The sequence below is a fragment of the Nocardia sp. NPDC052001 genome (assembly GCF_040680615.1).
Classification (GTDB): Bacteria; Actinomycetota; Actinomycetes; order Mycobacteriales; family Mycobacteriaceae; genus Nocardia.
Map to the genome: position 1 here is coordinate 115,344 of NZ_JBFAXC010000004.1, position 57,671 is coordinate 173,014.

At 66.6% G+C, this 57,671-nt stretch carries 50 protein-coding genes and 1 tRNA gene (2 of these 51 cut by a window edge); 24 read left to right on the plus strand and 27 right to left on the minus strand.

The genetic code is table 11. The features are described 5' to 3' along the window. From AB0L82_RS20650 to AB0L82_RS20685, 8 genes are all read left to right on the plus strand, one after another. On the plus strand, positions 1-762 hold the end of the coding sequence (locus tag AB0L82_RS20650) for an ATP-binding protein (protein WP_364638376.1). 1,473 nt of this gene lie to the left of the window's left edge; the window shows 762 of its 2,235 coding nt (coding positions 1,474-2,235); its start codon lies off the left edge, out of view; it ends in the stop codon at positions 760-762. Continuing rightward, a complete protein-coding gene (locus AB0L82_RS20655) occupies positions 759-1,181 on the plus strand; it encodes a roadblock/LC7 domain-containing protein (RefSeq protein WP_364638379.1) in 423 nt (140 codons plus the stop codon). The genes AB0L82_RS20650 and AB0L82_RS20655 overlap by 4 nt, the downstream gene beginning before the upstream one ends. Then, complete coding sequence (locus tag AB0L82_RS20660) at positions 1,178-1,534, plus strand: DUF742 domain-containing protein (protein WP_364638381.1); 357 nt, start codon at positions 1,178-1,180, stop codon at positions 1,532-1,534. The genes AB0L82_RS20655 and AB0L82_RS20660 overlap by 4 nt, the downstream gene beginning before the upstream one ends. Before the next feature lie 28 nt (positions 1,535-1,562). Next, positions 1,563-2,117, plus strand: coding sequence for an ATP/GTP-binding protein (locus tag AB0L82_RS20665; RefSeq protein WP_364640367.1), 555 nt, complete (start codon positions 1,563-1,565; stop codon positions 2,115-2,117). Next, positions 2,114-3,367: a cytochrome P450 gene (locus AB0L82_RS20670; RefSeq protein ID WP_364638384.1), complete on the plus strand. Its 1,254-nt coding sequence runs from the start codon at positions 2,114-2,116 to the stop codon at positions 3,365-3,367. Before AB0L82_RS20665 ends, AB0L82_RS20670 begins: the two co-directional genes overlap by 4 nt. Then, positions 3,364-4,587, plus strand: coding sequence for a cytochrome P450 (locus tag AB0L82_RS20675; protein WP_364638387.1), 1,224 nt, complete (start codon positions 3,364-3,366; stop codon positions 4,585-4,587). Before AB0L82_RS20670 ends, AB0L82_RS20675 begins: the two co-directional genes overlap by 4 nt. 91 nt (positions 4,588-4,678) lie before the next feature. Next, positions 4,679-5,380 (plus strand): hypothetical protein, encoded by a 702-nt coding sequence (locus AB0L82_RS20680; protein ID WP_364638390.1) that lies wholly within the window; start codon positions 4,679-4,681, stop codon positions 5,378-5,380. 140 nt (positions 5,381-5,520) lie between these two features. After that, on the plus strand, positions 5,521-5,790 hold the full coding sequence (locus tag AB0L82_RS20685; RefSeq protein ID WP_364640370.1) for a GlsB/YeaQ/YmgE family stress response membrane protein: 270 nt from the start codon (positions 5,521-5,523) through the stop codon (positions 5,788-5,790). Here AB0L82_RS20685 and AB0L82_RS20690 read toward each other — a convergent pair. The 9 genes from AB0L82_RS20690 to AB0L82_RS20730 all read right to left on the minus strand — a co-directional run bounded on the left by AB0L82_RS20690 (position 5,763) and on the right by AB0L82_RS20730 (position 20,652). Further along, entirely contained in the window at positions 5,763-6,647 is an 885-nt protein-coding gene (locus tag AB0L82_RS20690) for an SAM-dependent methyltransferase (protein ID WP_364638393.1), read from the minus strand. The two genes, AB0L82_RS20685 and AB0L82_RS20690, sit on opposite strands and share 28 nt — an antisense overlap. 17 nt (positions 6,648-6,664) lie before the next feature. Further along, positions 6,665-10,171 carry a carboxylic acid reductase gene (gene car / locus AB0L82_RS20695; RefSeq protein WP_364638396.1) on the minus strand — a complete coding sequence of 1,169 codons (3,507 nt, stop codon included), beginning with the start codon at positions 10,169-10,171 and terminating at the stop codon, positions 6,665-6,667. Between the two features lie 343 nt (positions 10,172-10,514). Continuing rightward, positions 10,515-11,309, minus strand: coding sequence for an IclR family transcriptional regulator (locus AB0L82_RS20700; protein ID WP_364638399.1), 795 nt, complete (start codon positions 11,307-11,309; stop codon positions 10,515-10,517). Positions 11,310-11,334: 25 nt separating this feature from the next. Continuing rightward, a complete protein-coding gene (locus tag AB0L82_RS20705) occupies positions 11,335-12,894 on the minus strand; it encodes a GMC oxidoreductase (protein ID WP_364638402.1) in 1,560 nt (519 codons plus the stop codon). Continuing rightward, complete coding sequence (locus AB0L82_RS20710) at positions 12,891-14,435, minus strand: amino acid permease (RefSeq protein WP_364638405.1); 1,545 nt, start codon at positions 14,433-14,435, stop codon at positions 12,891-12,893. Before AB0L82_RS20710 ends, AB0L82_RS20705 begins: the two co-directional genes overlap by 4 nt. Before the next feature lie 36 nt (positions 14,436-14,471). After that, complete coding sequence (locus tag AB0L82_RS20715) at positions 14,472-15,971, minus strand: aldehyde dehydrogenase family protein (protein ID WP_364638408.1); 1,500 nt, start codon at positions 15,969-15,971, stop codon at positions 14,472-14,474. Then, the gene (locus AB0L82_RS20720; protein WP_364638411.1) at positions 15,965-17,092 is read right to left on the minus strand and encodes an aromatic ring-hydroxylating dioxygenase subunit alpha; all 1,128 of its coding nucleotides are present in this window, start codon (positions 17,090-17,092) and stop codon (positions 15,965-15,967) included. The genes AB0L82_RS20715 and AB0L82_RS20720 overlap by 7 nt, the downstream gene beginning before the upstream one ends. Next, entirely contained in the window at positions 17,089-18,228 is a 1,140-nt protein-coding gene (gene solA, locus AB0L82_RS20725) for an N-methyl-L-tryptophan oxidase (RefSeq protein WP_364638414.1), read from the minus strand. Before solA ends, AB0L82_RS20720 begins: the two co-directional genes overlap by 4 nt. 3 nt (positions 18,229-18,231) lie before the next feature. Further along, entirely contained in the window at positions 18,232-20,652 is a 2,421-nt protein-coding gene (locus AB0L82_RS20730) for an FAD-dependent oxidoreductase (RefSeq protein WP_364640373.1), read from the minus strand. A 222-nt stretch (positions 20,653-20,874) separates the two neighbouring features. Between AB0L82_RS20730 and AB0L82_RS20735 the strand changes: the two genes are divergently transcribed. Both AB0L82_RS20735 and AB0L82_RS20740 read left to right on the plus strand, forming a co-directional pair. Continuing rightward, positions 20,875-21,213 carry a bifunctional 3-phenylpropionate/cinnamic acid dioxygenase ferredoxin subunit gene (locus tag AB0L82_RS20735; protein WP_364638417.1) on the plus strand — a complete coding sequence of 113 codons (339 nt, stop codon included), beginning with the start codon at positions 20,875-20,877 and terminating at the stop codon, positions 21,211-21,213. Then, positions 21,210-22,541 (plus strand): FAD-dependent oxidoreductase, encoded by a 1,332-nt coding sequence (locus AB0L82_RS20740; protein ID WP_364638419.1) that lies wholly within the window; start codon positions 21,210-21,212, stop codon positions 22,539-22,541. The genes AB0L82_RS20735 and AB0L82_RS20740 overlap by 4 nt, the downstream gene beginning before the upstream one ends. A 19-nt stretch (positions 22,542-22,560) precedes the next feature. On the opposite strand, the gene AB0L82_RS20745 is transcribed toward AB0L82_RS20740, so the two are convergent. The 5 genes from AB0L82_RS20745 to AB0L82_RS20765 all read right to left on the minus strand — a co-directional run bounded on the left by AB0L82_RS20745 (position 22,561) and on the right by AB0L82_RS20765 (position 25,387). Continuing rightward, positions 22,561-22,929: a hypothetical protein gene (locus tag AB0L82_RS20745; protein ID WP_364638422.1), complete on the minus strand. Its 369-nt coding sequence runs from the start codon at positions 22,927-22,929 to the stop codon at positions 22,561-22,563. 77 nt (positions 22,930-23,006) lie between these two features. After that, entirely contained in the window at positions 23,007-23,363 is a 357-nt protein-coding gene (locus AB0L82_RS20750) for a cupredoxin domain-containing protein (RefSeq protein WP_364638425.1), read from the minus strand. A 67-nt stretch (positions 23,364-23,430) separates the two neighbouring features. Beyond that, positions 23,431-23,847, minus strand: coding sequence for a hypothetical protein (locus AB0L82_RS20755; RefSeq protein ID WP_364638428.1), 417 nt, complete (start codon positions 23,845-23,847; stop codon positions 23,431-23,433). A gap of 76 nt (positions 23,848-23,923) precedes the next feature. Beyond that, positions 23,924-24,775: a hypothetical protein gene (locus AB0L82_RS20760; protein ID WP_364638431.1), complete on the minus strand. Its 852-nt coding sequence runs from the start codon at positions 24,773-24,775 to the stop codon at positions 23,924-23,926. Positions 24,776-24,931: 156 nt separating this feature from the next. After that, entirely contained in the window at positions 24,932-25,387 is a 456-nt protein-coding gene (locus AB0L82_RS20765; protein WP_364638433.1) for an SRPBCC family protein, read from the minus strand. Positions 25,388-25,479: 92 nt separating this feature from the next. Here AB0L82_RS20765 and AB0L82_RS20770 point away from each other — a divergent pair, with 92 nt between their 5' ends. Continuing rightward, entirely contained in the window at positions 25,480-25,923 is a 444-nt protein-coding gene (locus AB0L82_RS20770) for a DoxX family protein (protein WP_364638435.1), read from the plus strand. Positions 25,924-25,988: 65 nt separating this feature from the next. On the opposite strand, the gene AB0L82_RS20775 is transcribed toward AB0L82_RS20770, so the two are convergent. From AB0L82_RS20775 to AB0L82_RS20785, 3 genes are read right to left on the minus strand one after another with little or no spacing between them, the layout of a single operon-like run. Further along, positions 25,989-26,849, minus strand: coding sequence for a patatin-like phospholipase family protein (locus AB0L82_RS20775; RefSeq protein ID WP_364638438.1), 861 nt, complete (start codon positions 26,847-26,849; stop codon positions 25,989-25,991). A 38-nt stretch (positions 26,850-26,887) separates the two neighbouring features. Beyond that, entirely contained in the window at positions 26,888-27,133 is a 246-nt protein-coding gene (locus tag AB0L82_RS20780; RefSeq protein WP_364638441.1) for a hypothetical protein, read from the minus strand. A 30-nt stretch (positions 27,134-27,163) separates the two neighbouring features. Beyond that, positions 27,164-27,376 carry a hypothetical protein gene (locus tag AB0L82_RS20785; RefSeq protein ID WP_364638444.1) on the minus strand — a complete coding sequence of 71 codons (213 nt, stop codon included), beginning with the start codon at positions 27,374-27,376 and terminating at the stop codon, positions 27,164-27,166. Positions 27,377-27,564: 188 nt separating this feature from the next. Here AB0L82_RS20785 and AB0L82_RS20790 point away from each other — a divergent pair, with 188 nt between their 5' ends. The 8 genes from AB0L82_RS20790 to AB0L82_RS20825 all read left to right on the plus strand — a co-directional run bounded on the left by AB0L82_RS20790 (position 27,565) and on the right by AB0L82_RS20825 (position 33,151). Further along, positions 27,565-28,467, plus strand: a complete 903-nt coding sequence (locus AB0L82_RS20790; protein ID WP_364638447.1) for a helix-turn-helix transcriptional regulator — start codon at positions 27,565-27,567, stop codon at positions 28,465-28,467. Continuing rightward, the gene (locus AB0L82_RS20795; RefSeq protein ID WP_364638450.1) at positions 28,464-28,655 is read left to right on the plus strand and encodes a DUF397 domain-containing protein; all 192 of its coding nucleotides are present in this window, start codon (positions 28,464-28,466) and stop codon (positions 28,653-28,655) included. Before AB0L82_RS20790 ends, AB0L82_RS20795 begins: the two co-directional genes overlap by 4 nt. Before the next feature lie 123 nt (positions 28,656-28,778). Then, positions 28,779-29,102 (plus strand): hypothetical protein, encoded by a 324-nt coding sequence (locus tag AB0L82_RS20800; RefSeq protein ID WP_364638453.1) that lies wholly within the window; start codon positions 28,779-28,781, stop codon positions 29,100-29,102. After that, complete coding sequence (locus AB0L82_RS20805) at positions 29,102-30,460, plus strand: hypothetical protein (protein WP_364638455.1); 1,359 nt, start codon at positions 29,102-29,104, stop codon at positions 30,458-30,460. The genes AB0L82_RS20800 and AB0L82_RS20805 overlap by 1 nt, the downstream gene beginning before the upstream one ends. Positions 30,461-30,588: 128 nt before the next feature. Continuing rightward, positions 30,589-30,966 carry a hypothetical protein gene (locus tag AB0L82_RS20810; protein WP_364638458.1) on the plus strand — a complete coding sequence of 126 codons (378 nt, stop codon included), beginning with the start codon at positions 30,589-30,591 and terminating at the stop codon, positions 30,964-30,966. Between the two features lies 1 nt (position 30,967). Beyond that, positions 30,968-31,312 (plus strand): YbaB/EbfC family nucleoid-associated protein, encoded by a 345-nt coding sequence (locus AB0L82_RS20815; protein ID WP_364638461.1) that lies wholly within the window; start codon positions 30,968-30,970, stop codon positions 31,310-31,312. Positions 31,313-31,376: 64 nt separating this feature from the next. Then, a complete protein-coding gene (locus AB0L82_RS20820) occupies positions 31,377-31,925 on the plus strand; it encodes a hypothetical protein (protein WP_364638464.1) in 549 nt (182 codons plus the stop codon). A 134-nt stretch (positions 31,926-32,059) separates the two neighbouring features. After that, positions 32,060-33,151, plus strand: a complete 1,092-nt coding sequence (locus AB0L82_RS20825; protein WP_364638466.1) for an RNA ligase (ATP) — start codon at positions 32,060-32,062, stop codon at positions 33,149-33,151. A gap of 145 nt (positions 33,152-33,296) precedes the next feature. Here the strand turns inward: AB0L82_RS20825 and AB0L82_RS20830 are convergent. Beyond that, a tRNA-Asn gene (locus AB0L82_RS20830) sits at positions 33,297-33,369 on the minus strand. A 174-nt stretch (positions 33,370-33,543) separates the two neighbouring features. Between AB0L82_RS20830 and AB0L82_RS20835 the strand changes: the two genes are divergently transcribed. After that, positions 33,544-33,789 (plus strand): hypothetical protein, encoded by a 246-nt coding sequence (locus tag AB0L82_RS20835; RefSeq protein WP_364638469.1) that lies wholly within the window; start codon positions 33,544-33,546, stop codon positions 33,787-33,789. Positions 33,790-33,867: 78 nt separating this feature from the next. Here the strand turns inward: AB0L82_RS20835 and dnaG are convergent, their stop codons facing one another. Next, positions 33,868-35,796: a DNA primase gene (gene dnaG / locus AB0L82_RS20840; RefSeq protein WP_364638471.1), complete on the minus strand. Its 1,929-nt coding sequence runs from the start codon at positions 35,794-35,796 to the stop codon at positions 33,868-33,870. Between the two features lie 168 nt (positions 35,797-35,964). Between dnaG and AB0L82_RS20845 the strand changes: the two genes are divergently transcribed. From AB0L82_RS20845 to AB0L82_RS20855, 3 genes are all read left to right on the plus strand, one after another. Further along, positions 35,965-36,555, plus strand: coding sequence for an energy-coupling factor transporter transmembrane protein EcfT (locus AB0L82_RS20845; RefSeq protein WP_364638474.1), 591 nt, complete (start codon positions 35,965-35,967; stop codon positions 36,553-36,555). A gap of 70 nt (positions 36,556-36,625) precedes the next feature. Further along, on the plus strand, positions 36,626-37,195 hold the full coding sequence (locus AB0L82_RS20850) for a biotin transporter BioY (RefSeq protein WP_364638477.1): 570 nt from the start codon (positions 36,626-36,628) through the stop codon (positions 37,193-37,195). Further along, positions 37,192-37,866 (plus strand): ABC transporter ATP-binding protein, encoded by a 675-nt coding sequence (locus AB0L82_RS20855; protein ID WP_364638480.1) that lies wholly within the window; start codon positions 37,192-37,194, stop codon positions 37,864-37,866. Before AB0L82_RS20850 ends, AB0L82_RS20855 begins: the two co-directional genes overlap by 4 nt. A 1-nt stretch (position 37,867) precedes the next feature. Here AB0L82_RS20855 and AB0L82_RS20860 read toward each other — a convergent pair whose 3' ends face one another. From AB0L82_RS20860 to AB0L82_RS20875, 4 genes are all read right to left on the minus strand, one after another. Beyond that, a complete protein-coding gene (locus tag AB0L82_RS20860) occupies positions 37,868-38,956 on the minus strand; it encodes a DUF4190 domain-containing protein (RefSeq protein ID WP_364638483.1) in 1,089 nt (362 codons plus the stop codon). Positions 38,957-39,047: 91 nt separating this feature from the next. Further along, positions 39,048-40,310 (minus strand): deoxyguanosinetriphosphate triphosphohydrolase, encoded by a 1,263-nt coding sequence (locus AB0L82_RS20865; protein ID WP_364638486.1) that lies wholly within the window; start codon positions 40,308-40,310, stop codon positions 39,048-39,050. Positions 40,311-40,312: 2 nt separating this feature from the next. Next, positions 40,313-40,891, minus strand: coding sequence for a YdcF family protein (locus tag AB0L82_RS20870; protein ID WP_364640376.1), 579 nt, complete (start codon positions 40,889-40,891; stop codon positions 40,313-40,315). A gap of 119 nt (positions 40,892-41,010) precedes the next feature. Beyond that, positions 41,011-41,706: an MBL fold metallo-hydrolase gene (locus tag AB0L82_RS20875; RefSeq protein ID WP_364638490.1), complete on the minus strand. Its 696-nt coding sequence runs from the start codon at positions 41,704-41,706 to the stop codon at positions 41,011-41,013. Positions 41,707-41,769: 63 nt separating this feature from the next. Between AB0L82_RS20875 and AB0L82_RS20880 the strand changes: the two genes are divergently transcribed. Beyond that, positions 41,770-43,752, plus strand: coding sequence for a TPM domain-containing protein (locus tag AB0L82_RS20880; protein ID WP_364638493.1), 1,983 nt, complete (start codon positions 41,770-41,772; stop codon positions 43,750-43,752). Positions 43,753-43,909: 157 nt separating this feature from the next. On the opposite strand, the gene AB0L82_RS20885 is transcribed toward AB0L82_RS20880, so the two are convergent. The 4 genes from AB0L82_RS20885 to AB0L82_RS20900 form a co-directional block, all read right to left on the minus strand. Continuing rightward, positions 43,910-44,515 (minus strand): response regulator transcription factor, encoded by a 606-nt coding sequence (locus AB0L82_RS20885; RefSeq protein WP_364638496.1) that lies wholly within the window; start codon positions 44,513-44,515, stop codon positions 43,910-43,912. Next, positions 44,512-45,738, minus strand: coding sequence for a histidine kinase (locus AB0L82_RS20890; protein WP_364638499.1), 1,227 nt, complete (start codon positions 45,736-45,738; stop codon positions 44,512-44,514). Before AB0L82_RS20890 ends, AB0L82_RS20885 begins: the two co-directional genes overlap by 4 nt. Positions 45,739-45,956: 218 nt before the next feature. Then, positions 45,957-47,390: a molybdopterin-dependent oxidoreductase gene (locus AB0L82_RS20895; RefSeq protein ID WP_364638502.1), complete on the minus strand. Its 1,434-nt coding sequence runs from the start codon at positions 47,388-47,390 to the stop codon at positions 45,957-45,959. 93 nt (positions 47,391-47,483) lie between these two features. After that, positions 47,484-57,671, minus strand: the 3' portion of a protein-coding gene (locus AB0L82_RS20900) for an amino acid adenylation domain-containing protein (protein WP_364638505.1). The gene runs 3,873 nt beyond the window's last position; only the last 10,188 of its 14,061 coding nucleotides appear in the window; its start codon lies off the right edge, out of view — the gene reads right to left on this strand; its stop codon occupies positions 47,484-47,486.

A 57,671-nucleotide genomic window follows, 5' to 3' on the forward strand; every position in this document is an offset into this window, starting at 1 on the left:
CGCGGCGGACAACCTGCGGGCAGGCCGGGAGCACCGACTCCGGGCGCGGTGCCCAATCCCTCCCGCGCACCCGAGCCCATCGCCAACGCCAACGCAGCCAACCGGGCCCCGGGGCAGCGCACCACAGTGTCCAACCCGGGTGCTCCGTTGCCAATCCCCTCCGGCGCAGCCGAATCCGCACCTGTCGTGCGATCCGGCCAGCACACCGGCGGGCCGCCGGTCGGTTCCGTAGCCGGACAGGACAGGGCGGCGACACCGTGGTTCCGAGAGACCGCGCCGGGCCCCGACGCGGAGCGCAATAAATCCAATGCCGCTTCGCCACATACTGATTCGGTTCCCGCGCCTGCCGGTAGCGGAGTACAACCGGCAGGGTCCGGCGGCCAGCACCCCGGTCCCGTCGGTTCCGGTGGCTATCACCCCGGTGCGGCACCCGGATTCTCCGGTAGCACTTCGGTTTTGCCGGATCGCATGTTCGATTCCGGTGACAAGAGCACTGCTGTAAAGCCTTCCGCGCCTGGCGGATCAGCTCCTGCAGCCCCCGGCTCGGCAGCCCCACGCCCCTCCGGTTTGCCGCGCCGGGTGCGGGGGCAGACACTCGCGCAGGTGCATCCCGAGGGGCTGGCGGCGCCCGAAGCGCCTCCGCGCGGGGTGGCGCGGCCGGTGTCGCCGGGCGCGCTGGGGGCTTTTCAGCGAGCGGTCAACGGGCGCGAGAATGCCGGTACCGCAATACCTTTCCCGTCGGCCTTGGAGAGCGATAAATGATCCCGTCCGCCACGCAGCTGGGCTGGCTGCTGGAGCAGCTACTCACCCGTACCCCGCGCGCCAGGCATGCCCTGCTGCTGTCCGGGGACGGGTTGAAGATCTGCCACACCCCGGAGCTGGCCAATGACAGCGCCGATCAGCTGGCGGCCATCGCCGCCGGTATTCAAAGCCTTTCGCACGGTGCGTCGGTGGAGTTCGGGGATGGGCGCGGCGGTGTGCGCCAGTCCATGACCGAGTTCTACGGCGGCATCCTGTTCATCGTGGAGGCGGGGGTGGGCGCGCATATCGCGGTGGTCGCCGCCGAGGACGCCGACGCCGGACTGGTCGGCCACAATATGCGCGAACTGGTGGAACAACTGGGCGAGCACCTTGCCGCGCAGCCGCGGGTGCGCGATCCCCGGGGAGCTGGCGTGTCGTGACCAGGCCAGACGAGGATCCGGATCGGCTCTACACGCTGACCGGCGGCCGCAGCCGACCGGATTCGGATGCCTTCGATCTGGTCACCCTCGTGGTGAGCGAATGCGCTCCGGCGCCGGGCATGCAATCCGAGCATGCCGCGATTCTGGAGATCTGCCGCTCCCCCACCGCCGTGGTGGAGATCGCGGCGGAATTGCGACTACCGGTCGGCATCGCCACCATTCTGCTGTCGGATCTGCTGCACGCGGGCAAGATCACCGTGAGGCATCCGCGGTATGACCCTGCCTCGCAATGGCATTCGCTGCCCGACACCACCACCCTGGAGAAGGTGCTCGTTGGACTCCGCAATCTTTGACCCCCGGCCGTCCCGCGCCGCCGCACCCCTGCACGCCTCCGCCAGCAATGGCCTCAAGATCGTGATCGTCGGCGGTTTCGGCGTCGGCAAGACCACCATGGTGCGCGCGGTCAGCGAGATCCGGCCGCTCGATACCGAGGCCACCATGACCCAGGTGGGCGTCGGCGTCGACGATCCGGCGGGTTCGCCCGGAAAGTCCACCACCACGGTGGCTTTCGACTTCGGCCGCATCACCATCGACGCCGAACACGTGCTGTATCTGTTCGGCGCGCCCGGGCAGGAGCGGTTCTGGTTCCTGTGGGACCGGCTGTTCACCGGCGCGCTGGGCGCGATCGTGCTCGTCGATCAGCGCCGAATCTCCGACTCCTGGTACGCGATCGACCGGCTCGAACATCAGCGCACGCCGTTCATCGTGGCGTGCAACAACTTCGGCGCGGACTTCGATCCGCGCGAGGTACGCGAGGCGCTGGATCTGGATCCGCACGTCCCGCTCATCGAGTGTGATGCGCGGCAGCGTGATTCCTGTAAGCAGGTGCTGATCACCCTGGTCGAATACCTCTACACCCCGGAGACCCTGTCATGACCTCGCCCGAGCCCGCCGCCTGCCCGGTGCGGCCGGGCGTCGTACCGCTGAGCGGCCCGCGCTTCCACACCGACCCGCACCACCTCTACAACGATATGCGCCGCGAACACGGTGCGGTGGTGGCGGTGGAACTGCCCGGCGGCGTGCCCGCGTGGCTGGTCATCGGCTATCGCGAAATGCATCAGGTCACCAATAGTCCGGAGTTGTTCCCGCGCGATGTGAGCCTGTGGAATCAGTGGGGCACTATCCCCGAGGACTGGCCGCTGCTGCCGATGGTCGGGCAGCCCATGCCGTCCATCTATTTCACCGCGGGCGCGGAACATCGCCGCCATCTCGCCATGGTGGAGCCCGCGCTGGAATCGGTGGATCCGTTCGAATTGCGCAGGGTCTGTGAGAGTTTGGCCGATCGGCTGATCGACGCCTTCTGCGGGCGCGGCTCCGCCGATCTGATGGCCGAGTTCGCCGAACCGCTGCCGGTGCTGACCTTGGCCGCGCTGCTGGGTTTCCCGGATTCGGACGGCCCGCATCTGGCCTGGTCCATGAAGGTGATGGCCAATGGCGGCGCGGACGCCCAGGCCGCGCATCTGCAATTCATGGGTCATATGCAGCGCCTGGTGGCGATGAAGAAGGCCATGCCCGGTGATGATCTGACCTCGCGCATGCTGGCGTATCCGACGCCGTTCACCGATGAGGAATACATCAACGACCTGATGGCGATCACCGCCGCCGGGCATCTGACCACCTGTGACTGGCTCGGAAACTCGGTGCGGCTCATGCTCACCGACGATCGGTTCGCGGCCGCGCTGGGCGGTGGCCGCCGCAGTATCAGTCAGGCCATGAACGAGGTGCTGTGGGAGGAGTCCCCGACCTCGATTCTGGCCGGGCGCTGGGCGGCGCGCGATACCCGATTGGGCGACAAGACGATTCGCGCCGGGGATCTGCTGCTGCTGGGTCTGGCCGCGGCCAATACCGATCCGCATGTGCGCCAGCATGTTTCGGAGGGTATGCAGACCGGCAACAGCGCGCACTTCGCGTTCAGTCACGGTGAGTATCGCTGCCCGTTCCCGGCGCAGCATATCGCCGAGATCATCGCCCGGACCGGTATCGAGGTGCTGCTGGATCGGCTGCCCGATATCGATCTGAGTGTGCCCGCGCGGAACCTGATGCGCCGACCGTCTCCATTCATGCAGGGAATGTCTTCTCTCCCTGTTGTTTTCAGCCCAGTTCGTGCCGTCGGAGGTTTCCAGTGAGTTCCGCATGCCCACACGCCATCGCCATCGATCCCATGGTCGCCGATCTGACCGGTGAGACCGCGCGCCTGCGCGCGGCCGGTGCGGTGACCCGTATCGAACTGCTCGGGGTGCCCGTCTGGACCATTACCGAGCACGCCCTGGCCCGCCAGCTGCTGACCGATACCCGCCTGGTGAAGGACATCAATTCCTGGGGGCTGTGGACCTCGGGCGTGGTGACCCGGCAGTGGCCGCTGATCGGCATGATCGATGCCGGGCGTTCGATGTTCACCGTGGATGGGGCCGAGCATCGCCGGTTGCGCATCAAGACCACGCAGGCGCTGACCCCGCGCCGCCTGGAGGCGCTGCGGCCGTCGATCGAGGCGCTGGTCGCGGAATTGCTCGACAATCTCGAGGCCGCCGCGCGCGAGGGCGAGGTGGTGGATCTCAAGCAGGTCTTCGCCTATCCGCTGCCGATGCGGGTGATCAGCGAGCTCATGGGCGTGGAGCCGGGCGATCAGGCCATGCTGCTGGACTGGTACAAGAAGTTCTTCTCGATGATGACCCCGCAGGATGAGCGGTTGCGCGTCATAGATGCCATGGACGTGTACTTCACCGAGATGGTGCGCCGCAAAACCGCTTCTCCCGGTGACGATCTCACCAGCGCGCTGATCCTGGCCGATGAGGGCGGCGATCCGCTCACCGAGGAGGAGGTGGTCGGCAATCTCAAGGCGCTGGTGGCCGCCGGGCATGAGACCACGGTCAGCCTCATCGTGAATACGGTGCGCGCCTTGCTGACTCGTCCCGAACAGCTGGAGGCGCTGCGCAGCGGTGATGTGGACTGGAAGCAGGCCATCGAGGAGACGCTGCGCTACGACGGTCCCGTCACGCATCTGCTGATGCGCTTCGCCACCGAGGATATTACGGTGGGCGACACCGTGATCGAGAAGGGCGAGGGTGTGGTGATCTCCTACCGCGCCGTCGGCCGCGATACCGCCGTGCACGGCGCGGACGCCGACGAGTACGACATCACCCGCACGACCGCGAACCGCAATATCTCCTTCGGCTACGGTCCGCACATCTGCCCCGGCGCGGCCCTGGCTCGCTTGGAAGCGGCCATCGGCTTGCCCGCCCTCTTCGAGCGCTTCCCGGGCCTCAAGCTCGCGATCCCGGACGAGGAGATCACTCACCTGCCGGTCCTCACCCAGAACGACGTGGCCGCTCTCCCGATCAGCATCTGAGCTCCGGCGGCCGATGCTCGAGGCATCGGCCGCCGTACTCGCCCACCGCACCTCCCGGAATTCGCGGCAACCGCCTGGCATGCTGTGGCGCGTGATGACCAAGGGAGCGATTTCGGCGATCCTGTGCGCGGTGCTGCTCACCACGGGTTGCGGTGGCACCAAGAGCGATTCCGGCGCGGGTTCCGGTACCCCGCAACCGAGTACGCCCCGCGATCAGCTGCTATTGAGCGCTTCGGAGTTCCCGCCCGGCACCAAGCCCCTGGACATCCCCGCCGACAAACTGCGCTCCAGCGTCACCGACCTCGGCGACATCATGGCCAACTCCACCGTCACCCCGCCGGATTGCCGTGGCCCGCAGGTGGATCTGGCCGCCCTCAGCAACGATCTGCTGAGCAATTCCGCCATGTCCGCCGCCGCCACCGAGAACATGGACATCTACCTGGAATTCGTCTCCCCCAAAACCGCCGACCTGAACCTCATGATGGACACCAACACCAAGTGCGCCCACCTGAGTTCGATCAGCACGGTCGACGGCCAACAGGTCGAAACCAAGGTGGACATGGAAAAACTCCCCGCCACCCTGGACGGAGTCGATTCGGTCGCCTACAAAGCCACCAGCACCTCCACCCTCCCCGGCTCCCCCGCCACCACCCGCACCGCCTACCAAGGCTGGGCCACCCTCCGCGGCCTCACCATCGCCGCCCGCTCCGCCGCCCTCTCCGGCACCCCCGACCAAGCCGCCTTCCAAAAATTCTTCGCCGCCGCCGTGGAGAAGGTCCGCAACTCGAAATAGGGCTGCCGCGCACGGACGCAACGGGATTCGACGGTGGTGGCAGATGTTCACGAACCGGACGCGCTGATGTCGGGCGACACGCTCTTCCGGGCGGTTTGTTTTGCTACCGTCGAGTTCGCGACATCCGCACGGCTAGGAGCATTGCCATGGGCATTATCGCCATGATCATCATCGGCCTGATCGCCGGCGCCATCGCCCGGCTCCTTGTTCCAGGTAAGGAAGATTTCGGGTGGATCGCCACGATCGTGCTGGGGATCGTCGGCGGGTATGTCGGCGGTACGCTCGGCAGTCTGGTGTTCGCGCCGCATAAGTTCAGCGTGCATCCGCCGGTATCGCATACCTTCCTCGGGGCGATCGTGGGCGCGGTGATCGTGCTGGTCATCTACAAGTTCGTGAAGGCTCGGGTCTGATCCGCACCGTGCGTGGCGCGCAGTACGTGAGGCATGTTGCCGGACTGCGGGTTTCGCGGTTTGCCGAACAGGTCGGCGATGATGTCGGGGGCCGTGTGGTCCTCGATATCGGTGTAGCCGAGGCCGTGCAGTAGCTCGGCCATTTCGGCGGGTGTGAAGTAGCTCAGGAATGGTTCGCCGACCGCGCCCACGCGGGCGGCGCGGGCCTGTAGCGCCGCGCGTTCCTCGGCGGTCTCGCCCGGGCAGAGGTAGTCGAAGATCACCTGTGCGGTATCCGCTTGTCCGGCAATGTAATCCAGCGTGCCGAGGATGGCTTCGCGGGTGAGGTACATGATGACGCCCAGCCAGACGAATACCGCTGGCCGGGTGCGATCGAAGCCCGCCGCGGCCAAACCCGCTGCCAGCGTGCTGGTTTCGAAGTCCACGGGGACGTAGGTCACCGAATCCGGTACCGGAATATCGGAGTGCGCCAGTTGGCGGCGCTTCCACGACTGGGTGTCGGGATGGTCGACTTCGAAGACCCGCAGTTCGGGGTAGGGGTTGCGGTAGGCGAACGTGTCCAGGCCCGCACCGACGATGACGACCTGCCGGGTGCCGGTGGCGACGGCCGCCGCGACGGTGTCCTCGGCGAAGCGCGCGCGGGCCGCAAGAAAGAGGCGGCGACGCCGATTCAGCTCCGGATCCTCACCCGGCCGGGTGCTCGGTGTGGCGTGCCGCTGTGCGACGACCGTCGCGTCCACGCCCAGAATCCGCACCGCCAGTGGATCGGTGAAGATGCGCGGTTCATCGGCGAACTGGTGGTAGGCGCGGGCGTACGCGGTGGCGAGGGCGGTCCGGCTGGGTTGACCGTTCTCCATGGATCGAGCCTTTCGGGCTAGAGCAGTCCGCGCAATCGCAGATCGGTCACGTATTTGCGGATCAGTTCCGGTGTCAGATGTGGGATATCGCGGTCCGGGCCGATCTCGGCGTCCTGTACGGCCGCGTGGAATCGCTTGGCGGGCAGGGCGGAACCGGGAATCGGCAGGCCGGGGTACCGGTAGGCGTGCAGTAGCGGCAGCACCGATGCCTGGCGTTGCGGTTCTGGCAGTGCGCGCAGCGCGGTGTCGAAACGGGTGAACCAGTTGTCGTAGTCGTCGAGGCGGTCGATGGCGTTTCCGTCAGCGATCAGCCAGTCGACGAAGGTGTCCAGGGAGATGCTGTCATCGTGCGGGTTGAAGACGTCGAAAGTCTGGAATCCGGTGCTGTCCGCACCGAGTACGGTGATGGCCGCCGCCGTGAAATCGACGGGCAGCCCGTCGTAGTGCGCGCGCTGCCGGTTGCCCTGGGAATCGGTGCGGTAGAAGGACTTCGGCGCGATGCCGGTGGCCAGCAGGCTGAGCAGCAAGCGGCTGAACATATCGGTGAGGTTGAACTGACCCGCGTAATCGCTGTGAGCCAGGATCATGTCGGAGCGGAAGACCGCGACCGGCAGGCCGAAATGCTCGTGCGCCTCGCGCAGCAGCACCTCACCGGCCCATTTGCTATTGCCGTAGCCATTCGCATATCCGTCGCCGACCCGGCGTTCCGCGCTGATCTGACGAATATCGGCGTCCTCGTCGAAGAGTTCCGGATCGACCTGATCGGCGACCGCGACGGTCGACAGATAGGTGACCGGCTTCATGCGCGAAGTCAGCGCCAGCCGGATGATCTCGGCCGTGCCCGCCACATTGGGCTCGAACAGCTGGTTGTACGGCAGCACGTGATTCACCAGCGCGGCGGGATGCACGATCGCATCGACCTGTTCGGCCAATCGCTCCCATTCCGGCTGTGAGAGACCGAAATTCGCATCGCCGATATCGCCGGCCAGCACGATCAGATGACGGTCGGCCAGTTCGCGGTATTCGCGCAGCAGCCCGGCATCTCCCGAATCGAATGCGGCATCGAGCCGCGCCCGAGCCGCCGCCGGGGTGCTGCCGCGCACCAGGCAGATGACCGTGCCGTCCGAATCAGCTACGCGCCGTAGCCATTCCAGGCATAGGAAGCGGCCCAGGTAGCCGTTCGCGCCGGTCAGGAATACGGTGCGCGGCGACTCGGCCCTGTCCGCCAGTTCGGTGGCGGCCGCCAGTGTCGCGGCATCGATGAATTTGTCCAGGGTCAGATCGGCGGCACGAATGCTGTCGCCAGCACCGTGCACGGTCGCGGCGGTAGGACGTTGCGATCCCGAAGCACGCTGCTGCTCTACGTACTCCGCGAGCGCGGCCAGATCATTGGCCGGGCTGACGATCACACTCACCGGCACATCGACCTCGAGGATATCGGTGAGCAGCGTGGCGAAGGACAGCGCCGAGAGCGAATCACCGCCGAGATCCGCGAAATGCGCGTCGGGCCGCAAATCACCTGCCGCACATCCCAAGAGCGCACCGGCGGCGCGGCTGACAGTCTCGAGCACAGGCCGGTGTGCCGCATCCTGGCGCAACACCGCGAGCTCATTCGCCTGCGCGGCCGCGAGCTCGGCGTACAGCTCTTCGAGCCGCTCCCCGTACCGCTCTTTCAGCTTGGGCCGCAATAGCTTTCCGAGCCCGGCGAGCAGCCCGTTATCCGTGGTGAACGGCTCGGTCTCGATGAGGAACGCCCGCGGAATCTCATACGATTCCAGTTCCGCCTCACGCGCCAGCCGTTGCAGCGATTCGTTCAACGCTTCGCGCAGCGCCGCACTGGTGGCCGCGTCCGGCCCCGCGGCCAGGGCTTCCTCTGTCGGCACGATCACGGCGAGCAGATACGCCCGCTCACTATTGCCGTACACGTAGATCTGCCGAATCAGCGGACTGGTGGCGTACACCGCCTCCAGCTTCGCGACGGTGACGAACTCACCCTGCGACAGCTTGAGCACATTATTGCGGCGATCGACGTAAACCAGTTCGTCCGTGCCGATTTCGGCCACGATATCACCGGTGCGATAGAACCCGTCGGCGTCGAAGATCTCGGCCGTGATATCCGGGCGCTTGAAGTACCCGGGAATCATGACCGTGGTCTTGAGCAGCAATTCCCCACGCGGATACGGCTTATCGGTGCCGTAGTACCCCAGTTCCGGCACATCGACCAGCCGGTAGTCCAGCACCGGCGGCCGCGCCAGCCGATTGTCGAACAGGATGCCGCCGCCCGCCTCGGTGGAGCCGTAGCCGTCGTGCAGTTCGAGTTCCAGCAGCGATTCCATGAAGGTCTTCATCTCGGCCGAGATGGGCGCGCTGCCCACCATCACTCCGAACATCCGGCCGCCCAGCACTCGTTCGCGCAGTTCGGTTTTCACCTCGCGCACCGCGTCATCGCGATCGGCTCCGACCGCGACCCGGCCGCCGACCTCGCTCAGGAAGCGCTGGAACACCATGTCGCACACCCGCGGTACGAAGAAGAATTCGGTGGGCCGCACCAGCGCGATATCCTCGAACAGCGTCGAAAGATCGCTGACCGCCGCGAAATACGCGGTGCCGCCCCGGGACAGCGCACCGAGCAGCGACAGCCGCCCCGCCACGTGACTCATCGGCATATAGCTGAAATTGATTGCGGGAATGGGTGATTGCGCAGCGCCACCGGTCCACATGGCGTTCACCAGCCGCGCCGGATACATGGCCCCCTTGGGCGCACCGGTGCTCCCGGAGGTGTAGATGAGCAGCGCCAGCGCCTCGGGGTCGACCGCGACGGCCGCGACCGGCGGCAGCGAGCGCCCGCGCTCCAGCACCTGCGCCAGCGTCTCGATCGCGATCGAGCTGCCGTCCCGCAGCAGTCGCGCCCGCGCGGATTCCAGTGCGGCACGGTGATAGTCGTCGTCGGCATGGAAGTCGATGACGATCACCGCGGGCGTCAGTCCCTCGGGCATGGCTGTCAGCGCAGCGTCCAGCAATTCCAGACTGACCGCGAGCACCCGCGGCGCGGTCTCGGTGAGGATCGAATTCCACTGCGCCACAGCCGCACTCGCCTGCAATGGCACGCAGACCAGCCCGGAGAGCTGGCACGCCAGGTCTACGGTCGTGTAATCGGCGCTGGTGAACCCGAGCGTGGCCACGAATTCCCCGGTCCGCACCGGATTCGGATCGTCCCACCACGCGGCCCGCAGCGCGCGGATCCCCGCCGCCAGCTCGGCGTAGGTGATGGTGTCGTACCGATCCACCGGCCGCCGCGTCTGCCGCCCCTGCGCATCGGTGACTACCTCGTACGCCCGCTCCCCCAGCGCGGGGCGCTCGGCATACCGTTCCAGCACGATCGAGATGATCTCGGCGGGCGCGAGCCCGGCCCGCCGAATCTCCGCATTGACCTCGTCACTCTGCAGTGCCGCACCAACCTGCGCATCGGCCAGCAGATTCGCGATCCGCTGCCTGCGCTCAGCCTCCGACGTGCCAGTGTCCACGACGACCCCTCAGACGTTTAGCATAGCTAACCAGATTACGGTGCGCCCGCAACCCCGGAATGTCAAGCATCCCTGCTATTCGCCCGAAAAATCACGCGTGTCCGCTATCTCCCCAGCAGATCCGCCACCCGCACCAGCGGGGCGGCATGCGCGAAGATCATATTAGGATCGCGCAGTTTCCCGGATACCGCTGCGCATCGAACACCACCGCGCCCAGCAGCATCAGCGCGATAACGCCCACCAAGGCGACTCCCCTCCGCATTCCACCGATCTCATTCGTGGGTGAATCCTGGCGAGTCGATCTTGCGGAGCGCTGAACAGTCGCCTGTCATGGCGGCGCGACTCAGCCGCTATAGCCGAGGCGGCGCGAGATGGTGTGCGCGGAATCGATTGCCTGGCGCGCGGTTTCGGGGAATCGGGCGGGCGGCAGCCGGTAGGACGGCCCGGAGACGCTGAGGGCGGCGATGATTCGGCCGTCACTGTCGCGGATGGGGGCGGCTACCGCATTGAGCCCGATTTCCAGCTCCTCCTCGCAAGCGGCCCAGCCCTGGCGGCGGATCTGCTCGAGCTGAGTGCGCAGGGCGGGAAGTTCGGTGATCGTGTTGGGGGCGAAGGAATCCAGGCGGCGGGACAGGTGGGTGCGCAGTTCGGTCGCGGAGAGTTCGGCGAGCAGCACCTTGCCGCTGGAGGTGGCGTGCGCGGGGCAGCTCTGCCCGACCCAGGTGCGCAGGGCCACGCCCGCGGAGCCGACGGCCTCGGCGACATTGACTATGCGATCGCTGTCCAGGATGGCGATATTGGTGGTCTCACCCAGGCGTGCCGCGAGTTCATCGCACACGTCCTGACTCTGGCGCGGCAGATCCATATGGGCGCTGGTGGACCCCGCCAGCCGCACGATGGTGAAGCCGAGTCGGTATTTGCCGCGCTCGGAGAGCTGTTCGACATAGCCGCGCGATTCCAGCACGGCGATGAGCCGGGACACCGTGGATTTGTGCACCCCGAGTTCGGCCGCGATCTCGGTGACCCCGGCCGCCCCCAGTTTGGCCACGATCTCCAGGGCGGTCAGCGCGCGGTCGACCGACTGCACCGCCGCGCCTTCCTGGGATTTGCCGGACCCCTCGCCCGCTCGGATAGCCATAACGATTCCAGTGTAGGTGCCGAGATCACCGCCCCGCCGCCTTGATCAGGTCCGCGCACTTCTCCCCCATCGCCATGATGGTGATATTCGGGTTCACGGCGGGCAGTTTCGGCATGGCGGAGGCGTCCACGACGCGGAGATTGCGCACACCCTTGACCCGTAATTCCGGATCCAGCACCGCCATCGGATCATCCGGTGCGCCCATCCTGGCGGTGGCGGCCGGGTGATAGACGGTGTTGTGCGTGCGGTGCATGTAGTCGATGAGGTCGGCGTCGGTGACGGCCTCGGGACCGGGTGCGAGTTCGCGCGCCACCCAGTCGCGCAGCGGGGATTGTTCGGCTATGCGGCGCGCCAATCTGATGCCGTGCAGCATGACTCGTTCATCGTGCCCGTCCGGATCGCTGAAGTAGCGCGGGTCCACGCGCGGTTTATCGCGGAAGTCGCGGGACCGCAGGCGCACCGTGCCGCGCGAAAGTCCCTGCGTCACATTGGGTGTGAGGCAGAAGCCGTTCTCGGTGGTCGGATAGCCCCAGCGCACGGTGTTCATATCGAAAGGCACACTGCCGTAATGCATCATGAGATCGGGCTGGCTCAACCCGTCCGCGGTGGTGGCGAACAGGCCGATTTCCCACCATTGCGTGGAGCTGGTGACCATGGGCCGTGACGCCTCCCAGAACACCAGGCCCTCGACGTGATCATCGAGGTTGGAGCCGACGCCGGGCGCATCGGTCCGGACTCGAATTCCCATATCCCGCAGGTGGTCCGCGGGACCGATGCCCGACAGCATGAGCAGTTTGGGGGTGTCGATGGCCCCGGTGCTGATGATCACCTCGCGCCGCGCCCGCACGGTGTCGAAGCCGGTCAGATCCGGTCGGCGGTACCGCGCGCCGATCGCGGAATCGGTGTCGTCGAAGAGGATTTCGCTGACCCAGCAGCCGGTCCGCACCTCCAGGTTCCGCCGCTGACCGATAATCGGGTGCAAATAGGCGTGTGAGGACGACATGCGGTTGTTGTCGCCATCGGCATTGATCTGGAACCAGCCCGCGCCATTGCGGACGGTGGAACCCCGATTGAATTGCACCGTGGGCAATCCCACCCGCGCGGCCGCCTCCAGTACGGCGTAGCCGCACGGATCCTTGGGCGGGATATCCAGCAGTCGCACCGGTCCACCGCGTCCGTGCTGTGCACCGGGCGCGTCATTGTTCTCCAGCTTGGTGACGTACGGCAGCACTCCCTCCGCACCCCAGCCTGCCGCGCCGAGCGCCTCCCACTCATCGAGGCCCTCGGCGGGCGGCCAGAACGCGATACACGAGTTGTGCGAGGAACATCCGCCCAGCACCTTGGCGCGGGCATGCCGCAGGAAGCTGTTACCGGTCTGCTGCGGTTCCACCGGATAGTCCCAGTCGTAACCGGATTCGAGCAGCAGCATCCAGTCGGTCAGCCGCCGGATCTTGTCATCGCCGATATCGGAGGGCCCGGCCTCGACTAAACACACTGTGACCGAAGGGTCTTCGCTGAGGCGCGCGGCGACCACGCATCCGGCGGAGCCACCGCCGACGATGACGTAGTCGAAGGTATCGGTCATGACGCCGCCTCGGCGGCGGGCGCGGCGTGTGAGGCGAGCACGCCGATGACGCGAATTCCCCTGAGCGCGTACCAGATCAGGCCCGCGCCCAGAATCGCGCCGATATAGATGAACGCGCCCCAGGTGTTGTACCAGGGCCCGCCGTAGACGGCCGCGCGCGGCCAGGCCAGGTTGATCGCCATGCCCAGACCCCACAGCACCGCAACGATATTCACGAACATTCCCCAGCGGCCCATGCTGAAGTAGCCGTTCTCGGCGAGGTCGTCCGGCGGCCAATTGCCCTTGAACCGCTGCCACAGCATCGGCCCGGTGACCATCAGATAGGCCAGGTAGATCATGATGACCGCGATCGAGGTCAGCACCGTGAACACCTGCGGCTGACCGATATTCACCACCAGGATGAGCGCCGACAGCACGCCGATGATCACGGCCGGGACGACCGGCGCGGAATGCTTGACGCTGAGTTTGGCCAGCCGCTCGGAGAACGGCAGCGCGTTATCGCGAGCCATGGCGAAGGTCAGCCGAATCCCGGCGGTGTGCACCGCCAGCGAGCACACGATCACCGCGATCACGATGCACACCAGGAACACTCGCCCGAGCCAGCCCGTCATGACCTGCTGCACGATGTATTGCAATCCGCCATCGGTGGTCCCGAGCTTCTCATCGGACAGATTCGGCGCGGCCATCACCGCGAAGACCAGAATCGCGCCGCCGATGACGAAGGACGCCAGCAGCGCGCGCAGAATCGCCTTGGGCGCGGTGCGCCGCGGCTCCACCGTCTCCTCACCGAGCGAACTGGCGGTATCGAAGCCGTACATGACATAGCCCGAGGCCAGCGAGGCAATGAGGAAGGCGCTCAGATAGCCGCCGCTCTGGCCCGCGCCATAACCGTTGGCGGAGAAGAACACACTCGGACCACGCGTCACGTGCAGCCCCAGAATGATCGCGATCAGCACCGCGGCGATGAGTTCGATGAACACCCCGGTGCTGTTGATCCGCGCCATCAGCTTCACCCCGAAAGCATTGACCACGGTGGTGAAGACGATCAGCACGGTGCCGAGCACGACCGCGTTGGTGGCGTAATCGTGCTCGCCGGTCCCGTCCCCGATGATCTGGAATCCGCTCCATAATCGGGGCAGATTCAACTGCAACGCCAGCACCACCGCCGACAGCGTCACAATCGACGCGGTCAGCATGAGCCAGCCCGCGGACCAGCCGACCAGCCTGCTGCCCAGCTTCTTCGACCAGTTGTAGACCGATCCGGCCACGGGATATTTCGCCGACAGTTCCATGAAGCACAGCGCCACCGCCAACTGCCCCAGGAACACCAGCGGCCACGACCACAGATATGCGGGACCGGCTGTGCTGTAACCGAAATAGAAGAGCTGGAAGGTGCCGGTCAGAATGGAGATATAGCTGACGCCCGCGGCGAAACTGGAGAATTTGCCGATGCTCCGGCTCAGGGATTCCCGATAGCCGAATTCTTCCATGCCGTGGTCGTTCTGGGCTGCGGTGGGAGTGGGGGGACGGGTGGTCGTCATGACGGCCCAACTTTCGAGAAAAGCAGCGGAACATATTCAGTTGTCGGCGGCGAACCATCCACCCACCGCGGGTGCGGTGTTGTGCCAGATGTGTTTGGTTTCCTGGTATTCGGCCAGGCCACTGGGGCCGAGCTCGCGGCCGGTGCCGGAACGGCCGAAGCCGCCCCATTCGGCCGCGGGGGTGTAATAGCCGAAGTCGTTGAGCCACACCGTGCCGTGGCGCAGGGCGCGGACCATGCGTTCGCCGAGCGCGGTATCGGCGGTGCGCACACCCGCGGCCAGGCCGTAGGCGGTGTCATTGCCCAGCGCCAGCGCCTCGGCTTCGGTGCCGAAGCGTTCCACGGTGAGGATGGGACCGAAGGTCTCCTCCTGCACCAGGCGCATCCAGCGGCGGCAATCGTCGAAAATGGTTGGCGGGTAATAGCTTCCCTCGGCGAGCGCGGGATCGTCCGGGCGTTCGCCACCGGTGATCAGCGTCGCGCCCTCCGCGATGCCCAGGGCCACATAGGCTTCCACCTTGGCGCGATGCTGTTCGGACACCAGCGGACCGGTCTCGCTGGCGGGATCCAGACCCGGGCCGATGCGAATGCGCTCGGCCCGGCGCGCCAGTTCCGCGACGAAGCGGTCGGCGATGGACTCGTGCACGATCAAACGCGTTCCGGCCGAACAGACTTGGCCCGAGTGCAGGAATACCCCGGTCAGCACGGCGTCCACGGCACTGTCGAAGTCGGCGTCCGGGAAGATGATGTGCGGGTTCTTACCGCCGAGTTCCAGCGCCACCCGGGTGATGTGGGCGGCGGCGGTGCGGGCGATAGTCGCCCCGGTCTGCGCGCCTCCGGTGAAGGAGATCAGATCCACATCGGGGGTGTCGGTAAGCGCGGAACCGACTGTCGCACCGCTGCTTTGGATGAGGTTCACCACGCCCGGCGGCACCCCGGCCCGGTCGATCAAATGGACGAGCGCGATGGTGCTGAGCGGTGTGACCTCGCTCGGCTTGGCCACCATGGTGCATCCGGCCGCCAGCGCGGGGGCGATCTTCCACGACATCTGGAGCAGCGGATAGTTCCACGGTGCGATGAGCGCGCACACCCCCACCGGTTCACGCACCACGCGGCTGATGACCGCCGGATTCCCGGTATCGATGACCCGATCCGCCTGGGTGCTTGCCAGATTCGCGTAGTACCGGAAGACCGCGATCACATCGTCGATATCGATATAGCTCTCGCGCAGGGTCTTACCGGTATCGAGGGTTTCGATGTGCGCGATCCGATCGCGCCCGGCAACGAGCAGTTCGGCAATGCGCAGCAGATAGCCGACGCGCTCCGCCGGCGGGGTCTGTGGCCAGCCGCCGGTATCGAAGGCCGCTCGTGCGGCGGCCACGGCGGTGACCGCGTCCGCGCGATCGGCCTCGTCGATGGTGACGATCACCGAACCGTCGGCCGGATTGACTATGTCCCGGGTGCCGCCGCCCGCGGCGTGCACCCATTTGCCGTCGATATACAGATTCGGCGCACTACACAGCTCTTCGCCTAACATGATTCGCCGATCTTCTTGCGGGTCCACTCGTGGAATTCGGCAATGTGATGTTCGGCCGGCACCAGTACGCCGCCCTTGCGATAGGCGCGCGAGGACATGGCGGGCTGGGTGCGTTCGCACGCGGCGAAGTCCTGTTCGTTCACCCTGTGGAACAGTTCCACGGAATGGTCGAGCACACCCCCGGATTCGATGACATCGGGTGCGTACAGCCAATCGCATTCCACAATGGTGCGATCGTGCGCCATCGGGTACATGCGGTGGAAAATCACGTGGTCGGGCACCAGATTCACGAAGACGGTCGGCCGAATGGTGATGGCGTAGTACTTGCGATCCTGTTCGGGAGCCAGGCCGGGCAGCGGATCGAATCCGGCGCGGCCGTCGACGGTGAATCCATCGATGCGATCGCCGAATTCGGCTCCGTGGCCGACGTAGTACTGGGCCGCGAAACCGCCCGCGAACTCGGGCAGCACCTCCACCAGTTCCGGGTGGATGGTGGCGCAGTGGTAGCACTCCATGAAGTTCTCGACAATCAGTTTCCAATTCGCCGCCACGTCGTAGACCACGCGTTTGCCGACGGCCAGTTCGGCCATGTCGTAGTGATCGATGGCGGCCGGATCGCCGAGGCGGGCGGTGGCCGCGCCCATCACCTCGGTCTCGAACGACGGCGGATCATCGGCGAGGCAGACCCAGGCGTAGCCGAGCCATTCCCGCAGAGCTACCGGAATCAGACCGTAGGCGACCCGATCGATCGGGGCTCCCGAATCATCCTGGAGCGAACCGAGATTCGGTGCGGCGATCAATTTCCCATCCAGGCCGTACGTCCACGCGTGATACGGGCAGCGCAGATTGCGCCGCACCTGGCCTTCGGATTCGGTGCAGATCATCGCGCCGCGGTGCCGGCAGATATTGAGGAAGGCGCGCAGTTCGCCATCGTGGCCGCGCACCACCAGAACGCTCTCCCGGCCGACCTGCACCCGCCGGAACGTGCCCGGGTCGGCCAGTTCGCCGGAGCGGACCGCGCAGAACCACATCTGTTCGAAGATGTGCTCCTGTTCGGCGGTGAAAACGGCCGGGTCGCAGTAGTACTCACCGCCGAGGGTGGGGATGAGATCCGAGGTCACAGGGTCACCAGCCTTTGCGGGGCGAACAGATCGATGGGGTGCCGGGTACCGCCGTTCATGGCGAGTTCGGCCATGATCTCGCCGACCACGGGCACGAATTTGAAACCGTGCCCGGAGAATCCGCAGGCCACGGTGACGGCGGTATGCGCCGGATGCCTGGCGATGACGAAATGCTGATCGGCGGTGTTGGCGTACATGCAGGTGGCGGCGTGCAGCAGGCGTCCGGCCAGGGCGGGCAGCAATTCGGTTACCCGGGTGCGCATTTCGGTGACCTCCTGCGCGTGCACCTCGCGGTCGATGGTGTCCGGGGTGCAGGCGATGCCCTTGCGGAAGAACGCGGTTTTGACGCCGCCGTCCGTGCCGTCGATGGCGGGGAAGCCGTATATCTGTGCGCCCGCGTCGTTTTCGGCGATGTAGATGGGATCGCGCTCGAATTTGGCCGCGCCGACCACCGGGTCCAGCCAGTACATGACCTGGCGTTCGATCTCGATGCCGACGCCTAGATCCGCCAGCAGTTTCGGGGCCCAGGCACCGGGGCAGATCACCAGCTGCCCGGCGGTGTGCACGCCCGTGGCGGTGGTGACGGTGACTCCGCCGCCGGACTCCTTCCAGTCCTGTACCTGTTCCCCGAAGCGCAGTGTCGCGCCCGCCCGTGCGGCGAGTTCGAGGTGTGCGCCGACGGTCAACTCGGGGCGCGCGAAGCCCGCCTGTTCCTCGTACAGCCCGATGAAATGCGGTTCGGGCGCGAAATTCGGGAAGGCTTTGCGGATTTCGGCGGCGTCCATCACCTCGTGCGGTAGTGACCAGGTCCGGGAGGCGCGCAGGCTGCCCGCGACCGTGAGACTCTCCGGCGGGCCGACGTACAGACCGCCGGTGAGGCGGTACACCTCATCACCGGAGTCGCGGGCCAGCTGCTCCCATAACTCGTAGGAGCGCAACAGAAGTGGAACGTACGCCGGATCCTCGAAGTAGGACTGGCGAATGATGCGCGAGCCGCCGTGACTGGAGCCCCGATTGTGCACGGGCGTGAATCGCTCCAGCCCGAGCACCCGGTACCCCTGTGCGGCAAGGTGATACGCGGCGGCACTGCCCATACCGCCCAGGCCGATGACGATGACATCGTAGGTGTCGGACATGTGCTACCTCCGGATCAGCGACATCTCGGGATCGACCACCGGCTCGGCATGCACCCGGGCGGTGAATGTCTGCGTCAGATAGTCGATCTGGACCTGGGCATCGGGCTCGACGGCGGTGGGCAACCAGGCGTACGCGATACAGCGGCCGATGGTCGCGGAATAGCCCGCGCTGGTGATGTAGCCCGCGACGACGCCGTCGATCGTGACCGGTTCCTTGCCCAGTATCACCGCGTGCGGATCGTCCAGGACCACCGAGCGCAGCGTCTTCTGCGGCGGGACAGCCGATTCCAATGCGGCCTTACCGATGAACGACGCCTTGCTCTGCCGCACGGCGAAGCCGACTCCGGCCGCCTCCGGCGTGTGCTCGGCGGTCATATCGGTGCCCCAGGAGCGATAGCCCTTCTCCAGCCGCAGACTGTTGAAGGCGATGCGCCCGGCCGTGATCACCCGGTGTTCCGCACCGGCATCCCACAGCAGATCCCACAGTGCCGCACCGTGTTCGGCGGTCGTATAGATCTCCCAGCCGAGCTCGCCGACGTACGAGACGCGCATCATGGTGACCGGGATACTGCCCAGATGGGTGCGCAGCGTCCGGAAGTATCCGAAACCCTTGTGCGAGAGGTCATCCGCGCACAGCGGCTGCACCATATCGCGCGCCTTCGGACCCCAGACGCCGAGACAGCAGGTGCCGCCGGTGATATCGCGGACGGTGACACTGCCGTCGCCGGGGAGATGCCTGGTGAACCAGTCGAAATCCAGCGGGCCGTTCGCGCCGACCTGGAACAGCTGATCGCTCAACCGGGCCACGGTGAGATCGCTGCGAATACCGCCGTTGTAGTCCAGGAGCAGCGTGTACGTCACCGCGCCGGGCTTCTTGCCGACATCGTTGGTGGTCAACTGCTGCAGGAACGCCGCCGCACCGGATCCGCTCACCTCGTAGCGGGTCAGCGGAGTCATGTCGTACATGGCGACATGCGTTCGCGTCCAGCGTGCTTCGGCTATCGAGATGGGTGAGTAGAAGCTGCCGGACCATTCGTCGCGCACCGGGAAGTCCACGCCCTGCGCCGCGAGTTCGGCCGTCAGATGCGCATTGGCATCGAACCAGGCCGGGCGCTCCCACAGACCGCCCTCGAAGAAATACGCGCCCAGCGCCTTTTGGCGCGAATAGAACGGGCTGGTGCGCAATCCCCTTGGCGCACTGCGGTATTGATGCGGATGAATGATGTCGTAGACCTCGACGAACGCCTGCATGCTGGTGCGCCGAATGAAATCCGGGCTGTGCGCGGCGTCCTCGAAGCGGTACAGATCGCATTCGTGCAGATCGATTTCCGGTGTGCCGGTGACGATCCACTCCGCCGCCGCCCTGGCGACACCGGCCGAATGCGTCACCCACACCGCCTCGGCGACCCACAGCCCGGCCATATCGCGATGTTCGCCCAGGATCGGAAAGCCGTCGGGGGTGAAGGAGAAGATGCCGTCGAAACCCTCGGCCAGCTCGGCCGCACCCAGGGCGGGTAGCAGCCGCTGACTCTCCCGCCAGGCCGGTTCGAACTCCGCCGGGGTGAACGGCAGCATGGAAGGCATGGACTCGGATGCGGTGTCTTGCAACAGTGTTCGCATATCCACGGGCCGGGGGGCGTGACCGTAGTAGCCGATGCCGATGCGGTCGCCGTAGGTGCGGTAGTACAGGTCGGCGTCCTGATGCCGGAGCATGGGCAGGCGTTCACCGCCATCGAGGGCGGGCACCGGTCCGGTCTTGGCGAACTGATGCGCCATGGGGAGCAGCGGCACTGTCAGGCCCACCGCGCGACCCAGTTCCGCACCCCAGAATCCGGCGGCGCAGATCACCACATCGGCGGGGAACTCCTCACCGTCGGCGGTACGCACGCCGGTGACGCGGCCGTCGCCACGCAGGATTTCCACCACCTCGCAGTAGGCCAGGAATCGTGCGCCCCGCGCGATGGCGCGCCGGGCCTGCGCCTCGGCGGCGGTCAGCGCGAGCGCCAAACCATCCGTGGGCGTGTGGTATCCGCCGAGAATGCGATCCGGATCGAGCAGCGGATGCATCTTGGCGCATTCCTGCGGATCCAGCAGCCGGGATTCGATACCCCAGGATTTCGCCCAGCCGTGGCGGCGGTGCAGATCGGTCCAGCGCTGCGGGGTGGTGGCGACCTCCAGACCGCCGACGGGGTCGAACGCCTCCAGCTCGGTGAATTTCTCCACGGTGTACCGGGCCAGTTCCGCCATGGTCTTGGAACCGTTGGTCTGGAACACCAAACCCGGTGCGTGCGAAGTGGATCCGCCGGTGCGGAAGAGCGGTCCGCGATCGGTGACGGTGACATCGGTCCAGCCGAGCCGGGTGATTTCGTCCGCCAGCGCCGTGCCCACGATTCCCGCACCGATGATGACGACTCGCGGCTGCATCACCGAGCCTCCAAAGTGTTGCGTATTGCGCACCAAGTGCCGTAATACGCAACTATGCTCCGCCCGCCGGATCGGCCTGTCAACCGGAATGGCGAAATACGTATTCCCTTTGTTTCCCGGGTGTTTCGGCTGCTGTTGACGGGTCCGGCGGGAGCGGCCACACTGTTGCACATAGCGCGACATAACGCGTCATTCGCAACAGACCTCGTTCCGGGAGGGCCCATGCCCGCATCGATCCCATCGCTCACCCTGCTGGCCGGACGCCTGAGCGCGTTACCGGTGGGCGAGGTGCTCACCGTGAATCGCCCTGGCCTGCCGCCGATTTCGATCTTCCACACCGAGCACGGGCTCTTCGCCATCGACGACACCTGCACCCACCAGGACGCCTCCCTCGCCGACGGCTGGGTGCAGGACTGCACCGTCGAATGCCCCCTGCACGAATCCTGTTTCGACCTGCGCACCGGTGCGGCCTCCGGCCCGCCCGCCAAACGCGCTGTGCGCACGCACCGGGTGGAGGTCCGCGGCGACGACATCATCCTCACCCCGAACACCGACTCATGACCCCCTCGATCGCCATCGTCGGCGCATCCCTGGCCGGACTCTCCGCCGCCCGCGCCCTGCGCGCCCGCGGCTTCCCAGGCCCCATCACCCTCATCGGCGACGAACCCCACCTCCCCTACGAGCGCCCCGCCCTCTCCAAGCAATTCCTGCACACCGGCGCACCCACCGCCCTCCTCGAAGATCATTCCGAGACAGCACAATTGGATGCACAATGGCTGCTGGGACACCGAGCGACCGGGTTCACACCCGGCTCGCGTCGCGACGACGACGTGACCGACGCAGACGATATGCGGCCCGATCGACACGACAGCAGCGCGCACATCGGGACTGGCACGCGCGCGAGCGAGCGACGCCATGGCGGCTCGACCGCTATGACGGGCTCGCGCACCACTGATCTGCGAGATTGCGGCCATCCCACTGCTCACGAACCGTGGCATTCGATCAGACTCGAGGACGGGCGAACCGTCGTGGCCGAAATCGTCATTCTCGCGACCGGTGCGCGGCCGCGCCGCCTGCCGGGTGTGCCGGACGCGCATTACCTTCGCGATCTGGATGACGCCCGTCGGTTGCGGGTATTACTTTCTGGCGCAAAGCATCTTGGCATCGTGGGTGCGGGATTCATCGGGGCGGAGGTGGCGTCCGCCGCACGTGGGCTCGGCGTGGAGGTCACTCTGATCGATTCGGCCGCCATGCCGGGTAGCGGCGCGCTCGGTACGACCGTTGCCTCGGCATGTGCGGCCTTGCACGCACGAAATGGTGTGCGGCTGCTGACAAGCGCTCGGATCGAAGCCGTGCGACCGGACGCGATTCACCTCGTCGGCGGCACGCGGGTGGCAGCGGATGCCGTACTGGTCGGCATCGGCTCATTGCCGAACACCGAGTGGGCGAGTTCCGGAAATCCCCGATTGCACAGCCCGAATGGGTTCCCAGTCGATGATCTGGGGCGCACCGCGATTCCGGGCGTCTATGCCGTCGGCGACTGCGCGCGGGTCACCGATCCGGTCACCTTCGGCCATACCCGCAGCGAACACTGGCACGCGGCTATCACGCAGGCGAACACCGTCGCAGCCGCGATCACGGGCACAGCGCCACCACCGCGAACCGCGCCGTACTTCTGGTCCCACCAGTACGGCAAGCTGCTGCAACTCGCGGGCGACCCCACCGCCGCCACCGGCCTGCGAGTGATAGACGGCGCGCTCGATGGCGAATCCTTCACCGTGCTCTACGAACTCGATGACATTCCGGTTGCCGTCTGCGCCCTCGACAATCCGCGCCTGTTCACCCGCCACCGCAAGCAACTCGACCGAGCGTTGGCCGTCGCTCATTGACATCGTGGTCGGCCGTCCTCTACGACGCTCCAACCCGGTCAGCGCTCGATAGCTGCCACCGGCCGTCGGCTTGGGCCGCGGCGACTTCCGCGAGACCCGGGGCGCGCATGCGACCGGCTTCGGTCAGCGCTGTCACGATCTCGATATTGCGCCGCGACCACGGGCTGCGCCGCCGCCTGCGCGAATAGCGTTGCAGGAACGAATGTTCGTCGAGCGCGCGCCGGTGGCTGTCGATCCAGCCGTAGCAGAGTCCGATCTCGGCGGCCTGCTCGATGCTGATCAATCCGGTGGAGCCCTTCTTGCCGATCCGCAGCCACGCGTCATCCGCGTCGGCATGGTGTGCGGCCAGCCAGGATTCCCACTGGGCTGGGTTCTCGAACTCGTACACGGTTACCTCCTCGATCGGCGTCGAGGACCATATTCCGCCGCAAAGTGCTCACCGAATGAGCACTTTACCGAGATCGATTACGCGACGATCAAAGTCGCCTTCATACCGGGGTGGTACTTGCAGTAGAAGTCGTATGTGCCCGGCGCGGTCGGCGCGGTGAACGTGACCGTCTGCTTCCCCTGCACCTCGGTGTCGAATGCGCCCCCGGTCGCGGTGACCGTGTGCTCATCGGTGTCGTCATTGCGCACGGTGACCGTCGCACCCGCCTTCACACTGGCCGGGGGCATGAACATATGCGCGGAGATGGTGACCTGATCGGCGACCGCATCGCTCGGCGTACTCGAACTCGAACAGCCCGAGGCGATCAAAACCGTTGCGGCAGCCGCGCACACGGCTCCGATGATGCGGCGGCGAGCGGGGGTAAGGGTGGACATGGCGTCCTCCTTCGGGGATTCCTACCCCCTGTTCACGCGCTACGGACCCGCGCGGTTCACCCGGCGATCAGATATCGGGCTCTTCGATCACATGCAGACGGGAATCGGCGTCGCCGTCGATCGCGGGCCACGGCAGCGGGGAGGCGATCGGATCCGCGATCCCGAGCGCATCGCCCGCGGGCCTGGTCGCGATCGGAATCGCCAGCGAGATCGCGCCCATCACCGTCGCCGAGTCATCGCGCGCCGGACGCATCGGCCGCGCCGGCTCATCGGCGAACTGGTCCGCGATGCGAATGACGCGCCGCTGCAATTCGATCAATTCGATCAGATCGCGATTGACGGGCAGCCCGGAATCCGATGCCGACGCCACCGCGCGCACCGCTTCCTCGTGCGCTGCGAATATGGCTTCTCGAAGTCGCGCCGACACCCCCGCTTCCCGCCCGGACGTCCGCTGTACCCGAGGTCCCCCCTCACCGGTAGTCACCTCTCAACAGTACCGCGCACGCACCCCTACATCGGGGAACCGCAATCCCATACTCGCGGCGTTTATTTCGTCCTGTTCAAATGCCCATGGCGTCGCGGAGCACCCCGATGCCCGCGGTGAGCGCCGCGCCTCCGGCCGAAATGCTCACCGCCGGTTGACTGCTCAGCAGTACGACGGCATAGCGCAGATCGCGGCCGACCAGTCCGGTGGTATTCAGCACCAGCGATGAGCCGTACCACATCCAGCCCTGTTTCACCGCCCAGTCGCAGCCGCGCATAGCGTCCGGAATGCCGAAATACTGGTCGACGCCATCGGCGGCGATCTCGGCGGCCTGACCCATGGCGTCCAGGATCACCGAGCGCGCGGGCGCGGGGGCCTCATTCACCAGATACCGGTAGATGGCCATGACATCCCTTGCGGTGGTACGGGTTTCGCCCCACTGCCCGGTATCGGACGCCGCCACGGTGGCATTCAGGCCGATCCGCTCGGACATGCGGGCGATGATCTCCGCACCACCGCCCGCACCCCACAGCCGACTCGCGATGGCATCGTCACTGGCCGACAGCATGCGCTGCACCGAAGCCGAATCCTGTTGTCCGGCACCATCTCCCAGCGCGTCCAGGGCGATCAGCAGTTTCACCACCGAGGCGGTGTAGAACAGCTTGTCATCGTTCACCCCGGCCAGCAGCGCACCGGTCTCGGTGTCCACGACCTCGATACCGGTTTCCGCGCGGGCCGATACCGCCTGCACCGCCTCCTGCATCCGCTGCGCGAGTGCGACGGGCGGCATGGTGATGGTGGCCGCCGGTTTGGCGTGCGACGGATCCGGCGGCAGGGCTGCCGGGCGAGCCGAGGCCACCGGCACGGTCAAAATCGATGAAATCCCCATCGTGGCAACCGCAATGGCGGCGCGGACCGCGAAACCCATGACTCTCCCTCACAACGAACCAGCCGGTCGAGCCGAAGAGCCCTCGTCTCAACCAACCCACGAACTACACGGATCGTACTAATTCCGCATTAATTCGCCAGTTGTACAGCTGGATTCGATGTTACGTTCAGGAGAATCAACTATTTCCGCAATGAGTCACGGCTGCTCAGCGAGCGCGGCGAGGCGATCGATGGAGGCCAGCAACCGCTCCGATGTCGTCGCCCGCGCGCGCACTTCACGCTTCTCATCGTTCAATTCGGTCCAGTCGTAGGTGTGCGTCACCTTGGTGCGGCCCTCCCCCAGCGGCTGCACCGACCAGCGCCACAGATGACCCGGCGGTTCCTTACCCGGTTCGGACGGCAACCAGGCAATACGCTTGCCCTCCACGAACTCCACCACGTGGTTCTCCCGCACCGCGCCATTGGTGAGCGTCATCAGGAACACCTCGCCCACGCCGCGAACCCGCTGCCCGGCAACGGCTTCGGCCAGATTGTCATTCCCGTCCCAGCGCGGCTGCTCCGCCGGATCGGCGATCAGCTCGAAAACGCGCGCCACGGGAGCGTCGATCTCCCGGCTGGCGGAAACGACGCGTGGTATCTCGGTATCCGTCATGCCCTGATCAAAGCACAGAACCAAGTACCTCGCGGGTTCGTATTCATAGGTAGGCACACCCCACCCGAGCCGCACATCCAACGGAGCACGCCATGCACCTGCTGACCGCCGCACCGACCACCGCGGCCAAACCCACCGTCCTGACCAACGTCGTCCTGGCGCTCTTCCGCGTCCTGGTCGGCGTGTCCTTCGCCTTCCACGGCTGTTCCACACTCTTCGGCAAACCCGTCGCGCCGCACGGCGCACTACCCGCCGTCGGAGCCTGGCCGTCCTGGTGGGCCGGAATGATCGAACTGGTCGCGGGCGCGGCCGTCGCCCTCGGCCTCGGCACCCGGCTCGCCGCCCTGCTCTGCTCGGGAGCGATGGCTTACGCGTTTCTCACCGTGCATCTCAAGCACGGCATCCTGCCGATCAAGAACGGCGGTGAGCCCGCGGTGCTGTTCTGCTGGTCGTTCTTCCTGATCGCGATCATCGGGCCGGGGCCGTATTCGCTGGATGCGCTGATCGGGCGTTACCGGCGAGGATCGGCGACCTGAGCCCCGGCCCGGGGCGTACCGGCGCGCTGGTCCGGGTTACCTGCGCACGCGGATGGGCCGGTTGGTTACCGGCCGAGTTCCGCGGCCTGAGTCCAGAGTCCGGCAACGCGTGCGGACTCCGACTTGCCCTGCGCCCGTCCGGCATTCGCGGCGGGCACTCGGGTGGCGGCATTGAGCGGGTCGGTCCCGAATGCCTCGAGCGAAGCCTCATCGGGCGTGATCACCTCGACCCGCGCGTTCCGCTCGATCAAATCGGCGACCTGCTCCCCCAAGGCGTCATCGGGGAGCGGCGCGATCACCAGCACGCGCTCGAAGCCGGACGCCAAATCCGCGTTGGCCGAACTGCGCGCACCGCCGTCGATATAGCGCACCCCATCGATCGTGTACGGCGGCCACACCAGCGGCACCGCCGAGCTGGCGGTCACGGCGTCCACCAGCGAAACGCCCGAATTGCGGTCGAATACCCGCAATTCGCCGGTCAGCGCGTCGACGGCGGTGACCAGCAGCGCCCGCTCCGGCCATTCGTGCACCGGCAGCCGCGATTCGACCACCGCTCGCCGCGCGCTCTCGGGCACGGTCTCCACCTCCAGCGCCAGCTCTCCCAGATGCCGCCGCGCGCCCATCGGATCACCCTCCGCCTCGGCGTGAATCGCCGCGACCTGCTCCCACACCTCCTCGACCGGAGTCCCCTGCGGTGTCAGCTCCTGACTCCACACCGCCGAATCCACCTGCCGCCGGAACAACTCCTCCCACGGCAGGCCGCTGCTGATCTGCGCGGCGACATTCGCCCCGGCCGACGTCCCCACGATCAACTCGGCCTCGGTGATATCCACCCCCGCATCGGCCAACCCCACCACCAGCCCATTGGCCCAGGCGATTCCCGCCACTCCCCCGCCGCCGACTACCAACGCCCGCCGCACACCCATACCCGCTCCTAAGTCTCGCCCGACTCACTCCATCAACCTCAACCCTTACCAAGTCCATCCCCGAGCCTGCCGCCCGGGAGCACATGAACGTTCGATCTCTCGGCATATCGGTCAACTTCGACACTGACGATTCGGCCCGCTTCCATCCGTCTGGCACAGAACACCGGATCGCAGTCGCGGTGAATAATCGAGGCTTCGAGCGCCTCGGCCGCGTTCATCGCGATGTCATCGTCGCGAACGTGGCAGTCTTCCAATCGTTCCAAGCGCGGGCCGTAGAATTCCACGGTCTTCTCCTTCCAATTCTGTTGCCGGAGTCAGGATCTGGCGAGTTTGCCGCGATGCCGGCCACGCGTGTCCCGGCCGATGGCTGTCGTAATGCATTGGCGGTCGCGAATTTGAATACGCACCGTGCGGTTTTTATTCGCGGCAAAGCGCCGCCTATCCCTGACGTCCTCGGCAACACAGAGCAGGACGATCGCGCCGCATACCGAAATGAGAAGTATCAAAACCCAAGCATCCCAAGGCATTACGCCTCCTTGTTGCATTCGGATTGTTCCCCGGTGGCGACGTGTCACGCACTCACCAAGGGCTATGCACCAAGTAGACACCCAAATCATTGCGCTGAAGCGCTCAAAGTGGACCTCACACGAAATACGATTGAGGTCCATTTTGAATCGGCTCAGAATGAGCTATCCCAGATAGCGAGGCTAACGAAATGACTGGATCCACAATCTCTCGCAGGGCATTCGGCAAGTTCCTGCGGCAGATCCGCGAGGACGCCGGTAAGACCGCGCTGGCGGCCGGACTGCATATCGAGGTGTCCAAAGCGACTCTTCTTCGCCTGGAAGACGGGATTCCAACGAAGATCGCTACCTCACAACTGAAGGATCTACTCGCCTTTTACGAAGCCACCATCGTTGTCCGCGCGGACGCTCTGACACTCTGGGAAGAGGTGCGCGAGCAGTCGAAAGCACAACAGCAGCAGGGCAATTCGAAGGGATTCTGGCGACCGTACGCTGACCAGTACGAGGCCCATTTCCCACACTATCTGCGGCTGGAGTCCGCTGCAGACCGGGTGACCACACATCAACTCGTCATGGTGCCGGGGCTGCTGCAAACGCCCGACTACCGCCGTAGTGTGATCCGCATCGACGAACCGGACCTCTCAGCGGTCGATCTGGAACGCCGGATCGAACTGACAGCACGTCGGCAAGCGCGGCTCGACCAGCCCAACTCCCAACTGGCGGTCCTACTTTCAGAGGCTGTGCTGCGGCACCAACCCGCAACGCCTGAAGTCATGGCGGCACAGCTGAGTTGGCTCGCCACGTCAGGTGAGCGGGAGAACATCAGCATCCGCATCGTGCCGTTCCGGGTCGGACCGCATCAGGGACTCACCGTTCAATCGTTCACCCTGCTCGAGTTCCCACCGCTCGATAGGGGGCTTGTGGAGCCGCCTGTGGTCTACGTCGAAGGTGCGAGTAACTCCGCCGTCTATCACGAGCGAGCAGACGTGGTGGACAGGTATCGGACGACCATTTCAGCCCTCACGGCGGTAGCGTTGTCAGAACAGGCCAGCAGAGATCTGGTGTTGCAGTGCGCAAAGGAGTATGCGGCGTGACGGGACCGGCATTCGGCATTTGGTACAAGTCGAGCAGGTCGGAAGGCGGCAAAGCCTGCGTCGAAGTCCGACACGATCCCGGCGCGACCCTGGTGCGCGATACCAAGGATGACGGTCGCGGGCCGGTGCTTGCGTTCCCGGCCGACGACTGGGCTACCTTCATCGCCAGTCGCGTCTGGGAGGGCTGAGGCGGCCGCCCAAGCTGATCTTGGCGGTGCTGTCAAGCCACTGAAAGTTCGAGCTGCACAAGGGTTCTCGATCGGTTAATCTCGCGCTGTCGTGGGGCAGGACGGTTAATTGATCGGGGGAACATGACTGACATCCTCAAGGTCGACGCGGATGCGTTGCGTGAGCTGGGCAAGACCCTGACGGGGCAGGCCGATGCCATCACCGGCATCAAAATCGATGTGGCGGTGACCATGCCGGGATCTCCGGTGCACGAGGTCTCCGCCGCGATCGACGAGAACACCGAAGCCGCCTTCCACGCGCTCGGTGATCGCGTGCGAAATATGGCCAGGGTGGCCGGATCCGGCGCGAAGACGTACGAAGAGGTCGACACGGCCTTCGGCGAACAGTTCGGACAACTGATGGGCGAGGCGGGCCGCCTGCCCAACGGCAAGAAGATTCCCGACTGATGACGACGATCAGCCACGTGCGCGGCTGCCTGCCCTCCACCATGGTCGACTTCGGCAAAGCCCTCGACACGGGAACCACCGAATTCACCAAACAGGTCGGCAATATGAGCACCGCCGTCGACAAGACCACCGCCAACTGGAAGGGCGCGGCCAGTTCCGCCGCGACCGCCGGGAAGATCTCACAGCGGTTGACGGGCACCAGGATCGACGAAATCGTCACCGCTGTCGCCGACTACTACAAGACCTACGGCGGCCGCCTGGACGCGACCCGCACCGCGGTGCTGAAGATCGTCGACCAGTCCGCACCCGCCGCTGGAATGAAGGTCGCCGACGACGGAACCGTCACCGCGCCAAAGTATCCGGGCGTTCCCGGCGATATCATCGCCCAGCTCATGCAGAACAAGCTCGACGGGCAAGCATCCTGGTTGCAAACCCAATTGCAGGAACTGCTCAAGGAATTCGGCGAGGGCGAGGACCAGGCCGCCACCTCCATCAAATCGGGTGTGACCGCGCTCGCGACGCTGAAGAACACGCCGACCGGCCCGATGCCGGACCTCGCGCCCATCCCGCCGCCGGTCTCACCGGATGGCAAGTACCGGATCGGTGATCCGAAGGAACCCTTCCTCAAACACGACGACACCTTCATCTACAACTCGAAGGACGGCAACTTCAGCGACTGGCTGGCCAAGCAGAAGTGGCAGGCGAAGCTGCTCGGCGGCGAATACGTGAAGTCCGACTTCGACGATGCCACCGCCCTGTACCGGCACTACTGGGACAACAACGGCAAGAAGATGGAGTTCGACTACGACGAGGCGTACCGCGAGGACAAGAACATTCGCAACTCGGTCGACTCCGAAGTCAACCGCGCCGCCATGGCGGCGGACTACTTCGCGCGTACCGGCAATACGAACTTCAAAATCACCGGCGACCCGAATACCGTTGCGGGCAAGAACTATCCGGCCACCGAGAACTGGCAGAAGGCCATCGGCGGACATCAACAGTGGAGTCACGCCAATGTGCGGGTCGAAGGCAATCGCGTCACCATGGACGTGACCGTCGAAGCGCAGGACTACTACGACTTCGACAAGGGCAAAAGCGATATCGGCACCAAGGCAAAGGATTCGGAGAACGGCCGCTTCACCGAGATCGGCTGGGCGAAACCCTTCGAAACCCACGGCACCATCACCCGCACGGTGTCCTGGGATGTCGGCCAACCGCCCTCGAGCGGCGTGGTCGCGGAAACCTCCAACCCCGACCGCAATCCGGGCCGCGAGGACCGTTCCGACGGCCGCGGCGACGGCGATGACGGCCGCATGCCGGACAACGATCGCAACACCGGCGGAGCACGACCCAAATGAGGATGCCATCGCGGCGGTACACGATGCGACCGCTACTCGCCGGTACAATCGCGACCGTCCTCGCCGCGTCCGTAATCGGCTGCACCACAACCTCTTCCGATCCGAATCCGCAGGAAAGGACCAGCACCGTGTCCGAAGAACTGCGCCACAACGCCGAGCCGTTGCGCAAGTACTTCCCCCTCATCGGCGACCCGGTCGCCGTGACCTGGACCAGCCGAGACAATTCCCGGGGCGGCCCCGGTCTGGTCACCTACTGGCTCGAAGCCGTCGTCGAACTGGCCCCGGCCACCGCGACCGAACTGCGCACCCGCTACGCCACCAGCGAATCCACTCAACCGACCGGACTACCCGCCGCTCTGCAAACCCAGGTCCCCGCCGGAAAGTACGCCACCAACCCGGATTTCGACACCGCCCTCGGCGGCTCCTCCGAATGGAACGGCACCGCAACCGGATACCTGCACCGAGAACTCCCCATCCTGGTCTTCACCGCCATGGCAGGAGGCTGACATGCCAAGCGAACACGACGAACTAGGCGTGAAAGTCCAACGCGCCCAACATGCCTTGGCCACCATCCGCGCCACCGCCACAGTCGACGGCATCACGGTCGAAGTAGACGCCCAAAACCAACTGCTCGCCATCAGCGGCCCCCAAGGCAATTCCATCCTCACCGCCTACCAGCAAGCCCTCCACGAAATCCAATCCCAAGTGGCAGAAGCCATGCGCGAACTGAACGCCGACCCCCAAGTCGAATCCGCCCGAGCCTTCACCACCGCCAACCCCGCCTCCCTCGAAGCCGCCCGCCTCGACCGCGCCGAAGCCGAAGTAGACAACTACTTCGAACGCAGCTGGTAAAGGCACTGCTGATCCCCTGCTGACCGCAAGGCGGCTGTCGGCCCTGCGGTGTAGCGTCCTGCTCATGTCGGATCGGGGGATCGAATACAAGCCGGGGATGGATGATCCCAAGCGGGTGTCGATGAATCGGTTTCTGCCGCAGGGGGTTTTGCGAGCGGAGATCAGTTATCGCAAGCCTGGCGGATTGAAGGGGACGCGGGTGGTGGCGCGTTCCGAAGCGGAGTTCGCGGTGTTGCGGACCGCCGTCCGCGAGGGTTATGGCGAGGTCTGGCGCAAGCCGGAACAACTGTCGTTGAGCGAGGCCGAGGCTTACATCAAGAAAGTGTCGGACCAGCTGGCGCAGGAGCAAGAGGAGATCAAGCGCAGGCGCGAAGCGATCGACCTGTCCTGCCCGTGGTGCGAACAGCAACGCACCTACATCGGCGTACTCGGGCTCGTCACCGGCACAGCCCGGTGGCTATCGGACCGCCCCTCCGAACTGAGCCAGCAGGTCATCAACCAACACGCCTACCGCTGCAACCTGTGCGGCTCGATGCAGTTCTTCGCGGATGGCTACCTGGAACATCCGCTACCCGGCCGGGCCGCTCCTGAGGACCGGCCGCCGTTCGGCTGACGCACCAACAGGTTTCGTTCGCGCGCTGATTCAATGGCAGTTTCCGCGCCGTCGGCACCGTCCGCGTACGCGAAATCCGGTGGACTCGCTGTTGACCGCGCCCCTACCCTCGCACGATCGGAGGGAGAGAATTCATGTCCACACTCAAGGTCACCGTCGAACGGCTGGTGGTGCATCCGCATCCGAATGCGGATCGGTTGGAGCTGGCGCAGGTTGGGCTGTATCGCGCGGTTGTGGCCAAGGGGCAGTTCGCGACTGGGGATTACGCGCTGTATATCCCGGAGCAGGCTGTGTTGCCGGATGCGCTGATCGAGGAGCTCGGGCTGACGGGGAAGCTGGCGGGTGGGGCGCGTAATCGGGTGAAGATCGTTCGGCTGCGCGGTGAGGTCTCGCAGGGGATCGTGTGTCTGCTCGCGCTGATCGGGGAGGTGGATCTTGCGGCGGCGGCCGCGGCGGGAACCGATTTCGCCGAACTGCTCGGGGTCACCAAATGGGCTCCGCCCGTGCCGGTTTCGATGTCGGGACAGATTGAGTCCGCGCCGGAGTTGATCCGCTGGATCGATGTGGAGAACATCGCGCGCTACCCGGAGATCTTCACCGCCGGTGAGCACGTCATCGCCACCGAGAAGATCCACGGTAGCGCCTGCCTGTTCACCTACGACCGCACCAGCGACCGAGTACTGGTGTCCTCCAAGGGAATCGGCGCACAGAACCTCGCCATCGCCGACAGCGACACCAACCTGTACTGGCGCGCCGTCCGCCGCTTCCAGCTCCCGGACATCGCCCGGAAGCTGGCCGCCACCCTCGACGCCGACCGTGTCGCCCTCTTCGGCGAGGTCTACGGCGCGGGCGTGCAGGACCTGCACTACGGCGCGAACGCCGGCCAGAACGACACCATCGGCTACGCCCTGTTCGACATCGCCGTCGGCACGGAAACAAACGAGCGCCGCTGGCTGACCCCCGCCGAAATCGACGCCGCCCTGACCGGCCTCGCTGCCGACATCCCGCGCGTACCCGTGCTCTACGACGGCCCGTACGACATCGACACCCTGCTCAACCTCGCGAACGGAACGGAAACCATCACCGGCACAGCCACCAACATCCGCGAGGGCCTGGTGGTCCGCCCAGCCACCGAGCGCTACTCCGAAATCCTCGGCGGCCGCGCCATCGGCAAACTCGTCTCCCCCGCCTACCTGCTCCGCAAAGACGGCACGGAATACGAGTAACAACCGCCACCCACGGATAACAGCGAAGCGGTCCCCGATTCCACAATTCGAATCCGGGACCGTTTCCACATTTCCCACAGACGCTCACCAGGCCCACAACGAATTAGGCCCCTCACCAGCACTGCTGGTGAGGGGCCTAATCAGGCTCCCCCATCTGGACTCGAACCAGAAACCTGCCGATTAACAGTCGGCTGCTCTGCCAATTGAGCTATAGGGGATTGTGTCCCGGTTGCCCTCTCGGGCGACCGGAGAAAACTTTAGCGTATGGGTTGTTCAGTTCCCAAATCGTGGCTCTACCTGGGGACATGCGGGTGGAGGGGCGGCGTCGACAGGGGGCGGGGCTTCGGGCAGGATGTACACGCGGACAGGGCCAACGGGAGGAGCTTCTCGACATGCTGCGGTTGATCATCGGCGTCGCGGCCGGGTATGTGCTGGGCGCGAAGGCCGGGCGAGCCCGGTATGAGCAGATCAGTAAGACTACCCGCGCCATCAGTGAGAGTCCGGTCACACGGAAATTGGTGCAGGCTTCGCGGCAGCGGCTGTCGGACAAGTTGAGTACGCAGCCGAAGCTGGAGCCCATGGAACCGCTGGATGAGCGCACCACGATTCTGGTGCCGCACGACCAGTTGCGGCGGTAGTTTCACCGGAAGACAACGAAACACCCGAAGTTGGCGGATCTCAGCCAGTTTCGGGTGTTTCGGCGTGTAACCAGGGGGTCAGCGGCCGCCGAAGTCGTCGGAATTGCCCATCGCCTGGGTGAGCAGGCTCTTGCGGTACTGCTCCAGCGCGACCAGGTCACCGAACAGGGCGAAGTACGCTTCGGACTGCTCGGTGGAGGAGATGCGCTGCAGCTTGGACTTGAGTTCGGCGATCTGACGGCCGACCCACGCCTCCTGCACGCGCGCCAGCACGCCGGTGACCAGACGGGGGATATCGGCCTCGGATTTCACCGGTAGCTGCTCTGCGGCCAATTCGGACACCAAAGCGCGCATGGTGAGATCGTCGGTGTTGTCGGCGACGGCGGCCACCCATTCCGCGCCGCCCAAACCCGCTGCGGTACCGCCCGCTTCCGCGATCGCGGCGCGGGTCGCCACATAGGCGGCGTGCGTGAAGGCTTCGGGTTCAAGGGAATCGAAGACCGGGCCCGCGAAGGCGGGGTACTGCAACGCCGCCGTCAACGCCTGCCGCTGCGGAGCCAGGACCGGATCGCGGGGGTTGGGGCGCGACGCCGGTTGATCGGTAACCGGTTGCGCCGCTTCACGTTCGGGCACACCGGTGCGACGGGTGCCGCCCGCCGCAGCGCCGCGGGCACTCTTGCGAGCCTCATCACCCACCCGGCGGACGACCATCTGAATGTCGTCCCAGCCGACCCAGCCCGCCAGCTTGGTGGCGTATGCCTTGCGCAGCGCGTTGTCCTTGATCTGCGCGACCACGGGCACACCGCGGCGCAGCGCGTCGACCTGCCCCTCGGGCGTATCGAGATTGTGCTCGGCGAGCAGACCGCGAATCACGAACTCGTACAGCGGGACTCGGCGCGCCACCAGATCGCGGACCGCACCGTCGCCGCTGCGCTGGCGCAGTTCGCATGGATCCAGGCCGTCGGGGGCCACCGCGATATAGGTCTGCCCGGCCAGCTTCTGATCGCCGGAGAACGCTTTCAAAGCCGCAGCCTGACCGGCGGCATCACCATCGAACGTGTAGATGATCTCGCCGCGCCAGAAATTGTCGTCCATCAGCAACCTGCGCAGCATGGCGAGATGTTCGTCACCGAAGGCCGTACCGCAGGACGCCACAGCGGTTTTCACGCCGGACAGATGCATGGCCATCACATCGGTGTAGCCCTCGACCACCACCGCCTGATGCCCCTTGGCGATCTCGCGCTTGGCCAGGTCCAGCCCGAACAGCACCTGAGACTTCTTGTACAGCACCGTTTCCGGGGTGTTGATGTACTTGGCGGTCATGGTGTCGTCATCGAACAGACGGCGGGCGCCGAAACCGATCACATCACCGCTGAGATTGCGGATCGGCCACAGCAGACGGCGGTTGAAGCGGTCCATGGGGCCGCGCTGGCCCTGCTTGGACAGACCCGCCGCCTCCAGCTCCTTGAACTCGAATCCCTTGCGCAGCAGATGCTTTGTGAGGGTGTCCCAGCCGCCGGGCGCGTAGCCGCAGCCGAACTGCGCGGCGGCATTCGCGTCGAAATTGCGGTCGGTGAGGTATTTGCGGGCCGTCTCCGCCTCGGGCTCACCGAGTTTGGCCGCGTAGAACTCGTGCGCGGCGGCATTCGCGGCGACCAGCCGGGAGCGGGTGCCGCGATCGCGCTGCACCGAGGTGCCGCCACCCTCGTAGGTGATCTTGTAGCCGATCTTGTCCGCGACCTGCTCGACCGCTTCCACGAAACCGACATGCTCGATCTTCTGGAGGAAGGCGAAGACATCGCCGCCTTCACCACAGCCGAAGCAGTGGAAGTGACCGTGATTGGGCCGCACATGGAACGATGGCGACTTCTCGTCATGGAAAGGGCACAGGCCCTTCATGGAATCGGCACCGGCACGCCTCAGCGCCACGTACTCGCCGACCACATCCTCGATCCGAGCGCGTTCACGAATCGCCGCGATATCGCGGTCTGGAAGTCGGCCTGCCACGCAGCGAGTCTAGCTGTCCCGCCTCCCCGCGACTCTGGCGCACGGCCTGGGAGCCGCAAACCGTTGGGCACGCGTAGTGCGGTTGGGAGCCGACCCGATTTTGGGCGTACCCAGGGAGTTACCCGACCTCACGAAATACCCGGGTCCGGTTTCTGCCAGGATCTACCGGTGCTCAGCCTCTATCACGACTCCTCGACCCCGGTGCACAGCGTGCCCGCCGGGGCGAAGCTCGTGGTACTCGCCGTGGCCGGAACCGCGCTCTTCTTCGTGCCGTCGATCATGTGGCTGGCGACCACGCTCGCGGTTGTGCTGGCGCTGTACGCGATTGCCCGCATCCCCTGGCCCGCGACCGCCCGCCAGGTGCTGAGCCTCGCGCCATTCCTGGCCCTGATCATGATCGCGCAGCTGCTGTTCACCGGTTGGCAGAGCGCAGTCCTGGTTGGCGAACGCGTACTCACCCTGGTCCTGCTCGCCAATCTCGTGACGCTCACCACGCGCACCTCGGCCATGATCGACACCATCGAAAAGGCGCTGCGCCCACTGCGTCCCCTCGGCGTGCGACCGGATCGCGTCGGCCTGCTGATCGCGATGACTATCCGATTCATCCCGGTTATTCGCGAACAAGCCGAGCTGGTGCGCGCCGCCCAACGCGCCCGCGGCATCGAACGCAGCACCGTATTCCTCATCCCGCTGCTGATTCGCACCCTGCGCATGGCCGATCAGGTCGGCGAGGCATTGGACGCGCGCGGCCTCGACTGACGAGTTGCCGAAGGTGTGCGCATCAGACGTGGCCCACCACCCCGGACCCCGGTCCGCATAGGATGCCCCGGTGCGTAGTAGGGATTTGGCGCAGGTAGCGCTGTTCGCGGCAATCATGGTGGTACTCGGGTTCTTCCCCCTGATCCAGTTGCCGGGTGCTTTCGCACCCTTCACCTCGCAAACCCTCGGCGTGATTCTGGCGGGCGCGATCCTCGGCACGAAGCGCGGCTTCCTGGCGATCCTGCTCTTCGACGCACTGGTGTTCATCGGCCTGCCGGTGCTGTCCGGCGGCCGCGGCGGACTCGGGGTGATCATGGGACCGACCGGTGGCTTCGTCATCGCCTATCCGATCGGCGCACTGGTGATCGGCCTGCTCACCGAACGCCTGTGGCGGCATTACAACCTGCCGATCGCCTTGGCGATCAACTTCTTCGGCGGCGCGGTCGTGCTCTACGCCATCGGCGTGCCGTGGATGGCGGTGGCCGCGCAGCTGCCGCTGCACAAGGCGATCGTCAGCTCGGTCGCGTTCCTGCCGGGCGATGTGGTGAAAACCGTGATCGGCTCACTGGCCGCTCTCGCGGTGCGCCAGGCCTATCCGATGATTCCGGATCCTTCGAAGAAAAGTGCGGCCCGCGCGTGATCGAACTCGACGCCGTCTCGCACAGCTTCGGTGATCGCGAGGTGCTGGCACGCCTGGATCTGACGCTCACCGAACGCCGAATCGCGGTGATCGGCTCCAACGGCTCGGGCAAGTCCACCTTCGCGCGCCTGCTCAACGGCCTCCAGGTCCCCAGTCGAGGACAGGTGCGGGTGGACGGCCTCGATACCCGCAAACAGGGCCGGGCCGTGCGCCGCCGCGTCGGATTCGTCTTCCAGGATCCGGACGTGCAGATCGTCATGCCGACCGTCGCCGAGGATCTGGCCTTCGGGCTCAAACACCACGGTCTCGCCAAAGCCGATATCGCCGAACGGGTTTCGGAGGTGCTCGCCGAATACGGCCTCACCGAATTCCGTGATCACCCCGCGCACCTGCTCAGCGGCGGGCAGAAGCAATTGCTTGCCATCGCCGCGGTGCTGTCGATCCGCCCCGAGCATGTCATCTTCGACGAACCCACGACCCTGCTGGACCTGCGCAATAAACGCCGCATCACCCGGCTGCTGCGCGAACTCCCGCAGCGGATCGTGGTCATCTCACACGATCTGGACCTGCTCACCGATTTCGACCGGGTGCTGGTCTTCGACGCGGGCCGCCTGCTCGCAGACGGCCCGCCCGCCGAAACCATTCCGTTCTATCTGAACCACTGCGGCTGAATCAGCGCGGCAGTTTGCTGTTCAGCTTGGTCTCATCGTCCTGAATGGCGATGCACTGCACCGACGGATCGGTATTCCACTCCGACTGGCTGTGCGGCCGGTAGTAGAGGTAGCTCAGGCCGGAAACCTTGGAGTCGATCCGGTCGAACACCTCGGCGCATTTGGTCTCGGCGTAATCCTTGGACTGCTGATCACCCTGGAAGCTGGGCAGATTGAAGTTCAGGAACACCTCACCGTCATGCGCGCTGGTGCAGGAGGTGACGGTCGCACCGCTGATCGACACCTTACGATGCACACCGTTGACGCAATCACCGTCCTTGAGATTGCGCAGCAGCGTATACCCGGCACCGGAGGTGGACGGCGCCGTGGTGGTCGGCAGCGCGGGCACCGAGAACGACGGTATCGCCGGCATCGAGAACGACGGCGGCGGCGAGATCGAGTCGACGCTGTCCTTCGTATCCGCGACACCCACCGCGAACACGATGACGCCGACCAGCGCCCACACGCCCGTCAAAATCAAGCCGGTGATCGCCAATCCCTTGCCCTGCTGATTGCGATCCTTGATCTGGCTCAGCGAGATCACGCCGAACGGCACCGAGAGCAGGCACATGCCGAGCAGACCGGTGATCAGCGCCGCGATGGCGAAACCATTGGTGCCCTGCGGCGGACCCGCCGGACCCTGCGGCGGATACGGCTGGGGGTACTGCGGTGGCGGGAACTGCTGATAGCCACCCGAACCGCCGTAGGGGTCCGCCGGGAAACCACCGGCGGGCGCGTACCCCGGCTGTTCCGGGTAGCCACCGGGCGCGGTGTAACCGGGCTGCTCGGGATACCCACCGGGCGCGGTGTACCCCGGCTGACCCGGATAGGGCTGCTGCGCACCGTAAGCCGGATCCGACTGATTCGGCCACTGCGGCTGACCCCAGGCCGCCTGCTGATCCTGGGCCGGAGCGCCCGGATACGGCGGCTGCTGCGATGACCACGCCACCACTGTCGGATCCGGCGCGGACGGCTGCGCGGGCTGCTCGCCCCCGGCCTGCTTGTCCAGCCCGACGGGCTTATCCGGCGAATTCGGGTGATTCGGATCCACGATCCCCCCTCCGCGGACTCGTTGCGGCCCGCTCTAGCGAATTTTCCCGCTCACCGTAGCGGTTTCCGATTCGGTCCGCGAAACCTATATATCAGGGGATTACCGCGGCGACCCGCTCCAGGCGGCTTTCGGTGTACGAGGCGATCTGATCGACGATCACCCGAACCCGAGCGGAGTCATCGTTCGCATCCTCCCACCAGGGCAGCAACAGCCGGTCCAGGCCACGCGGGGCGATATCGAGCAGATGATGCGCCACCATCAGGATCCGTTCGCGCTGCCCGGCCTGGCGAACCTGATGGATCGGATCGGACAGCACATAGCGCAGCGCCATGGTCTTGAGCACCGCGACCTCGGCCGCCACGATCCGCGGCACCTCCAGATCCGCTGTGTACCTGCACAATTGGCGACCACCCCAGGCGGCGCGAGTGGCCTCGACGGCGGCGGTGGCGAAACGGCCGACCAGATCGCTGGTGAGGCTCTTGAGCGCCACCGACGACGCCAGCGAACCGTCATAGGAGGCCGCGGCGGTGACCACCGGAAGTTCGGACAGGCGCTGCGCGGCCGCCACCAGATCATCCACGCTGGGCGATTTCTTCTGGCGCGCACCGAGTTCCGCGAGCGCGGCCTGTTCCACCGGATCCGCCAGCGCGCGCAGATCGATGCGGCCGACGATGATGCCGTCCTCCACATCGTGCACCGAATAGGCGACGTCATCGGCCCAGTCCATGACCTGCGACTCCAGGCACTGCCTGCGATCGGGCGCGCCCTTGCGGACCCAGGCCAAACGATCCATATCCACGTCGTACGCGCCGAACTTGGAGCCGGGACCCGTTCTGCCCCAGGGGTATTTGATGACCGCGTCCAAAGCCGCGCGGGTCGGGTTCAACCCGTAGCTCTGCCCCTGCTCATCGATGACCTTGGGTTCGAGCCGGGTGAGAATGCGCAGGTTCTGCGCATTGCCCTCGAATCCCCCGTGCGCGTCGGCGAATTGATCGAGCGCCTTCTCGCCATTGTGCCCGTACGGCGGATGCCCGATATCGTGCGCCAGCCCGGCCAGATCCACCAGATCCGGATCACAGCCCAGACCGTCCGCGATGCTGCGGCCGATCTGCGCGACCTCCAGCGAATGGGTGAGCCGGGTGCGCGGGGTATCGCCATCGCGCGGACCCATGACCTGCGTCTTGTCCGCGAGTCTGCGCAATGCCGCGGAATGCAGCACCCGCGCTCGATCACGCGCGAACTCGCTGCGCCGCGCCGGGGCGGGCGACCAGCTCAATCCGGCGGTTCTATCGGTCTCCGGGACCAGGCGCTCCCGATCGTGCTCGCTGTACACCCGGTCGTAGTCGATGCGCATATTCACTGCTCCGCCGTGTAGGTGAAATCGGCCGAATAGTGGGTGAGCTGGTACCACAGCAGCGCGAAGGTCTCGCGAGTTATGCCGTGCGCCTGCGATTCCCGCGTGTACACCGCGGGCCCGGTCCTGGTCGGCGCGGTCCATGCCGAGAGTCCGGCATCGCGCGCCATGGTGCGGGTGCGCAGCGAATGCCAGGGATCACTCACCAGCACCACCGACGACTTACCGCGTGCCAGTAGGGCTCTGGATACCGCTTCGACGCTCTGCAAAGTGTCCGAACCGGTTTCCACCGCCAGCACCCGATCCGCCGGGACGCCGCGATCCTTGAGATAGTTCTTGCCGGACGCGGCCTCGGTGTAGTTGTCCCCCACCTGTTTTCCGCCCACCGTCACGATGAGCGGGGCCACACCCTTCTGAAAAAGCTTGTACGCCTGATCCAATCGGGCCTGGAAGACCGAGGACGGGGTGCCGTCGTACTGCGCGGCCCCAAGCACCACGATCGCGTCGGCGGGCGCCCAGTCATCGATGCGGGCCACCTGCCAGACCCGCACCGCGGTACCGCCGATCACCAGCAGCCCCATGAGCACCCCGCCGATCAGCAGTCGGCGCGCCCAGGCCAGCCATCCCGCGACATTGCCGTCACGGGACTGGTCGACCTGCGCCGGCGCCGAGGCGGGCTCGAGGTCGCGGTTCCGGAGTTTTACCAACCGCGCCGCCGCCACTCGGGCAATTGCGGGCGCTCCACACCGAGGGTGGTGTCATCGCCATGGCCGGGATACACCACGGTGTCATCCGGGTAGCGGGCGAAAAGCTTGGCTTCGACATCGCCGAGCAACGAGGTGAACTCCTCGGGCGAGCCGGTCTTGCCGACGCCGCCCGGGAACAGCGAATCTCCGGTGAACAGGTGGGTGCGGCCGTCGCCGTCGGTGAAGGCGAGCGCCACCGAACCCGGGGTGTGACCACTCAGGTGAATGGCCTCGAACTCCAGCTCGCCGATGCGGATCTTGTCACCGTCGGTGAGGATGCGGGTCGGCGGGACGGGCAGCGCCTCGGCATCGAGTTCATGCGCGGCGGACGGAATCTCGCGGGCGGTGAGCACATCGGCCAGGGCCCACCAGTGATCCGGATGGCGATGCGTGGTGACCAGCAGCTCGACCCCCTGGGGAGCCTCCTGGTCCAGCAATTCCAGAATGCGTTCCGCCTCATTGGCGGCGTCGATGAGCAGCGTCGAGCCGGTTCTCGCACACTGCACCAGGTACACGTTGTTATCCATGGCGCCCACCGACATCTTCACGATGCGCGCGCCGGAAACGCTCCGCTGCTGCGGGTTGGAGCCGGGGGCGAGATGACCCGTGTACGGGGAATCGATCGTGATCACGCCTTTGATCGTAGTCATGGCCGCCGACACGGGTGACCGGATGAAACCTCGCGCCCCGCGTGCGCCGGATAGATTCATACGATGCGGCTTCCGAAGCAGCTCTCCATGCTGCTGTCCGGCTTCGTGCTGGCCTTGATTGTTCCCATCGGCGGGGGCGCTTCCGCGCACGCCGAGCAGCCGCAGCGGCTGCCCAGCTATGTCACCGATCTGGCGGGCGCGTTGCGCGGCGGGCAGACGGCTCAGGTGCAGTCGGCGATCGACGAGCTGTACACGAAAGACCATGAGCGACTGTGGGTCGTGTATGTCCACGACTTCGCGGGGATGGACGCGCAGAGCTGGGGTGAGCAGACCGCGAGAGCCTCCAACTTCGGCAATCGGGATGTGCTGCTCGCGGTCGCGGTGGGTGATCGCGGGTACGCGTTCACCGGCAGCGCGCCCGAATCGGTCAGTGAGAAGCAGGTCGATCGGCTGCTGATCGATCAGGTGGAGCCCAAGCTGCGCGCAGGGGATTGGGCGGGGGCGGCGATCGCGACGGCTAATGGCTTGTCGGCGGCCATGAATGACAGCGGGGGCGGGACCAGCATCTGGGTGGTACTGGTGCTCGTGCTCGTGGTGGCGCTGGTGGTGGGCGCGGTGCTGCTGTGGTCGCGCGGGCGCAAGGCACGGCGTTCGCGCGCCGAGCTGGAGGCCGCGCGCAAGGTCGATCCGGCGGACACCGCGGCGCTCAACGCACTGCCGCTCGCCGCATTGGACGCGCGATCCAAAGAGTTGCTGGTCGATACCGACAATGCGATTCGCACCAGCGCAGAGGAATTGCGGCTCGCCACCGATGAATTCGGCGCGACCGCCACCGCGCCATTCACCGCGGCGCTGGAAGCGGCGAAGAACGCGCTCGCCAAAGCCTTTTCCATCCGCCAGCAACTCGACGACGATATTCCCGAAACACCCGAGCAACAGCACACCATGCTGGTGGAACTCATCGGCACCTGCGGGCGCGCGGATCAGGAACTCGACGCCAAAGTCACCGAATTCGACGCCATGCGGAATCTGCTCATCAACGCGGGCGAACGATTGGACGCGCTGACCCGGGATCTGGTCGAGCTGACCGCCCGGGTGCCCGGCTCGACGGCGACGCTCGCACAGCTGGTGGCGGCGCAACCGGCCTCGGTGCTGGCACCCGTACACGACAACGTGAATATGGCGCAGGAACGAATTGCCTTCGCGGACAAAGGTATTCAGGAAGGCCGTGCGGCGGCGGCCCGGCCCGTCGGCGAACAGGGTGCGGCGGTGGCGGCCATTCGCGGGGCGGAGGCGGCCATCAATACCGCACGGACACTGCTGGATGCGGTCGATACCGCCGCCACCGATATCGAGCAGGCGCGCGCCGGACTGCCCGGCATCATCGAGGAACTGCGCATGGATCTCGGCACCGCGGCGGCCCTCACCAAACACGGCGGCCCCGAACTCGCGACCGCCGCCATCGCAGCGCGCACCGCGCTCGATGAGGCGAGCCGGGACGGTGCGACCAATCCGCTGGGGACGTTCCAGCGGGCGGTGGCCGCGGATACCGTGCTGGACAAGGCGATCGCCGCCGCCACCGATCGCAAGGTCGCCGCCGAAGACCTGGCCCGCCGCCTCGATCAGGCGATGACCGCGGCCCTGAGTCAGATCAACGCCGCCACCGATTTCATCAGCACCCGGCGCGGCGGCGTCGACGCCGAACCCCGCACCCGCCTCGCCGAAGCCCAGCGCAGCCTCGACCAGGCCCGCCAACTCACCGAATCCGATCCGGCCCAAGCCCTTACCGCCGCCCAGCGCGCCACCGAACTCGGCACCCGAGCCCTGCTCACCGCCCAGGCCGCCGTCCGCGAATGGCAATCACAACAGGCAAGCTCCAACTCCCAAACCGGTGCCATCCTCAGCGGCGTCCTCATCGACGGCATGCTGCGCGGTATGGGCGGCGCAAGCCGCGGCGGCGGCGGTTTCAGCGGCGGCAACTACGGCCCCGGCTCCTTCGGCGGCTCCGACGGCTCCCGCCGCATCAGCCGCGGCGGCCGGTTCTGACCGACGGCCCCGCCGGTTCGCGCAGCGGTGAACTATTCCTGCAACCCCAGCGCCCAGGCGCGGGTTCCCCGCAAGGTATCCACGGAATTGCACGAAAAGTTCACCAGCCCAGCGCGGTCGGCGCGATGGGCGTCCCGGCAGCGCGGGAAGGCACGTGTCAGAGCCAGCCGAGGCGTTCGGCGGCCTTCACTGCTTCGGCGCGGGTTCGGGTGCCGGTCTTGCCGATCGCCGAGGAGAGGTGGTTGCGGACTGTGCCTTCGGAGAGGTGGAGGGATTTGGCTACCGCGCCCGCGGTAGCTCCGTCGGAGGCGGCGGCGAGGACTTCGCGTTCGCGGGCGGTGAGGGGGGAGGTGCCCGCGGTGAGGGTTTCGGTGGCTAGGGCGGGGTCCACTACGCGCAGGCCCATGTGGACTCGGCGGACGGCGTCGGCCAGTTCGCGAGCGGGCGTGTCCTTGACCACGAAGCCGTCCGCGCCCGCGTCGATGGCGCGGCGCAGGAAGCCGGGGCGGCCGAAGGTGGTGACCATGAGGATGCGGACGGAGGGGTGTGATTTGTGGAGTTGGGCCGCGGCCTCGATGCCGTCCATACCGGGCATCTCCACATCCAGCAGGGCCACATCGGGATTCGTGCGTTCGACGGCGGCGAGCACCTCATCACCGCGGCCGACCTCGGCGACTATCTCCAGATCGTGTTCCAGACCCAGCAGCGCGGCGAGTGCGCCGCGCACCAGTGCCTGATCGTCGGCGAGCAGAAGTTTGATCATCGCGGGTCTCCCATCGGTGCCGCCGGAAAGCTTGCCAGTACCCGCAATCCGCCCTCCGGCCGGTTCGCCACGGTGAGCGTCCCGCCGGTGGCGCGGACTCGTTCGGACAGTCCGGATAGGCCGGAGCCGAATTTCCCGTCGCCCAATCCGCCGCCGTCATCACTGATCTCGATGCTGAGCGGGGTCACCCGCACGGTGGCGTGCCGGGCTCCGCTGTGCCGGACGATATTGGTGATCGCCTCGCGCAGCACCCAGGCGAAGACGACGCTGTGCCGGGTGGGGAGCCCATCCGCGACGGGCAGATCCGCCTCGATCTCGGCGGCGCGCAATGCCGTTCGCGCATTGGTGAGTTCGCCCGCGAGCGATACCTCGCGCAGGCCGCCGACGGTGCTGCGCACCCCGGCCAGCGATTCGCGGGCCAGCCGCTCCACGTCGACCAGCTCCTGTTTGGCGCGCTCCGGATCGATCTCCATGAGCCGTTGCGCCAGTTCGGTTTTCACCGTGATGATGGTGAGCGAATGACCGAGGATATCGTGCACATCGCGGCCCACCCGCAGGCGTTCCTCCGCGATGGCCAGTTCGGTCAGTTGCTGCCGGGCGAGATTCAACTGCTGATTGCGCTGGATGAGCTGACGGATCCCGCCCACCGCGAACGCGGACATCGCCATCGATTGGATGATGCCCCAGTCGGGCGCATCGCCGGCCACCGCCTGCGGAATGACCGCTGTCACCAGGATCAACCCGATCAGCGTCGGAATCGCCTGCGCGATAGGCAGTGTGAACGCCAGGAACGAAGCCGGATAGACCGCCAGCGGCACCGCATGCGAATGCAGCGTCACCGCGACCGCACCGAGTAGCGCCAATTGCAGGGCGAGCAGCGGGAACACCAGGCGCGATGGCGGGTTCGGCCAGGCCGGCCCCGTCATCGGCAATTGCAGCAGCCGCCAGAACGAGCCGATATAGGCGATCCCGAACGCCACGATCGCGATGAGCGTGTACACCCGGGCCACATCACCGTCGAGCTCCCAGGCCCGGCGCAGCGGTGTGATCAGGTACACCGACCACACGGCCGCGAAGATCCAGCCGAATCGCCGGCGCCGCGCAATACTCTCCCGACTGTCCACCACATCGCCGGACGTTACCGCAGGCCACGACGGCAGGCGACGCTCGAGGACCGCACCCGCCCAGCCGACCCGACCGCCGCCCGGCATCGGAGTATTCATGACTCCACTATCGAACGGGCGGCCGGCGGATACCCCACACGTCCGTCACGTTTCACCCATGACAGATGTCATCGCCACAGGTAGACGCGATCCGCGGCCGTGCGAGTGAACCGGCGAATGCCCACCCCTGCCAATGCCACCCCGTGCCTGTCGGGCTCGAGCCGCGCTCGCATCCGGCCCAAAGTCCGGCAGGATCACCGGCCGTGCGCGCGGCGGCCTCAGATGGTGAGGGTCACGGTGTGGAAGCCGCTCGGGCCGGAGGGGAAGCTGGGGCGGTCGACTCCGTCTTGGACTTCGCCGGAGCGGCCGGTGACACGGGCCTGGATGGTGTGCGTGCCGGGTGGGAGGTCCACCACCGTGCGCCAGCGCCGCCAGGCGGCGGGTGCCGATTCCGCGCCGAGTTCCACCGGGAGCCAATCGGTTCCGTCGACCCGGATATCGACGGCCGAAACGCCCTGGGGTGGAGCCCAGGCAACACCGGCGACGGTGGTCTTGCCCGGACTGCCCGCACCCGGCGATGCCACGTCGATGCGGGATTGCGGTGTCACCCACAGGGTTTCATTCGTCCAGCCGCGCTTCCACCAGTAGTCGACGTGTGAGTCGTCCGAGAGTTCGAGTTCGGAGATCCACTTCGCGCCGGTGTACTGACCGTAGATGCCAGGCACGAAAACCCTTGCGGGGAAACCGTGTTCGGGCGGCAGCGGTTCACCGTTCATGCCGATGACCAGGTAGCCGGGCAGCTCCCCCGTGCGCAGCTTCGCCATATCCAGCGAGATCGTGTAGCCGTCGACCGCGCGGGTGACCAGCCGGGTCGCATCGGTGTCCGGCATGGCGTGATCGAACAGCGCGGTCAGCGGCACCCCGAACCAGCGGGCATTACCGGCCCGATGCTGGCCCGGCGTGTTGTGCACGCACACCATGACCGCGTCGAATTCCACCGCCTGTTCGGCCAGATCCGCCAGCGACAGCCGCAGCGGATGCGCGACCTTACCGGTGATGGCCAGCCGCCATTCGCGCGGATCGATGCGTGGCGGCCGCGAATTCACGTCCGCCACATAGAATCTGCCGACCTTGGTGATCAGCGGCGACAATCCCGGTTCGGAACCGAGCCCGTCCTCGGCCATCGGCACATGCGAACCCATCGGCCCGAGTTGCCGCACCCGTTCGCCGTGCCGCTTATCCGCGCGCCGGATGAGGGTCTCGGCAGCCGCGAGCATGCCGATTCCGCCTGTGGCCCACAGCAATCCGGACCCAAGCCCGCCAGCTGGGCGGCGCAATCCGGCACGCAGTACACCCGCCGCCGCGATACCGCCGAACGCGCCCGCGGCCGACCGATTCGCACCGCGCAGCGCCAGCGCGCTCGCCCCCGCACCGAGCGCCGCCACCGCGGGCGTGCGCAGGCGCTCGGGCAGCAGGGCCAAACCCGCGGACCCGGCAACGACATTCGCCACCACGGCGGCGCGGGTGGCCTCCTTGTCGTACCGTCCGGCCCGGGCGACCATGGCCTCCACCACCGGAACGGGCGCGATATCGGCCCCCAGCCGCCCGATCCCGTCGATCACCGAACCGCCCCGGGTCGCGGCGAGCAGTTCTCCGGCGCCGAGCGCACCCAGCCCCACCGCCGCCGCGCGCAGCAGCCGTCTCCCGTTCACCGACACAGTCCGAGCCTTCCGTAGCCGAGCGGGTTGTCCCCGCCCATTCTTCACCAGCCGGAAGCTATGCCAATAGGATTCGCCCGGCCACCCTCATAGCCGATCCAGATATGCGGTGATCAGCGGGCCGATCTCGGCCAGAGCGGCGGCGGTGACCAGTTGGTTGTGGGTGAACCCGACCGGATGTTCGGTGATCGCGCCCGCGATGAACGGACGCCAGGTGGCGATATTCGGCGTCGGATCCGGATTGCCCGCGGCGGAGACGAACATCAGATCACCGTCGAAGACATCGGGTCGATGGTCGGAGATCTGCCGCAGCAGATGTCGCAGATCGCTGTAGAAGTGCTCGATTTCGGTTGCGGTGAAGGAGATTCCGGAGGCGGCCAGCAGGTCCGCGGCCTGTGCGGGGGTTACGCCCTCGAAGCCCGCGGGCACATCGATGCCGCCGAATTCGGCCAGCAACATGGCCAGCGGCGGCAGGTCGGTATCGGCGGTGATCCGCACCTGAGCCCGGGCGTCCATCATGATCAAAGACGGGACTCGCGCACCGCGACCGCGCAATTCGACCGCTATGGCGTGCGCGACGGAACCGCCCGCCGAATAGCCGAGCAGGTGATACGGCCCCTCGGGCTGCACCCGGCGGATCTCCTCGACATAGCGCACGGCCAGATCGCGAATCGTGCGATCGGCGGTGCCGCCATCCACCACGCCCGGCGATTGCAGTCCGTAGACCGGGTGGGCACGATCGATGTACTGCACCAGACCGCCGTAGCACCAGGCCAATCCGACGGCCGGATGGATACAGAACAGTGCCGGTCCGTCCCCCGCCGGGCGCATGGGAAGCAGCACCCGCAGCGATGGCTCCACGCCCGGCTGTTCGGCGGCCTCGGCGAGCCGCCGGGCCAGCGCGGCGGGGGTGGGGTCCAGGAACATCCATTGCAGCGGCACAGGGATGCCGGTGCGTTCGCGAACCAGGGTGACCAGCTGCACCGCGGCCATGGAGTTGCCGCCGACCTCGAAGAAGTTGTCGTCCACGCCGATCCGATCGGCCGCCAGCACGGTCTCGAAGGATGTGGTGAGCGCGCGTTCGGCATCGGTGCGCGGGGCGCGGTACGGACGCCGCTGCGGTTCGGGGTGAATGTTCACCGCGGGGGCATCCTCGTCATGAATCCTCGCCGTGAGGGGCGGGAGTCCACCCGCCTCGACCACACCGATCGGGGCGTCCGGGGTGGCGGTGACCGCGGTGATCAGGGCGACGAAGGCGTCGGTCATGGTTCGCGCGGTGGCGCGGTCGAACAGATCGGTGGCGAAGGTGAGCGCACCGGTGAGGCCCGCCGGTTCACCCGCCGGGCCGAACTGCTCGGCCAGCATCCATTCGAGATCGAACTTCGAACCGGGAGCCGGGGCCTCGAACGGGCGAATCTCCAAGCCCGGCAGCGTGGTTCGCGGAATCCGCACATTCTGGAAGGCCAACAGCACCTGGAACAGCGGATGATGCGCGGTGGAGCGGACCGGGGCCAGCGCCTCCACCAGGCGTTCGAAGGGCAGATCCATATTGCCGTAGACGGCCAGATCGGCCCGGCGGGTGGCCGCCAGGGTCGCGGCGAAGTTCGCGGCCGGGTTCAGGCGTGAGCGCAGGACGACCGTGTTCACGAACATGCCTACGAGATCATCGAATTCGCCGTCACCTCGGCCCGCTACCACCGAGCCGAGCGCGATATCGGTGTCATCGGAGAGCCGGGCCAGCAGCACCGCCAGGGCGGCGTGCACCACCATGAACGGGCTCGCGCCCTGGGCGCGGGCAAGGACCTGGATACGGTCGTGAACCACTGCGGGAATGGCGAATTCGATGCGGTCGCCGATACCGGACGGGAGTTCGGGCCGGGGGCGATCGACCGGGATGCGGTGCACCTCGGGCAATCCGGCGAGCGTGCCGCGCCAGAAGTCCAGTTGGTGGTGCGCGAGGCTTTCCGGATCGGCGTCGGAGCCGAGCAGATCACGCTGCCAGAGCGCGTAATCGGCGTATTGCAGCGGGAGCGGGGTCCAGTTCGGCTTCTCGCCCGAGACCCGGGACAGATACGCGCCCAGCACATCTCGCGCCAGCGGGGCCATGGACCAGCCGTCGGCGGCGATGTGATGTACGGCCAGCGCCAGCACCGCGTATTGGGGTGCGGTGTGCAGGACGCAGACGCGCAGCGGGGGTTCGCGGGTGATGTCGAAGCCTCGGGACAGCTCCGACATCAGGCGCTGCGTGACTTCCCCTACGTTCGTGGCGATTTCGGTGACGGGTGTGGCTCCCGGCGCGGCGGGGCGGATCTCCTGATACGGCAGGCCGTCCGAGTCCACGGGATAGATGGTGCGCAGGGTTTCGTGCCGTTCCACCACATCGTCGATTGCGGCGCGCAATGCCGAGATATCGAGTGTCCCTTCGATTCCGAACGCGCCCGGAATGTTGTAGACGGGCGATCCGGGGTCATAGCGGTTGAGGAACCACATGCGCTGCTGAGCGGCCGAGAGCGGAATCCGTTCGGGACGCGGCCGGGGGCCGGGGCGGGGGCGATCGGCGGCCGTGCCCGAGGCGACGAACGCGGCCAGTTCGGCCACCGTCGGTGCGTCGAAGAGGGCCCGGACCGGAACTGACCGATCGAGTAGACCACCCAGCCGGGCCACCACCTGGGTGGCAATGAGCGAATTACCGCCCAGGGCGAAGAAATCGTCATCGCGCCAGACCTGATCGATGCCGAGCACCTCGGCGAAGACGGCCGCCACCGCCTCCTCCTCGGGGCCGATCGCCGCCTCGTGCGCACCGGCGATGAGCTGCGGTGCGGGCAGGGCATCGCGGTCGAGCTTGCCGTTCGCGGTGCGCGGGAGCTCATCGAGCACCGTGATGGCAGCCGGGACCATATATGACGGAAGCCTTTGCGCCACCGAACGCTTCAGCGCCACCGGATCCACTCCGGCTCCGGTCTCCGGAATCACGTAGGCGACCAGCATTCCGCCGCGAGCGTCCGCACGCACCAGCGCGACGGCGCGGGCCACGGCCGGATCGGCGATCAACGCGGCTTCCACTTCACCCAGCTCGATGCGCAGGCCGCGCAGCTTCACCTGGGTATCGGTGCGGCCCAGATACTCCAGATCGCGATTACGATGGCGGACCAGATCGCCCGTGCGATACATGCGCCGCCCCGGCATGAACGGATCGGCGACGAAGCGGGCGGCGGTCAAGTCGGGGCGGTCGTAATAGCCACGCGCCACCGGGATTCCGGACAGATACAGCTCGCCGATCACACCCTCGGGGACGGGGCGCATCCGATCATCCAGGACCAGCGCCCGCACACCCGGAGCGGGTGCGCCGATCGTGATCGGATCACCCGGGCGCAGCGCCGCACTGCCTGTCGCCCACACCGTGGTCTCGGTGGGGCCGTAATCATTGAAGTGCAGGCGATTCGGCGCGGACCAGGCCGCGACCAGTTCTGGCGGGCAGGGCTCACCACCGGTAATGATCACCCGCAGTCGATCCACACCCGCCGGGTCGACCGTCGCCAGCGCCGACGGCGTAATGGCGATGTGCGAGACCTGTTCCCGGGCAAGAAGTTCCGCGAGGTCCGCACCCGCGAAGACAGTGGGCGGAGCCACCACCAGTGTCGCGGCCGCGCTCAATGCCATGGTCAATTCCAGCACCGAGGCGTCGAAACTCGGTGACGCCACCTGCAATACGCGGGAATCGGAGGTGATTCCGTCACGAACGCGCTGTGCCTCGGCGAGATTCGCCAGACCGGCGTGCGTCACCACCACCCCCTTCGGCGCACCGGTCGATCCGGAGGTGAACATGACGTACGCGGGGTTCCCGGGGTGTGCCCGCGGTGCGAGGCCACCGGACGACCGGCCGAGCCGATCAGACTCTGCGATGCGGCTTTGGTCGGCATCGCCGCCTCGCGGCAGAGTGGACTCGTCACTACGTCCGGTCTCGGGCTGCGCCGCAGCGGATTTCGCGGTGAGGTCGGCGTCGAGGCACCACCACTCGACGGTGTCGGGCAGACGGTCGCGCTGTGCGGAAACCGTCAGGCCGAGGGTCACGCCGGAGACGTCGACGATGCGGGCTATGCGTTCGGGTGGGTAGGCCGGGTCGACGGGGACGAAGGCCGCGCCGGTGCGGGTGATCGCCCAGATCGCGAGGATGGATTCGATCGAGCGCGGGATGCCCACGGCCACCAGGGTTTCCGGCCCGGCTCCGGCGCGGGTGAGGCGGTCGGCGAGTTGTCTCGACCGCTCATCGATCTCGCGGTACGTGAGCAGGCGGTCGGCGCAGCTCACCGCGACTCCGTCGGGGTTGGCGGCGACCGCTTCGGCCATGAGTTCGGCCAGTGTGCGGGGCGCGGCAGCCGGGGTCATCTCGGTCGACAACTGATCTCGCTCGGCGGTGGTCAGCAGGTCGATATCCCCCACCGGCAATTCGGGATCGGCCGTGACCGTGGCCAGCAGCCGCACCAGGCGATCAGCGAACGCGGCGACCGTGGATTCGTCGAAAAGGTCTGTGGCATAGGCGCATCGCAGTTGCGTGCCGTCCACATCCGCGACCACCGTCACACTCAGGTCGAATCGAGTGTTGCTCTGCGGCAGATCGATTGGAGCCACCGTCAGCTCGGGCAGGCGGAGTTCCGGAATCGTCAGGTTCTGGTACACCAGCATGATCTGCACCAGCGGATGCCGGGCCTCCGAACGCGCCGGGGCGAGCACCTCGACCAGTCGCTCGAACGGCACATCGGCGTGCTCGAAGGCGGCCAGATCGGACTCCCGCACCCGGTCCACCAGGGCGGCGAAGCTCTCCCCCGGCTCGACGCCGGTGCGCAGCACCAGGGTGTTCACGAACATTCCGACCAGCTCATCGAGGTCCCGATGCCCGCGCCCGGCCACCGGGGTGCCCACCACCACGTCCCCGCTGCCGCTCAGCCGGGCCAGCAGCACCGCCAGCGCGGCGTGTACGACCATGAACGGGGTCGCCCGGTGCCTCCGGGCGAAACGGTCGATTCCGGCCGTCAGCGCGCCGTCCAGCCGGGCTGTCGCCTCCCCCGCGCGATGGCTCGCACGCGCCGGACGCGGCCGATCGGCGGGCAACTCGACGTGATCCGGCAGTCCCGCCAACGTCCGCGACCAGAACTCCACCTGCCGAGCCAGCAGCGACCCGGAATCCCCCTCATCCCCGAGCCGCGCCAACTGCCACAGCGTGTAGTCCGCGTACTGCACCGGCAGCTCCGCCCAGGCAGGCCGCTGCCCGGCCGCACGCGTCGCATATGCGGCGGCCACGTCCCGAGTGAGCGGGGCCATCGAGAAACCGTCGGTGGCGATATGGTGCGCGACCAGCACGATGACATGCTCGTCCACATCCGAGTCTGCATGCGATGCCGCTGAGCGCGAACCCGATGCCGCAGCGCCTTGATCAGGTACGGTGAGCGGCCCATTCGAGGGCACCGGAAGCGACCCGCCCGGGGTAATGCGGAACAGCCGCAAGCGCAAAGGGACAGCGGCGGTGACGTCGAAACCGCCTGTCACAGTATCGATCACCGCGGCAGCCAGTCCCTCGGCGGCAATCGCGACGGGTTCCAGATCCAGCGGCACCTCGTCGACGGTGAGCACAAGCTGCCCGCCGACACCGTCGATATCGGGGTAGACGGTGCGTAGGCTCTCATGCCGCTCGAGCACATCGCAAAGCGCGGCCCGCAGCGCGACCCGGTCCAATCGTCCCGAAAGCCGCAGCGCCACAGGCACGTTGTACGCGGGCGAAGCCGGATCGTAGCGATTCACGAACCACATCCGCTGCTGCGCGGGCGACAGCGGCACCGGATCCGGACGCGGGCCCGGCACCAGCGCAGGACCGGATACGCGGCGCACTCCGGTCTCGGTAAACAGCCGAGCCAGATCGGCGACAGCCGGGGCGTCGAACAGCAGCCGAACCGGGACGGGAGAACCCAACTCGGCTGTGAGGCGGGCCGCCACCCGGGTCGCGATCAGCGAATCACCACCGAGGGCGAAGAAATCGTCGCGGGCACCCACGCGTTCATGACCGAGCACCTCGGCGAAAGTCTCGGCTATCAACACCTCGACCCCAACCGGCTCGACGTACTCCGCCTGCGCCACTTCGGGTTCCGGCAGCGCGCGCACATCGATCTTGCCGGTCCGGGTCCGCGGCAATTCCGCGAGGATCTGAATGCTCGACGGCATCAGGTAACGCGGCAGCCGGGCCGCAGCCCAGGACATGAGGTCCGTCGCGGCCACGTGCACCGTCACAGCTGCGGCGAGGGTGACGAAGGAAACCAACATGGTTGCGCCGGTAGCGGTTTCCCGCGCAACGGTAATCGAGGACTCCACCTGCGGATGGGTGACGAGCATGGCATCGACTTCACCGGGCTCGACGCGAATCCCACGCACCTTCACCTGAAAATCCGTACGCCCCACGTACTCGAATCCGGCCTCGGTACAGCGCATCAGGTCACCGGTGCGGTACATGCGCTGTCCGGCGGAATACGGGTCGGCGACGAACCGGCTCACGGAAAGTCCTGCGCGCCCGGCATATCCGCGAGCCACGCCTGGACCGGACACGTACAGCTCACCGACGGCTCCCACCGGCACCGGGCGCAACCAGCCGTCAAGCACCAGCAGGGTCGCACCGGGGACCGGAGCGCCCAATACGGCGGCGGTCTCGGCCATCATCGGCTCGCCGTAAGCGGCGGCGATCGTGGTCTCGGCTGGACCGTACGAGTTCACCATGATGCGCTGCGGCATGTCGCGGGTGGCGGTCATGCGGGTTACCAGGGCGGGTGGGCAGGGCTCGCCGCCGGTCGCGATGACGCGGACCGAGTTCAGGGTCTCGACGTCCACGGTCGCGAGGACGGTGGGGGTGCAGATCAGGTGGGTGGCCGAACTCGCGACGAGAGCGGCGCCGAGTTCGGCACCGGCGTTCGCTTCGGGCGGCGCCACGACCAGTGTTCCTCCGGCCGCGAAGGTGCTGAGCCACACCAGGATCGCGGCGTCGAAGGCCGGGTTGAGGCAGTGCAGCATTCGGGTGTCGCGGTCGAGGAGACAGTGCCGCGCGGTCGCATTCGTGAGGTTCGCCAGGCCGGTATGGGTGACGGTCACGCCCTTCGGGGTGCCGGTGGAGCCGGAGGTGAAGATGACGTAGGCCGCGTGGTCGGGGCGCAAGTGGGTAGTGCGGTCGGCGTCGGTGATCGGGTCCGCGGGCGAATCTTCCATGCGGGCGCGTGTTTCCGGGGCGTCGAGTAGCAGCCAGGAGAGGTTGCGTGGCAGGTCGTCGGACACCGTGGAATCGGTGATGCCCAGCAGGGCATCGCATTCGGCGGCGATCGTTGCGGTTCGGGTAGCGGGCTGGGTGATATCCACCGGGACGAAGGCTGCGCCGGACTTGGCTATCGCCCAGATCGCCACCATGGATGAGAGCGAGCGCGGGAGGGCGACCAGCACCGTTCGCTCCGGACCTGCTCCGGCCTCGATCAAGGTGCGCGCCAAGCGATTCGCTTGCGAGTCGAGATCCGCGTACGTCATCAGTTCCGGATCACCACGAGTGCCGGCGATCGGCGCAGCGTTGGTGATCGCGACCGCATTCGGCAGTCCTGCCGCGGTGAGCAGGTCCGGGAGCAGGCGTATCGGGTTCGACGGTGCACCATGGCGTACGGCAGGGGAATCCAGCACATCGCCGGTGCGCAGGGCTCCGATTCGGCGCTGCGGGTCCTCGGTGAGGGCGATCAGCAGGTGCGCGAGCGCCTCTGCGATCGAATCTGCTTGTGGACCATCGAAATAGCGGGGTGATCTGGTCAGCTCCAGGCGCAATCCGGCATTGGCGTAGGTGGCCAGGGAGAGGGGGTAGTGGGTGCCGTCGTGTGCGCGGATGCCGGTTACGGCCAGTTCGGCCTGGCGGGTGGCGGCGGTCAGGGCGGCCGCGTCGACCGGGTAGGACTCGAAAACCGTTGCGGTGTCGAAGAGGGGGCCGAGGCCGGTGTGGGCGTGGATCTCGTCCAGGCCGAGGTACTGCGCATCGCCGAGGGCGGCCTGTTCACGCTGTACGCGGGTCAGTAGATCGGCGACGGTTTCGCGCGGGTCCAGGGTGATGCGGACCGGGACCGTGTTCACCAGCATGCCTACCATGCGGTCGGAACCCGGCAGCTCCGGTGGCCGTCCGGAAACCGTTGCGCCGAAGACGATATCGGCCGAGCCGGTGAGCGTGCCGAGCAGCAGCGCCCACGCCGACTGGACAATAGTGTTCACGGTGACCTGGCAGGAGGCGGCCAGTGCGCGCAGACGTTCGGCGGCGTCATCGGGCAGGGGTACCGCGTGCGCGACCGGTGCGGTGGTCGTATCGGCGCGCGGGGCGGCGGGCGCGACCAAAGTCGGGCCGTCGAGATCGGCCAGCGAGCGTGCCCACACGTTGCGGGCCCGCTCGGTATCGCGGCCGGAGAGCCATACGAGGTAGTCGCCGAACGGGACCGGCGGCGCGAATCCGCTGTCGTCCCCGGAGGTTTCGTACAGGCCGACGAGTTCGGCGAAGAGCAGCGGCATGGACCAGCCGTCGAGAATCAGGTGGTGGTTGGTGATGACGAGCCGATACCGGCGCTCACCCATCGCGAGGCACAGGAATCGGATGAGCGGCCGCTTCGCCACGTCGAAAGGCTTCGAAAGCTCCTGCGCCGCTATCGCATCCAACTCCGACTCGGTCGCACCGAAGGCCTCGCGGTACTCGCACGGGGCCTGCACGCGGGCGGCGATGACCTGCACCGCGTGCTCTCCCGACTGCGCGAAGCCCGCCCGCAGCACCTCATGCCGTTGGACCAGCGCCTGGGTGGCCGCCGTCAGGCGAGCCGGATCCAGATCGCCTTCCACATCGATGACGGCCTGCACCGAATACCCATCGGCCCCGCCCCCGGCCAACTGCGCCTGGAACAGCAGTCCGCGTTGCAACGGGGTCAGCGGCAGCGCGGTGTCCAACCGTCCGTAATCCCGCTCCCACGAATCGATTTCGTTCTGATTGACAGCCAAGAGGGGCACATCGACCGGTGTGATTCCACCGGCCTCCGGATCGCGAATCGAATCGGCGATCTCCGCCACCGCCACTGCCCATTCGCGCGCCAGTGTCTCGACCTCACCGCTCTCGATTGCCCCGGGGGCGTACTGCCACACCGCCCGAATCCGCAGTCCGCGCTCCGACTCCAATGCCACCGCGTCCACGGAAATCACTGCGGCCAAAGGCATTTCCGGGTCAGCGTGACCGCCGAGACGGGCCGCCATCCCCACCGGCAACCACTCCCCCGCAATCTCGAGCGCCGGAATCACGCCGAGATAGTTGAACCCCACCTGCGGCTCCGGCAACTGAGCCAGGCCCGCACCGGTGCTCTCGCTCGAATACCGCAGCAGCCCGTACCCGAGTCCGCCCCCGGGCACACTTCGCAATTGCTCCTTGACCAGTTTCAACGCTCCCACCGCCGAATCCACGGCAACGGGTCCCAGTCGCACCGGCACCTGCGCGGTGAACCAGCCGACGGTCCGCGACAGTTCCGCGCCCGGCACCACCGTCTCGTCCCGCCCGTGTCGCTCGACTGCGACAACGGTTTCCGAATCGACGGGCCCGCGGCGACGAGCCAACGCCAGGGCCAGCCCGGCCAGTAGCGCATCTTCGACGCCGCAGCGATAGGCGGCGGCGATCCGGCTCACCAATATTGCCGAGGCGGTATCGGATATCTCGACTTCGAGCCGTCCTACTGAGCCGTGCGTATCGAGCGCCGGGTCCAGCCGCCGCGTGCCCAACACCGGATCCTCGGCCAAAACCGTTCGCCAGTAGTCGTATTCACTGGCGGGCCACACCGGGGCCTCGACGTCCGGCATTGCCTCCGTGCGCGCCGAGTCGCGAAATTCCGCGATATCGCGCAACGCGTGCGCCCAGGCACGCATGGAGGTTCCGGTGGGTTGCAGGACCGGAACGGCCCCGGCGGAAGCCTGGGACCAGGCAGACATCAGGTCCGGCAATAGAATTCGCCACGACACCGCGTCACAGGCCAGATGGTGCACCGCGATCACAAGTCGGCCGGATACGCCGGGACCCGCATCCAGCCAGGTGAGCGCGACCATGATCCCGGCACGCGGGTTCAAGCGCGTCACCGCCGCGGCCAACTCGGGTTCGATCGCATCCGCAATGGCCTGACCGGCAATGTCCGATCCCGTATCGCGCGACGGTCGGGTGACGGTCTGCGGGACCGTCGAATCGTATTGGGTACAAGC

Coding starts and splice junctions, on each gene's coding strand:
- AB0L82_RS20655 (WP_364638379.1), top strand. CDS start 759: ATGATCCCGTCCGCCACGCAGCTGGGCTGGCTGCTGGAGCAGCTACTC.
- AB0L82_RS20670 (WP_364638384.1), top strand. CDS start 2,114: ATGACCTCGCCCGAGCCCGCCGCCTGCCCGGTGCGGCCGGGCGTCGTA.
- AB0L82_RS20690 (WP_364638393.1), bottom strand. CDS start 6,647: ATGGAGAACGGTCAACCCAGCCGGACCGCCCTCGCCACCGCGTACGCC.
- AB0L82_RS20700 (WP_364638399.1), bottom strand. CDS start 11,309: ATGGCTATCCGAGCGGGCGAGGGGTCCGGCAAATCCCAGGAAGGCGCG.
- AB0L82_RS20705 (WP_364638402.1), bottom strand. CDS start 12,894: ATGACCGATACCTTCGACTACGTCATCGTCGGCGGTGGCTCCGCCGGA.
- AB0L82_RS20710 (WP_364638405.1), bottom strand. CDS start 14,435: ATGACGACCACCCGTCCCCCCACTCCCACCGCAGCCCAGAACGACCAC.
- AB0L82_RS20715 (WP_364638408.1), bottom strand. CDS start 15,971: ATGTTAGGCGAAGAGCTGTGTAGTGCGCCGAATCTGTATATCGACGGC.
- solA (WP_364638414.1), bottom strand. CDS start 18,228: ATGTCCGACACCTACGATGTCATCGTCATCGGCCTGGGCGGTATGGGC.
- AB0L82_RS20730 (WP_364640373.1), bottom strand. CDS start 20,652: ATGCAGCCGCGAGTCGTCATCATCGGTGCGGGAATCGTGGGCACGGCG.
- AB0L82_RS20735 (WP_364638417.1), top strand. CDS start 20,875: ATGCCCGCATCGATCCCATCGCTCACCCTGCTGGCCGGACGCCTGAGC.
- AB0L82_RS20740 (WP_364638419.1), top strand. CDS start 21,210: ATGACCCCCTCGATCGCCATCGTCGGCGCATCCCTGGCCGGACTCTCC.
- AB0L82_RS20750 (WP_364638425.1), bottom strand. CDS start 23,363: ATGTCCACCCTTACCCCCGCTCGCCGCCGCATCATCGGAGCCGTGTGC.
- AB0L82_RS20760 (WP_364638431.1), bottom strand. CDS start 24,775: ATGGGTTTCGCGGTCCGCGCCGCCATTGCGGTTGCCACGATGGGGATT.
- AB0L82_RS20765 (WP_364638433.1), bottom strand. CDS start 25,387: ATGACGGATACCGAGATACCACGCGTCGTTTCCGCCAGCCGGGAGATC.
- AB0L82_RS20770 (WP_364638435.1), top strand. CDS start 25,480: ATGCACCTGCTGACCGCCGCACCGACCACCGCGGCCAAACCCACCGTC.
- AB0L82_RS20775 (WP_364638438.1), bottom strand. CDS start 26,849: ATGGGTGTGCGGCGGGCGTTGGTAGTCGGCGGCGGGGGAGTGGCGGGA.
- AB0L82_RS20785 (WP_364638444.1), bottom strand. CDS start 27,376: ATGCCTTGGGATGCTTGGGTTTTGATACTTCTCATTTCGGTATGCGGC.
- AB0L82_RS20790 (WP_364638447.1), top strand. CDS start 27,565: ATGACTGGATCCACAATCTCTCGCAGGGCATTCGGCAAGTTCCTGCGG.
- AB0L82_RS20800 (WP_364638453.1), top strand. CDS start 28,779: ATGACTGACATCCTCAAGGTCGACGCGGATGCGTTGCGTGAGCTGGGC.
- AB0L82_RS20805 (WP_364638455.1), top strand. CDS start 29,102: ATGACGACGATCAGCCACGTGCGCGGCTGCCTGCCCTCCACCATGGTC.
- AB0L82_RS20815 (WP_364638461.1), top strand. CDS start 30,968: ATGCCAAGCGAACACGACGAACTAGGCGTGAAAGTCCAACGCGCCCAA.
- AB0L82_RS20820 (WP_364638464.1), top strand. CDS start 31,377: ATGTCGGATCGGGGGATCGAATACAAGCCGGGGATGGATGATCCCAAG.
- AB0L82_RS20825 (WP_364638466.1), top strand. CDS start 32,060: ATGTCCACACTCAAGGTCACCGTCGAACGGCTGGTGGTGCATCCGCAT.
- AB0L82_RS20835 (WP_364638469.1), top strand. CDS start 33,544: ATGCTGCGGTTGATCATCGGCGTCGCGGCCGGGTATGTGCTGGGCGCG.
- AB0L82_RS20865 (WP_364638486.1), bottom strand. CDS start 40,310: ATGCGCATCGACTACGACCGGGTGTACAGCGAGCACGATCGGGAGCGC.
- AB0L82_RS20870 (WP_364640376.1), bottom strand. CDS start 40,891: ATGGGGCTGCTGGTGATCGGCGGTACCGCGGTGCGGGTCTGGCAGGTG.
- AB0L82_RS20875 (WP_364638490.1), bottom strand. CDS start 41,706: ATGACTACGATCAAAGGCGTGATCACGATCGATTCCCCGTACACGGGT.
- AB0L82_RS20880 (WP_364638493.1), top strand. CDS start 41,770: ATGCGGCTTCCGAAGCAGCTCTCCATGCTGCTGTCCGGCTTCGTGCTG.
- AB0L82_RS20885 (WP_364638496.1), bottom strand. CDS start 44,515: ATGATCAAACTTCTGCTCGCCGACGATCAGGCACTGGTGCGCGGCGCA.
- AB0L82_RS20890 (WP_364638499.1), bottom strand. CDS start 45,738: ATGAATACTCCGATGCCGGGCGGCGGTCGGGTCGGCTGGGCGGGTGCG.